Annotated in this window: 51 protein-coding genes (1 of these 51 cut by a window edge); 30 read left to right on the top strand and 21 right to left on the bottom strand. The window is 65.4% G+C overall.

Annotated elements, in window-relative coordinates:
* Nucleotides 1-3,086: the 5' portion of a phosphoribosylformylglycinamidine synthase gene (purL, locus tag ABD654_RS08965; protein ID WP_344704406.1), read on the bottom strand. 871 nt of this gene lie to the left of the window's left edge; 3,086 of the gene's 3,957 nt are visible here — the first part of the coding sequence; its start codon is at nt 3,084-3,086; the stop codon falls past the left edge of the window.
* Between the two features lie 165 nt (nt 3,087-3,251).
* Between purL and mltF the strand changes: the two genes are divergently transcribed.
* Complete coding sequence (gene mltF, locus ABD654_RS08960) at nt 3,252-4,733, top strand: membrane-bound lytic murein transglycosylase MltF (RefSeq protein ID WP_344704404.1); 1,482 nt, start codon at nt 3,252-3,254, stop codon at nt 4,731-4,733.
* Between the two features lie 30 nt (nt 4,734-4,763).
* A complete protein-coding gene (locus ABD654_RS08955; protein WP_344704403.1) occupies nt 4,764-6,716 on the top strand; it encodes a sensor domain-containing diguanylate cyclase in 1,953 nt (650 codons plus the stop codon).
* 7 nt (nt 6,717-6,723) lie between these two features.
* On the opposite strand, the gene tadA is transcribed toward ABD654_RS08955, so the two are convergent.
* Entirely contained in the window at nt 6,724-7,185 is a 462-nt protein-coding gene (tadA, locus tag ABD654_RS08950) for a tRNA adenosine(34) deaminase TadA (protein ID WP_344704401.1), read from the bottom strand.
* Between the two features lie 58 nt (nt 7,186-7,243).
* Here tadA and ABD654_RS08945 point away from each other — a divergent pair, with 58 nt between their 5' ends.
* Nucleotides 7,244-8,098: an acyl-CoA thioesterase domain-containing protein gene (locus tag ABD654_RS08945; protein ID WP_344704399.1), complete on the top strand. Its 855-nt coding sequence runs from the start codon at nt 7,244-7,246 to the stop codon at nt 8,096-8,098.
* A 71-nt stretch (nt 8,099-8,169) separates the two neighbouring features.
* Here ABD654_RS08945 and ABD654_RS08940 read toward each other — a convergent pair whose 3' ends face one another.
* Complete coding sequence (locus ABD654_RS08940; protein ID WP_344704397.1) at nt 8,170-9,441, bottom strand: malic enzyme-like NAD(P)-binding protein; 1,272 nt, start codon at nt 9,439-9,441, stop codon at nt 8,170-8,172.
* Between the two features lie 450 nt (nt 9,442-9,891).
* Complete coding sequence (gene rpmE, locus ABD654_RS08935) at nt 9,892-10,107, bottom strand: 50S ribosomal protein L31 (RefSeq protein WP_344704395.1); 216 nt, start codon at nt 10,105-10,107, stop codon at nt 9,892-9,894.
* A 169-nt stretch (nt 10,108-10,276) separates the two neighbouring features.
* Here rpmE and ABD654_RS08930 point away from each other — a divergent pair, with 169 nt between their 5' ends.
* The 14 genes from ABD654_RS08930 to hemB all read left to right on the top strand — a co-directional run bounded on the left by ABD654_RS08930 (nt 10,277) and on the right by hemB (nt 23,789).
* Complete coding sequence (locus ABD654_RS08930; RefSeq protein ID WP_344704393.1) at nt 10,277-12,508, top strand: primosomal protein N'; 2,232 nt, start codon at nt 10,277-10,279, stop codon at nt 12,506-12,508.
* 124 nt (nt 12,509-12,632) lie between these two features.
* Entirely contained in the window at nt 12,633-14,318 is a 1,686-nt protein-coding gene (gene argS, locus ABD654_RS08925; protein WP_344704391.1) for an arginine--tRNA ligase, read from the top strand.
* A 3-nt stretch (nt 14,319-14,321) separates the two neighbouring features.
* Complete coding sequence (locus ABD654_RS08920) at nt 14,322-14,990, top strand: SPOR domain-containing protein (RefSeq protein ID WP_344704389.1); 669 nt, start codon at nt 14,322-14,324, stop codon at nt 14,988-14,990.
* A gap of 132 nt (nt 14,991-15,122) precedes the next feature.
* Nucleotides 15,123-15,641 carry an ATP-dependent protease subunit HslV gene (gene hslV / locus ABD654_RS08915; protein ID WP_344704387.1) on the top strand — a complete coding sequence of 173 codons (519 nt, stop codon included), beginning with the start codon at nt 15,123-15,125 and terminating at the stop codon, nt 15,639-15,641.
* Nucleotides 15,642-15,644: 3 nt separating this feature from the next.
* Complete coding sequence (gene hslU / locus ABD654_RS08910; RefSeq protein ID WP_344704385.1) at nt 15,645-16,967, top strand: ATP-dependent protease ATPase subunit HslU; 1,323 nt, start codon at nt 15,645-15,647, stop codon at nt 16,965-16,967.
* A gap of 98 nt (nt 16,968-17,065) precedes the next feature.
* Nucleotides 17,066-17,449, top strand: coding sequence for a gamma-butyrobetaine hydroxylase family protein (locus ABD654_RS08905; RefSeq protein ID WP_344704383.1), 384 nt, complete (start codon nt 17,066-17,068; stop codon nt 17,447-17,449).
* Between the two features lie 143 nt (nt 17,450-17,592).
* Complete coding sequence (gene ubiE / locus ABD654_RS08900; RefSeq protein WP_344704381.1) at nt 17,593-18,381, top strand: bifunctional demethylmenaquinone methyltransferase/2-methoxy-6-polyprenyl-1,4-benzoquinol methylase UbiE; 789 nt, start codon at nt 17,593-17,595, stop codon at nt 18,379-18,381.
* 14 nt (nt 18,382-18,395) lie between these two features.
* Nucleotides 18,396-19,043, top strand: a complete 648-nt coding sequence (locus ABD654_RS08895; protein WP_344704453.1) for a ubiquinone biosynthesis accessory factor UbiJ — start codon at nt 18,396-18,398, stop codon at nt 19,041-19,043.
* Entirely contained in the window at nt 19,040-20,659 is a 1,620-nt protein-coding gene (gene ubiB / locus ABD654_RS08890; RefSeq protein ID WP_344704379.1) for a ubiquinone biosynthesis regulatory protein kinase UbiB, read from the top strand. The genes ABD654_RS08895 and ubiB overlap by 4 nt, the downstream gene beginning before the upstream one ends.
* A 77-nt stretch (nt 20,660-20,736) precedes the next feature.
* A complete protein-coding gene (locus ABD654_RS08885; RefSeq protein ID WP_344704377.1) occupies nt 20,737-21,114 on the top strand; it encodes a phosphoribosyl-ATP diphosphatase in 378 nt (125 codons plus the stop codon).
* Between the two features lie 52 nt (nt 21,115-21,166).
* Nucleotides 21,167-21,439 (top strand): Sec-independent protein translocase subunit TatA, encoded by a 273-nt coding sequence (gene tatA, locus ABD654_RS08880; RefSeq protein WP_344704375.1) that lies wholly within the window; start codon nt 21,167-21,169, stop codon nt 21,437-21,439.
* A 3-nt stretch (nt 21,440-21,442) separates the two neighbouring features.
* Nucleotides 21,443-21,838: a Sec-independent protein translocase protein TatB gene (tatB, locus tag ABD654_RS08875; protein WP_344704373.1), complete on the top strand. Its 396-nt coding sequence runs from the start codon at nt 21,443-21,445 to the stop codon at nt 21,836-21,838.
* On the top strand, nt 21,835-22,626 hold the full coding sequence (gene tatC / locus ABD654_RS08870; protein WP_344704369.1) for a twin-arginine translocase subunit TatC: 792 nt from the start codon (nt 21,835-21,837) through the stop codon (nt 22,624-22,626). The genes tatB and tatC overlap by 4 nt, the downstream gene beginning before the upstream one ends.
* Before the next feature lie 155 nt (nt 22,627-22,781).
* Nucleotides 22,782-23,789, top strand: coding sequence for a porphobilinogen synthase (hemB, locus tag ABD654_RS08865; RefSeq protein WP_344704367.1), 1,008 nt, complete (start codon nt 22,782-22,784; stop codon nt 23,787-23,789).
* Nucleotides 23,790-23,892: 103 nt separating this feature from the next.
* Here the strand turns inward: hemB and metE are convergent, their stop codons facing one another.
* Complete coding sequence (gene metE, locus ABD654_RS08860) at nt 23,893-26,220, bottom strand: 5-methyltetrahydropteroyltriglutamate--homocysteine S-methyltransferase (protein WP_344704365.1); 2,328 nt, start codon at nt 26,218-26,220, stop codon at nt 23,893-23,895.
* A gap of 146 nt (nt 26,221-26,366) precedes the next feature.
* On the opposite strand from metE, the gene ABD654_RS08855 reads away from it, so the two are divergent.
* Nucleotides 26,367-27,305, top strand: coding sequence for a LysR family transcriptional regulator (locus ABD654_RS08855; RefSeq protein ID WP_344704363.1), 939 nt, complete (start codon nt 26,367-26,369; stop codon nt 27,303-27,305).
* On the opposite strand, the gene ABD654_RS08850 is transcribed toward ABD654_RS08855, so the two are convergent.
* Both ABD654_RS08850 and ABD654_RS08845 read right to left on the bottom strand, forming a co-directional pair.
* A complete protein-coding gene (locus ABD654_RS08850) occupies nt 27,268-28,923 on the bottom strand; it encodes an ATP-binding protein (RefSeq protein ID WP_344704361.1) in 1,656 nt (551 codons plus the stop codon). The two genes, ABD654_RS08855 and ABD654_RS08850, sit on opposite strands and share 38 nt — an antisense overlap.
* Nucleotides 28,924-28,935: 12 nt before the next feature.
* A complete protein-coding gene (locus ABD654_RS08845; RefSeq protein ID WP_344704359.1) occupies nt 28,936-29,697 on the bottom strand; it encodes a winged helix-turn-helix domain-containing protein in 762 nt (253 codons plus the stop codon).
* A 212-nt stretch (nt 29,698-29,909) separates the two neighbouring features.
* On the opposite strand from ABD654_RS08845, the gene ABD654_RS08840 reads away from it, so the two are divergent.
* Entirely contained in the window at nt 29,910-30,062 is a 153-nt protein-coding gene (locus tag ABD654_RS08840) for a hypothetical protein (protein WP_344704357.1), read from the top strand.
* A gap of 113 nt (nt 30,063-30,175) precedes the next feature.
* Here ABD654_RS08840 and ABD654_RS08835 read toward each other — a convergent pair whose 3' ends face one another.
* The 5 genes from ABD654_RS08835 to ABD654_RS08815 all read right to left on the bottom strand — a co-directional run bounded on the left by ABD654_RS08835 (nt 30,176) and on the right by ABD654_RS08815 (nt 34,239).
* Nucleotides 30,176-30,355: a PLDc N-terminal domain-containing protein gene (locus ABD654_RS08835; protein ID WP_344704355.1), complete on the bottom strand. Its 180-nt coding sequence runs from the start codon at nt 30,353-30,355 to the stop codon at nt 30,176-30,178.
* An 83-nt stretch (nt 30,356-30,438) separates the two neighbouring features.
* Nucleotides 30,439-30,969, bottom strand: coding sequence for a retropepsin-like aspartic protease family protein (locus tag ABD654_RS08830; RefSeq protein ID WP_344704353.1), 531 nt, complete (start codon nt 30,967-30,969; stop codon nt 30,439-30,441).
* A complete protein-coding gene (locus ABD654_RS08825) occupies nt 30,966-32,360 on the bottom strand; it encodes an MFS transporter (RefSeq protein WP_344704351.1) in 1,395 nt (464 codons plus the stop codon). Before ABD654_RS08825 ends, ABD654_RS08830 begins: the two co-directional genes overlap by 4 nt.
* A gap of 30 nt (nt 32,361-32,390) precedes the next feature.
* Complete coding sequence (locus ABD654_RS08820) at nt 32,391-32,555, bottom strand: hypothetical protein (protein WP_344704349.1); 165 nt, start codon at nt 32,553-32,555, stop codon at nt 32,391-32,393.
* A gap of 58 nt (nt 32,556-32,613) precedes the next feature.
* On the bottom strand, nt 32,614-34,239 hold the full coding sequence (locus ABD654_RS08815) for a BCCT family transporter (protein ID WP_344704347.1): 1,626 nt from the start codon (nt 34,237-34,239) through the stop codon (nt 32,614-32,616).
* Between the two features lie 310 nt (nt 34,240-34,549).
* Between ABD654_RS08815 and ABD654_RS08810 the strand changes: the two genes are divergently transcribed.
* Nucleotides 34,550-34,897 (top strand): hypothetical protein, encoded by a 348-nt coding sequence (locus ABD654_RS08810; protein ID WP_344704345.1) that lies wholly within the window; start codon nt 34,550-34,552, stop codon nt 34,895-34,897.
* On the opposite strand, the gene glnE is transcribed toward ABD654_RS08810, so the two are convergent.
* From glnE to trmB, 5 genes are read right to left on the bottom strand one after another with little or no spacing between them, the layout of a single operon-like run.
* A complete protein-coding gene (gene glnE, locus ABD654_RS08805) occupies nt 34,894-37,845 on the bottom strand; it encodes a bifunctional [glutamate--ammonia ligase]-adenylyl-L-tyrosine phosphorylase/[glutamate--ammonia-ligase] adenylyltransferase (protein WP_344704343.1) in 2,952 nt (983 codons plus the stop codon). The genes ABD654_RS08810 and glnE overlap by 4 nt on opposite strands.
* A 30-nt stretch (nt 37,846-37,875) precedes the next feature.
* Nucleotides 37,876-38,247 carry a diacylglycerol kinase gene (locus ABD654_RS08800; RefSeq protein ID WP_344704341.1) on the bottom strand — a complete coding sequence of 124 codons (372 nt, stop codon included), beginning with the start codon at nt 38,245-38,247 and terminating at the stop codon, nt 37,876-37,878.
* Between the two features lie 34 nt (nt 38,248-38,281).
* Nucleotides 38,282-39,757 carry a D-alanyl-D-alanine carboxypeptidase/D-alanyl-D-alanine endopeptidase gene (gene dacB, locus ABD654_RS08795; RefSeq protein WP_344704339.1) on the bottom strand — a complete coding sequence of 492 codons (1,476 nt, stop codon included), beginning with the start codon at nt 39,755-39,757 and terminating at the stop codon, nt 38,282-38,284.
* Nucleotides 39,758-39,780: 23 nt separating this feature from the next.
* The gene (locus ABD654_RS08790) at nt 39,781-40,110 is read right to left on the bottom strand and encodes a DMT family transporter (protein WP_344704337.1); all 330 of its coding nucleotides are present in this window, start codon (nt 40,108-40,110) and stop codon (nt 39,781-39,783) included.
* Nucleotides 40,092-40,808: a tRNA (guanine(46)-N(7))-methyltransferase TrmB gene (trmB, locus tag ABD654_RS08785; protein ID WP_344704335.1), complete on the bottom strand. Its 717-nt coding sequence runs from the start codon at nt 40,806-40,808 to the stop codon at nt 40,092-40,094. Before trmB ends, ABD654_RS08790 begins: the two co-directional genes overlap by 19 nt.
* A gap of 194 nt (nt 40,809-41,002) precedes the next feature.
* Between trmB and ABD654_RS08780 the strand changes: the two genes are divergently transcribed.
* The 5 genes from ABD654_RS08780 (at nt 41,003) to ABD654_RS08760 (ending at nt 45,597) form a co-directional block, all read left to right on the top strand.
* Entirely contained in the window at nt 41,003-42,862 is a 1,860-nt protein-coding gene (locus tag ABD654_RS08780) for a beta-ketoacyl synthase (RefSeq protein ID WP_344704451.1), read from the top strand.
* A complete protein-coding gene (gene coaD / locus ABD654_RS08775; RefSeq protein WP_344704333.1) occupies nt 42,862-43,341 on the top strand; it encodes a pantetheine-phosphate adenylyltransferase in 480 nt (159 codons plus the stop codon). The genes ABD654_RS08780 and coaD overlap by 1 nt, the downstream gene beginning before the upstream one ends.
* A gap of 32 nt (nt 43,342-43,373) precedes the next feature.
* Nucleotides 43,374-43,619, top strand: coding sequence for a YfhL family 4Fe-4S dicluster ferredoxin (locus ABD654_RS08770; RefSeq protein WP_344704331.1), 246 nt, complete (start codon nt 43,374-43,376; stop codon nt 43,617-43,619).
* Between the two features lie 10 nt (nt 43,620-43,629).
* Nucleotides 43,630-44,952 carry an MATE family efflux transporter gene (locus tag ABD654_RS08765; RefSeq protein WP_344704329.1) on the top strand — a complete coding sequence of 441 codons (1,323 nt, stop codon included), beginning with the start codon at nt 43,630-43,632 and terminating at the stop codon, nt 44,950-44,952.
* A gap of 111 nt (nt 44,953-45,063) precedes the next feature.
* Nucleotides 45,064-45,597, top strand: coding sequence for an acyl-CoA thioesterase (locus ABD654_RS08760; protein WP_344704327.1), 534 nt, complete (start codon nt 45,064-45,066; stop codon nt 45,595-45,597).
* Between the two features lie 124 nt (nt 45,598-45,721).
* Here the strand turns inward: ABD654_RS08760 and ABD654_RS08755 are convergent, their stop codons facing one another.
* Nucleotides 45,722-45,880 (bottom strand): entericidin A/B family lipoprotein, encoded by a 159-nt coding sequence (locus ABD654_RS08755; RefSeq protein ID WP_344704325.1) that lies wholly within the window; start codon nt 45,878-45,880, stop codon nt 45,722-45,724.
* Nucleotides 45,881-46,105: 225 nt separating this feature from the next.
* On the opposite strand from ABD654_RS08755, the gene ABD654_RS08750 reads away from it, so the two are divergent.
* Both ABD654_RS08750 and ABD654_RS08745 read left to right on the top strand, forming a co-directional pair.
* Nucleotides 46,106-47,293 carry a glycerate kinase gene (locus ABD654_RS08750; RefSeq protein WP_344704323.1) on the top strand — a complete coding sequence of 396 codons (1,188 nt, stop codon included), beginning with the start codon at nt 46,106-46,108 and terminating at the stop codon, nt 47,291-47,293.
* Nucleotides 47,294-47,427: 134 nt separating this feature from the next.
* On the top strand, nt 47,428-47,904 hold the full coding sequence (locus tag ABD654_RS08745) for a Dps family protein (RefSeq protein WP_344704321.1): 477 nt from the start codon (nt 47,428-47,430) through the stop codon (nt 47,902-47,904).
* A gap of 65 nt (nt 47,905-47,969) precedes the next feature.
* Here the strand turns inward: ABD654_RS08745 and pepD are convergent, their stop codons facing one another.
* Nucleotides 47,970-49,445 carry a beta-Ala-His dipeptidase gene (pepD, locus tag ABD654_RS08740; protein WP_344704319.1) on the bottom strand — a complete coding sequence of 492 codons (1,476 nt, stop codon included), beginning with the start codon at nt 49,443-49,445 and terminating at the stop codon, nt 47,970-47,972.
* Nucleotides 49,446-49,560: 115 nt separating this feature from the next.
* Nucleotides 49,561-51,708: a tRNA(Met) cytidine acetyltransferase TmcA gene (locus ABD654_RS08735; RefSeq protein WP_344704317.1), complete on the bottom strand. Its 2,148-nt coding sequence runs from the start codon at nt 51,706-51,708 to the stop codon at nt 49,561-49,563.
* A 167-nt stretch (nt 51,709-51,875) separates the two neighbouring features.
* Here ABD654_RS08735 and ABD654_RS08730 point away from each other — a divergent pair, with 167 nt between their 5' ends.
* Nucleotides 51,876-53,600 (top strand): ABC transporter permease, encoded by a 1,725-nt coding sequence (locus ABD654_RS08730; protein ID WP_425552751.1) that lies wholly within the window; start codon nt 51,876-51,878, stop codon nt 53,598-53,600.
* On the opposite strand, the gene ABD654_RS08725 is transcribed toward ABD654_RS08730, so the two are convergent.
* A complete protein-coding gene (locus ABD654_RS08725) occupies nt 53,550-54,686 on the bottom strand; it encodes an ABC transporter ATP-binding protein (RefSeq protein WP_425552750.1) in 1,137 nt (378 codons plus the stop codon). The genes ABD654_RS08730 and ABD654_RS08725 overlap by 51 nt on opposite strands.
* 237 nt (nt 54,687-54,923) lie before the next feature.
* On the opposite strand from ABD654_RS08725, the gene ABD654_RS08720 reads away from it, so the two are divergent.
* Nucleotides 54,924-55,949 carry a Fe(3+) ABC transporter substrate-binding protein gene (locus tag ABD654_RS08720; protein WP_344704315.1) on the top strand — a complete coding sequence of 342 codons (1,026 nt, stop codon included), beginning with the start codon at nt 54,924-54,926 and terminating at the stop codon, nt 55,947-55,949.
* A gap of 425 nt (nt 55,950-56,374) precedes the next feature.
* Nucleotides 56,375-56,782 carry a hypothetical protein gene (locus tag ABD654_RS08715; protein WP_344704313.1) on the top strand — a complete coding sequence of 136 codons (408 nt, stop codon included), beginning with the start codon at nt 56,375-56,377 and terminating at the stop codon, nt 56,780-56,782.
* The last annotated feature ends 132 nt before the right edge of the window (nt 56,783-56,914 follow it).

The following is a 56,914-nucleotide window of genomic DNA, read 5'->3' as shown; positions in this document are numbered from 1 at the left end:
TCGTTTTTGGCGCACTCGGGGTTGTCGCGCAGCGCCTGCAGGCGATAGCTGGTCTCACTCCAGGTGCGCTGGGTCAGCTGGCGGGTGGTTTCCAAAAGCGGCTCTTCAAACAGCGTCACGCGGACCTGATCGTCGTAGCGCGGCCGCGCGATCACCCCGCAGGTCTCGATGCCAGCCATGGCAAACTGGGTCAGCACCTCGGCGGTGTGTTCGCGGCGAACCTGAATCACCGCCCCCAGCTCTTCGGCGAACAGCGCGCCGACCGCATCCACCGGATGGTCGATGAGCCAGTCGAGCTTGATTTCAAGCCCGGCATGCGCGGCGAAGGCCATTTCCAGCAGCGTGACGATCAGCCCGCCGTCGCTGCGGTCGTGGTAGGCCAGAAGCTTGCCGTCGCGGTTGAGCCCCTGGATGACGCTGAAAAACGCCTTGATGTCCTCGGCGTCGTCCACGTCCGGGCCGTTTTTGCCCAGCTGGCCGTAGACTTGGCCCAGCGCCGAGCCGCCTAGGCGGTTCTGGCCGTCGCCCAGATCAATCAAAATCAGATCCGACTCGTCCTGATCGAGGTTGATCTGCGGGGTAAGCGTCGCGGCGGCATCGGTGACCGGGGCAAAGCCGGTGATCGCAAGCGACAGCGGCGAGGTCACGCTCTTGTCGCGGGTGACGCCGTTGTCGTCGGTTGCCTGCCAGGCGGTGCGCATGGACATGGAGTCCTTGCCCACGGGAATGGCGATGCCCAGATCCGGGCACAGCTCCATGCCTACGGCATAGACGGCGTCATACAGCGCCTGATTTTCGCCGGGATGATCGGCCGCGCTCATCCAGTTGGCCGACAGTTTGATGTCGGAAAGCTTGGCAATGGGCGCTGAGGCCAGGTTGGTCACCGCTTCAGCCACCGCCATGCGCGCACTGGCCGCCGGGTTGATCAGCGCAAGCGGCGCGCGCTCGCCCATGGCCATGGCCTCACCGGCGCGGGTGTCAAAGCTTGCCGTGGTTACCGCGGCGTCGGCCACCGGCACCTGCCAGGGCCCCACCATCTGGTCGCGCGCCACGAGACCTGTGATGGAGCGGTCGCCGATGGTGATCAAAAAGCTCTTGGAGGCCACAACGGGCAGGCGCAGCACCCGGTCAAGCGCTTCGCGCAGGTCAAGGTTGTCAAGCATCAGCCTTGAGCGCTCAGGCCGGCGGCGCTCAAAGGCCCGCTGCATCTTCGGCGTCTTGCCGAACAGCACGCTCATGGGCAGATCCACCGGGCGGGTGTTGAAGTGGCCGTCGTGGATTTCCAAACGATGGGCTTCCAGCGCCTCGCCAACCACGGCATAGGGGCAGCGCTCCCGGCGACACAGCGCCTCGAAGGTGTCCAGATCTTCCGGGGCCACGGCGAGCACGTAGCGCTCCTGGGCCTCGTTGCACCAGATTTCCAGCGGGCTCATGCCGGGCTCGGCGCTGGGCACGTCGCGCAGCGCAAAGCACCCGCCGCGCTCGCCGTCTTTCACCAGCTCGGGCAGCGCGTTGGACAAGCCCCCCGCGCCTACGTCGTGAATAAAGCGCAGCGGATTGTGATCGCCCAGCGCCCAGCAGCGGTCGATCACCTCCTGGGCGCGGCGCTCCATTTCGGGGTTTTCGCGCTGCACCGAGGCAAAGTCCAGATCGGCGCTGGAAAGCCCGGACGCCATGCTCGACGCCGCGCCGCCGCCAAGGCCGATGAGCATGGCCGGCCCGCCCATGACGATGAGCTTGCCGCCCACGGGGATTTCGCCTTTCTGCACGTGCTGAGCGCGGATGTTGCCGTAGCCGCCGGCGAGCATGATGGGCTTGTGATAGCCGCGGCGCTCAACGCCGTCGTCGCTTAAGACGTCCTGCTCGTAGGTGCGGAAATAGCCGGCCAGATTGGGCCGGCCGAACTCGTTGTTGAACGCCGCCCCGCCCACCGGGCCGTCCAGCATGATGGAAAGCGCCGACTGAATGCGTTCGGGCTTGCCGTAGTCGAAGGTCTCCCAGGGCTGGACGAACTCCGGGATGCGCAGGTTGGACACGCTAAAGCCGGCAAGCCCCGCCTTGGGCTTGCCGCCGATGCCGGTGGCCCCCTCATCGCGAATTTCGCCGCCGGCGCCGGTGGCCGAGCCGGGGAACGGCGCAATGGCCGTGGGATGGTTGTGGGTTTCCACCTTCATCAGAATGTGGATGGGTTCGGGATGGGCGCTGTAGCGGGCGATTTCGCCGGCCTTGCCGGTCAGCGGCGCGGGGAAAAAGCGCCCGCCCTGGGAGCCCTTGATCACCGCGGCGTTGTCGCTGTAGGCGGAAAAGACGTTGTCCGGCGAGCTGGCAAAGGTGTTTTTGATCATCTTGAACAGCGACTGAGGCTGTTCGACGCCGTCCACGGTCCAGTCGGCGTTGAAGATCTTGTGCCGGCAGTGCTCGGAGTTGGCCTGGGCGAACATCATCAGCTCAACGTCGGTGGGGTTGCGCTCCAGTTCGGAAAAGGCCACGGCCAGGTAGTCGATTTCGTCCTCGGCCAGCGCCAGGCCCAGCTCGCGGTTGGCCGTCACCAGCGCTTCGCGCCCGCCGCCGAGCAGGTCAATGCTGGCAAGCGGTGCGGGCTCGCGGCGGGTAAACAGCTTGGCGGCATCCGAGGCGTCGGTCAGCACGGTTTCCACCATGCGGTCGTGGAGCAGCGCGGTCAGCGCGGCAAAGGCGTCTTCGTCCGGCGGCGTGGCGAAGCGGATCCGGTAGTCAATGCCGCGTTCAATGCGCGACACCCGCGCCAGCCCGCAGCTGTGGGCGATATCGGTGGCCTTGGACGACCACGGCGACTGGGTGCCCAGGCGCGGCACCACCAGAAAGCGCTGGGCGCCGTCTGCGGCGGTTTCGTCCCGGGGCCGGTCGCTGTGATCGTCTCGATCACCGTAGTCCAAAAGCGCTGCCAGGCGCTCACGCTCGGCGTCGCTGAGCACGTCGTCGTGGTCGACAAAGTGCACGTAGTCGGCGGTCAGCGTTTGCACCTCGCCCACGCGTTCGCGCAGGGTGTCAAGCAGGCGCGCGCGGCGGAAGGCGGAAAGGGCGGGAGCACCTCGCAGTTCGAGCATATCCGGAAAGCCTCTAGAGCAGGAAATTCGAGCGGGAAAACACCGAGCCGCACAGCGGCAGTTCGCGCCATGATACTGGAAAGCGCCGTACAGGCGAAATCAGCCGGGTGACAGCAGGTCCCGGGCTTAGTATCGTTGCGCCATGCCAAATGCCGACACCGCGCCATGCTGACGCTTTATCGCCGACATTTTTCTCCGCGCACCGGCGGCTACATCGCCTGTGCGGCCGTTTTCGTCTTGACCATGCTGCCGGCCTTTGCGCTTTTCGACGGCGAAAGCGCGCTGCGCGCCATTCAGCAGCGCGGCTTTCTTACCGTGCATACCCGCACCTCGCCGACGATCTACTACGAAGGCCGGCGCGGCCCTGCCGGGTTTGAGTACGCGCTGGCACGCCGCTTTGCCGATCACCTGGGCGTAAGCCTGAATCTGAAAGCCGACCACCACCTGGAAGACGTGCTGCCCGCCGTACGCGCGCACGGCGATCTGGGGGCGGCCGGGCTGGTGCTGACGCCCACCGTGCCCGGCATCGGCTTTACCCGGCCGATCATCGAGATGCAGCCGCTGGTGGTGTACCGGCGCGGGCTGAACGGCATCCAGGGCCCGGAAGACCTGGTGGGCCTGGAAATTGCCACCCTGCGCGACGCCAAGGGTGCGGGCACCTCGGCCAGCCTGCGCGATCTGCAGCAAACCTACCCCGGGCTTGGCTGGAAGGAATCCGGCGAGCTGGAAGTCGCCGATCTGCTCGCCCAGGTGGAAAACGGCCAGCTCGACGCCGCCGTCGTGTTCGCCCACCAGTTTCGCGTCAACCGGCTGTTTTTCAAAAACGTCGAGCGCGGCTTTACGCTGGGCAGGCCAAGCTCGCTGGCCTGGGCGGTCCCCGCCCGACAAAGCTCGGATCTTTTGCGCCAGGCCAACCGCTTTCTGCGCGGGCTTGAGCAAAGCGGCGAGCTTTCCGCGCTGGTCAAGCGCTATTTCGGCCACGACGACTATCTGGAATATGTCGGCACCCGCACCTTTCTCAAGCATCTGGACTCGCGGCTGCCGCGCTATCGGGCGCTGTTTCAGCAGGCCGCCCGGGGGACCGGCTTTGACTGGCAGCTGCTGGCGGCGGTGGGCTATCAGGAATCCCACTGGGACGCCGATGCGGTCTCCCCGACCGGCGTTCGCGGGCTGATGATGCTGACCTCGCCTACTGCCCGAGAAATGAACGTCGCCGACCGGCGCGATCCGGCCCAGAGCATCGACGGTGGGGCGCGCTACCTGCGCCATCTGGAAAAGCGCCTGCCCGACAGCATCACCGGAGACGACCGGCTGTTCATGGCGCTGGCGGCCTACAACGTGGGCCTTGGCCATCTCTACGACGCCCGGGATATCGCGCAGATGCGCGGCGGCGACCCCGACCGCTGGGCAGACGTGCGCGAGGCGCTGCCGCTTTTGCAGCAGCGCCAGTGGTACGAAAAAACCCGCCACGGCTATGCCCGCGGCGGCGAGCCGGTCATTTATGTGCGCAACATCCGCCGCTACCATGAAATGCTGCAATACGTCGAACGCAGCCGCCAGCAGTTTTTCCAGCTGGAACAAAACGACAGCGACGCGACACACAGCGATGCGCTGATGCCGTTTGACCTGGTGCCGCCGCTTAACTGATCGCGCCGCCAACCCGATGGGAACACTGCCATGCCGCAACCGCTTGCACGCTTCGCCGGCCCGCTGCTGCCGGTTTTTGGCACTGCTGCTGTGACCGCCTTGCTGTGGGCCGGCACCGCGCCTGCGGCACTTTTCGGGATAGCGCTGGCCCAGTGGGCGGCGGCAAGCGGGCGCACAAAAACCGCTCAAGGGTTCTCGGCCCTGGTGTTTATCGCCCTGCTGCCCGGCTTTTTCAGCTACGTCACGCCCGAGGCGCTGATCAGCACCGGCCAATGGCTGGCCGCGGTGTCGGCCGTCGCCCCCGAGGCAGCGCTGACTCAGGTACGTCCGCCGCTGCTGGCAACCCTTGCGCTGATGCTGCTGGCACTGATCCCGCTGCTGCGCCAGCGCGCCCGCCTGGGCGCCCCGCTGCTGCTGGCCGGCGCCGGGCTGCTGGTGGCCGCCCAGCTGGCATGCCGGCTTTGGCCGCTGCCGATAGCGCCGCTGCTCGCCCCCGGGTTCGGCGTGTGGCTGGCGCCGCTGGCCGGATTAACGCTGAGCCAGCTGCTGCTCGCTCGGGCCCGGTGGCAGGGCAAACCCCGGCTCAACCGCGCACTGGTGCCGGCAAGCGCGCTGCTCTGCGCGGCGCTGGTGCTGTGGCAGTATCAGTACCGCCATGTTGAAACCCGCCTGCACGACGCCACGCGCCAGGAGGGAGACGTGCTGGCAGGCCGGCTTGCCGATGACGTACACCGCCAGCTCGACGCCATGCGCCGCTTTGCCCACGCCTGGCAGCTGCTGCATACGTCGCCCAGCGCCCGGCAGTGGCGCCGCCAGGCCGCCCGGCTGTACGACGACGATTTTCGCTACCTGGTCAATATCGCCTTTATCCACCCGGACAGCCGCATTATTCACGTCTACCCGCACAGCCGGCTCAACACTAGCGTGCGCGGCCAGCACCTGTTCGCCGCGCAGCCCCAAAGCCGCCCGGTTATCGAGGCGGCCCTGTCAGGCCGGGGGCAAACCAGCACCGGCATCATCGAGCTGCTGCAGGGCGGGCCGGGGATTATCTACTACCTGCCCATGCGCGACGCCGACGACACCCTGACAGGAGCGGCGGCCATGGTCATCAGCCTGCCGCTGCTGGCCGATACGCTGTTCGATGCGCTACGGCCGGACCGCGCCCTGTGGACCTGGCACGGCCCCAGGCGCGTGCTGGCCCGCTTTGGCAGCCCGTCGCGCCCCGGGCCCTGGCGCCATCGGTACCGGCTGGATCTTTCCGGCCAGACGCTGGAGATCGTGCAGCGCCCGCTCCGCGACTATCTGCTCGCCCGCCGTTCACGGCTGCCCGCCATCACGCTGACCATCGGCCTGGTGCTGGCCTATCTGCTGTACATGGTGCTCTACACCCTGCGCCGGCTGGGCGAGCAAAACGTCGCTTTTCAGCGCAGCAACGCCCAGCTCCAGGAAGAGATCGACGAGCGCCGCCGTTTGCAGCAAGCCGTGGAATGGCTGGCCCACCACGACGAGCTGACCGGTCTCGCCAATCGGCGCCGTTTTCTGGAGCAGGTGGACAGCCTGCGCGACGCCCCGCCGCTGAGCCTTGTGCTGTGCGATATCGATCATTTCAAACGGGTCAACGATCAGCTGGGCCATTTGACCGGGGATGAATACCTGAAGGCCGTCGCCGGCATCGGCCAGGCGGTGATGGCCGAGTACGGCGGCTTTTTTGCCCGCTACGGCGGCGAGGAATTCATCGGCTGTTTGCCCGGTGCCCACCACGCGCGCGCCTGCCACGCAGCCGATACCCTGCGCCAGCGGCTTTTCCAGCGCGCCCTGCGCCAGGCAGACGGCAGCCGCGTGAGCTTGAGCGCCGGCGTGGTGACCTATCGCGGCGGCCGGTTTGATCTGCCGCACATGATGCAGGCCGCCGACGACGCGCTGTATCGGGCCAAGCGCCAGGGGCGCAACCGAACCGAAAGCGCCGCGCCGCTGGCCGAGTGACGCGCGGCTATGCCACCGGGCGCCGGGCGGCAAAAAACTGCTTGAGCAGCCGCTTCGACGCCGGCGCCAAAACGCCCGGCGTCACCGCGACGCGGTGGTTGAACCACGGCTGCGCCAGCAGGTTGGCCCGGGATTCCAGCATCCCGGTACGCGGCTCGGCGGCGGCGTATACCAGCCGCGCCAGGCGCGCGTTCACCGCCGCGCCGGCGCACATCATGCAGGGCTCCAGGGTGACGTACAGCGTGCAGCCGTCGAGCCGGTAGTTACCCAGCGCGCGGCCCGCCGCACGCAGCGCGGCCACCTCGGCATGGGCGCAGGGGTCACACTCGGCGAGCGGTGCGTTATGGGCCGCGGCCATGATGTCACCGGCGGCGTCCACGACCACCGCCCCCACCGGCACTTCGCCGGCCCCGGCCGCCAGATGCGCCTGATCCAGCGCTCGGTGCATGTAGTATTCATCGCTGCGCATGGGCGTAAACTCCGTTAAAGTGGCCGAAACGTTTGCATGATACGCAAGGAGTTGCTGCATGAACCATGAGCCCGACACCGGCGCCCTCGGCCAGCTGGTGGCGCTACTTGACGTCGAAGCGCTGGAAGATACGCTGTTTCGCGGCCAAAGCCAGGACCTGGGCCTGCCTCAGCTCTACGGCGGCCAGGTGCTGGGCCAGGCACTGGCCGCCGCTACGCGCACCGTGCCCGAAGAGCGTCAGCCGCACTCCCAGCACGGCTATTTTCTACGCCCGGGGGATCCGCACCGCCCGGTGGTGTATCAGGTCGACAAGGTGCGCGACGGCGGCAGTTTTACCACCCGCCGGGTCACGGCGATACAAAAGGGCCGGCCGATCTTTTTCTGCAGCGCCTCGTTTCAGATCGCCGAAGACAGCCGGCTGCGCCACCAGCGGCCCATGCCCGAGGTGCCCGACCCGGACACGCTGCTGCAAAAAAGCCGTGCTGCCCGGCATGCCCAGACGCAAAACCACCCCAGCCAGTTTCTGCCGGTGCCCCGCCAGCCGGGTGACACCCACCCGGCCCGGCGCTGTTTATGGTTTCGCTTTGACGGCACGCTGCCCGACACCCCGGCCCTGCATCGCCATCTATTGTCCTACGCCTCGGACTTCAACCTGCTGACCACCGCGCTGGTGCCCCACGGCGTCGGCTTCACCGACCCCGCCCTGCAGATCGCAAGCCTGGACCACGCCATCTGGCTGCACGCCGATGCCCGGCTGGACGAATGGCTTTTGTACGTTATCGAATCACCCTGGAGCGGAAACGCCCGCGGGCTTGCCCAGGGGCATATCTATCGCCGCGACGGCACGCTGGTCGCCTCAACCGCCCAAGAGGGCCTGACCCGCCTGCACGACGCCGCGAAGCACCCGGCATAAAAAAGCCGGCGCCCGCTGGGTGCGGGCGCCGGCGCTGGGCGAGCGAATCAGCCGAGCTCGTTCACCGTGACTTATTCGCCGTATACCTGTCCGATGGACGTCAGCGGATAGTGCGCGGGAAACGGCTTGCGCGCCACGCCCGAGTCCACCGCGGCCCGGGCCACGGCGGAAGACACGCGATCCAACAGGCGAATATCCACCGGCGTGGGAATGATGTAGTCGCGGCCAAAGCGCATTTCGTCGCGCTCGTAGGCGTCCAGCACTTCCTGGGGTACCGGCTCCCGGGCCAGATCGGCAATGGCGTGAACGGCGGCCACCTTCATTTCCTCGTTGATCGAGGTGGCGCGCACGTCCAGCGCCCCGCGGAAGATGAACGGAAAGCCCAGCACGTTGTTGACCTGGTTGGGATAGTCCGAACGGCCGGTGGCCATGATCACGTCCGGACGCGCGTCGCGGGCATCGTACGGGTGAATTTCCGGGTCCGGGTTGGAGCAGGCAAAAACCACCGGATCGTGGGCCATTTTCGCCAGCTGCTCTTTGGACAGCAGATTGGGCCCGGACAGCCCGACGAACACGTCCGCCCCTTCGATCACGTCGTCCAGGGTGCGCTTGTCGGTCTCGTTGGCAAACAGCGCCTTGTACTCGTTGAGGTTGTCCCGCCCGGTATGAATCACGCCTTTGCTGTCGAGCATGAAGATGTTTTCCCGGCGCATGCCGCAGGAGATCAGCAGGTTCATGCAGGCAATCGCCGCCGACCCGGCGCCCAGGCAGACAACCCTTGCGTCTTCAAGCGTCTTGCCGGCGATACCCAGCGCGTTGATCATCCCCGCTGCGGTAACAATGGCGGTGCCGTGCTGGTCATCGTGGAACACCGGAATGTTGCAGCGCTTTTTCAGCTCGCGCTCAACTTCAAAGCACTCCGGGGCCTTGATGTCTTCCAGGTTGATTCCGCCCCAGGTATCGGCAATGTGGGCGACCGTATCGATAAACGTCCGGGCATCTTCGGTGTCGACTTCGATATCCACCGAGTTGATACCGGCAAAGCGCTTGAACAGCACGCCCTTGCCTTCCATGACCGGCTTGCTGGCAAGGGCTCCCTGGTTGCCCAGGCCCAGAATGGCCGTACCGTTGGAGATGACAGCGACCAGGTTCCCCTTGCCGGTGTAGCGATAGACATTTTCCGGATCCTTGGCAATCTCGCGTACCGGCTCTGCCACGCCCGGGCTGTAGGCCAGCGCCAGATCGCGTGCGGTGGCGGTCGGCTTGGTGAGTTCTACCGAAAGTTTTCCGGGAATCGGCTTGGCATGGTAGTCCAGAGCCGCCTGCTTGAATGCATCCGTCATGGTCAGAGTCCAGTTCAGCGTTGAAAATGGAAAGGCGTCTTAGCGTATAAAAAAAACGCCCGGCGCCTCAAGCGTGCTGCCCGATCTAAAAAGAAAGGCGTACCTTCTTTCCTTTTAGCCTATTTTTTGCGACTTTTCGCTACAAATGTTCAACGTAGCCCGGCAGTTTTCTTCGCCCCGGGATGATCCGGGGCTCGTTGACAGCGCGCGTGGAAGTCCGTTTATGCCTGTTTTTATGGAAAATTATTCCACAAAATAGCATCGGGCGCATGCCTTCCGTCTTGCAGCACGTTGGATTCTACCGTCAATACGACAAACGGCATAGCATAGACCCCGCTTCGGGTGGGCACGCAGGCCACAGGCCGGCCAAAGCCTGCCCGCACGGCACGCGAAAGCAAAAAAAAGCCCACGCCAAAAGCGTGGGCTTTACGCCGGGTTTTCCGGGGCTTTTTAGCTGCGCTTCGTCGCGACACCGAAGCGCTTGTTGAAGCGCTCGATGCGTCCGCCGGTGGTCGCCTGCTTTTGCTTGCCGGTGTAGAACGGGTGGCAGTTGGAGCAGACGTCCAGAGAAAAGTCATGACCGGAGGTCGAGCCGACGGTAAAGCTCTCGCCGCAGGAACACGTCGCGGTGACCTTGTTGTAATCCGGGTGAATACCTTGTTTCATCGTGAGCCTCACAAAGCTGTATGCCGCCACCTGATCGCCTGCCAGGCACCGCATACGGGTTGAAAAACGTGCTAACCGGTTAGCCGTTGCGCCGCGCCGTTATCGCTGATAAAAGGCGGCGTGGCGCCAAGCGGTCGCGCATTCTAGCAAACCTGACGCCGGAGGCCAATTGCCCACTTGTGCCGCATCGCCTGCGCCCATACTGCGCGTGGCCCTGCCCTCGCCGCTGCGCCGGCTGTTCGACTATCTTCCCGCCGCCCGGGCGCCGGCCTGCGGCTGGCAGCCGGGGCTTCGCGTGCGCGTGCCCTTCGGCCACCGCGACGTCGTCGGCGTGGTCATCGAACTTGCCGACACAAGCGAGCTGCCCCGCCAGAAACTGCGCGCGGTAAGCGAGGCACTCGACGACACCCCGCTGCCGGCGGACTGGCGCTGGCTGTGCCGCTTTGCCGCGCGCTACTACCAGCACAGCCTGGGCGACACGCTGCACCACGCCCTGCCCGCGCGGCTGCGCCAAGGCTTTCCCATGGCCGGGCGCACCCACACGCGCTGGCGCCGCGCCCCGAACGCTCCCGAGGCGCCGAACTTCGGCCGCGCCGCCCGCCAGGCCGAGCTCTGGGCGCTTTTGGGCCAGCATCCCGGCGGTTTGGCCACCCGAGCGATCACCGCCCACGGCCTGACCCACGACGTGCTCAACCGGCTTTTACACAAAGGCCTGATCGAGCGCTGCGAGGTGGAAACCGCCGCCCCCGTTCCCGCCGGCGGCTCGCTGCTGGCAACGCCGGCCCTGCCGCTTCACCGTGAACAGTCTGCGGTGCTTGCCGCACTCCACGAAAAGCTGGACGCCTTTCACCCGTGCCTGCTGGAAGGCGTGACCGGCAGCGGCAAAACCGAAGTGTATCTGCAGCTCATCGAAGCCATCGCCGCCAAGGGCCGCCAGGCGCTGGTGCTCGTGCCCGAAATCGGCCTTACGCCGCAAACGCTTGCCCGCTTTCGCCAGCGCTTCAACGTAGCGGTGCTGGCGCTGCATTCCGGGCTCACCGACGCCGAGCGCCTGGACGTCTGGGAGGCCGCCGCCAGCGGCCGGGCCAAAATCATTATCGGCACCCGCTCGGCCATTTTCACCCCGCTGGCTCGTCCCGGCGCGATCATCGTCGACGAAGAGCACGACGGCTCGTACAAACAGCAAGACCGGCTGCGCTACCACGCCCGGGATCTGGCCGTGGCCCGGGCCCACTACCACGGCATTCCCGTAGTGCTGGGCAGTGCCACGCCGTCGCTGGAAAGCCTGCACCGCGCGCTCGACGGCCAGTACCGCCATCTGTTTTTAACCCAGCGCGCCAGCCGCCACCCGCCGGCCCGGCTGGAACTGCTCGACCTGCGCCATCGGCGCCGCCAGGGCGGGCTTTTGCCCGACGCGATCAAGGCGGTGAAGGCCACGCTCGACGCCGGCAAACAGGTGCTGGTGTTCATCAACCGCCGGGGCTTTGCGCCGACTCTTGCCTGCCACGCCTGCGGCTGGCAGGCCGAATGCGACCGGTGCGATGCGCGCATGACGCTACACCGCGCCCCGCCGCTTTTGGCCTGCCACCACTGCGACAGCCGCCGCGCCCTGCCCGATGCCTGCCCGGAGTGCCAAAGCGGTGATCTACGCGCGCTGGGCAGCGGCACCGAACGCAGCGAAGAAACCCTGCAGACGCTGTTCCCGGAGACCACGATCCACCGCATCGACCGCGACAGCACCCGGCGCAAGGACAGCTTCGAGCAGGCGCTAAGAGAAATCCAGCGCGGCGAGCCCTGCCTGCTGGTGGGCACCCAGATGCTGGCCAAGGGCCACCACCTGCCCCACGTCACGCTGGTGGTGGTGGTCAACGCCGACGGCGGGCTCTACGCTGCGGACTTTCGCGCCATGGAGCACAGCGCCCAGCTGCTCGAACAGGTCGCCGGCCGGGCCGGACGCGCCAACGATCCGGGCCGGGTGCTGGTGCAGACCCTGCACCCGGACGACCCGCACCTGACGCTTTTGGCCGCGCGCGGCTACGGGGCGCTGGCGCGCGAGCTGCTGGAAGAGCGCCGCGCCGCCGGGCTTCCGCCCTACGGCTTCATGGCGCTTTTGCGGGTAGAAAGCCCCCACGTGGACGCCGCCACCGCCCTTGCCCAAGCCGCCGGCGCAGCACTTACCGACTGGCTTGACCAAACCGCGACCCAGGCGTACTGCCTGGGGCCTGTGCCCGCGCCCATGGAGCGCCGCCAGAACCGCTACCATCTGCACGTCATGCTAAGCGCCGAGAAGCGCAGCCGCCTGCACGCCGCCGCCCGCTTTTTGACCCACTGGCTGGAAACCAGCGCCCAGGCCCGCCGGGTGCGCTGGTCGCTGGACATCGACCCGCAGACGCTGGCCTGAACCGACGCTTTGAAACTCATTGCGAAATGCTGATAATGAGCGCCCTGATGGCGACGCGCTCACCCCGTTGCCGTGCGCCCCGACCGGCGCTTGCCCACGCCGCCACCGAATTCCGGATGCTTACATGAAAGACACGATTATCTCCCTGCTGGAAAGCGCCGTCAGCGCCCTCAAGCAACAGGGCGTGCTGCCTGACGATTTCCAGCCGGCCATCAAGGTTGACGCCACCAAAGACAAGGCCCACGGCGACTACGCCACCAACCTTGCACTGGCCGCGGCCAAACCCGCCGGCATGAAGCCGCGCGAGCTGGCCTGTGCCATTATTGCAGCGCTGCCGGAAAGCGACGCGGTGCAAAAGACCGACATCGCCGGCCCCGGCTTTATCAACTTTTTTGCCGCCACCGACGCCGCCGCGCAGATCGTCGCCCAGGTGCTGGACGCCGGTGACACCTTCGGGCGCAGCATGATCGGCCAGGGCAAAAAAGTGCAGGTGGAGTTTGTCTCCGCCAACCCCACCGGCCCTTTGCACGTAGGCCACGGCCGCGGCGCGGCGATCGGCGACAGCCTGTGCCGGCTTCTGGAAGCCACCGGCTTTGACGTCACCCGGGAGTTTTACTACAACGACGCCGGCGCGCAGATTCACAACCTGGCGCTGTCGGTGCAGGCCCGGGCCAAAAACCTCACGCCCGACGACGCCGACTGGCCCCAGAACGGCTATCGCGGCGACTACATTGCCGACGTAGCGGGCGACTATCTGGCCTGCCACACGGTGATCGCCGACGATCGGGAAGTAACCGCCAAAGGCGACGCCGACGACCTGGCAGCGATTCAAGCGTTCGCCGTGGCCTGGCTGCGCCGGGAGCAGGATCTGGACCTCAAGGCCTTCGGCGTCGAGTTTGACGTCTACTTTTTGGAATCCTCACTCTACGAGGACGGCAAGGTCGAGGATGCGGTCAACACGCTGATCGCCAACGGCCACACCTATGAGCAGGACGGCGCGACCTGGCTACGCACCACCGATTTCGGCGACGACAAGGATCGCGTCATGCGCAAGCGCGACGGCGGCTACACCTACTTTCTGCCCGACGTGGCCTACCATCTGGACAAATGGCGGCGCGGCTTTACCACCGTGATCAACGAGCAGGGCGCCGACCACCACTCCACCATTACCCGGGTGCGCGCCGGGCTGCAGGCGCTTGACGCCGGCATTCCCCGGGGCTTTCCCGACTACGTGCTCCACCAGATGGTCATGGTCACCCGCTCCGGCGTGGAGGTAAAACTTTCCAAGCGCGCCGGCAGCTACGTCACCGTGCGCGATTTGATCGACGAGGTAGGCCGCGACGCCACGCGGTTTTTCCTCGCCGCGCGCCGGGCGGACTCCCAGCTCACCTTCGATATCGATCTGGCCCGCTCGCAGTCCAACGATAACCCCGTGTACTACGTGCAGTACGCCCACGCCCGGGTATGCAGCATGCAGCGCCGGGCCGAGGCCGACGGCAAACCGTTCGACCACGCCCAGGCGCTGGATAACCTGGCCCTGCTGGACAGCGATCAGGAAAACGCCGTGCTCAAACGGCTGGCTTTATATCCGGAAGCGGTGGAAAACGCCGCTAAAAATCGCGAACCCCAGCAAATCGCCCAGTACCTGCTGGATCTGGCGGCGGATTTTCACACCTGCTACAACGCCATCAAGGTCATGGTCGACGACGACGCCACGCGCAACGCCCGGCTGGCGCTGGGCCTGGCCGCCCGCCAGACCCTGCGCAACGGCCTTGACCTGATGGGCGTCAGCGCACCCGAGGAGATGTAGCCCATGGCCGCCCAGCGCAAAAAGCCCGTCCGCCGCGGGGCTACCGCCCAGCGCAAGGCCCCGGCAAAGCAGCGCCGCCGCCTGCGCCTGCCCGGCTGGCTGTGGGCGCTTGGCGGGCTGGTGGCCGGCTTCATGTTTGCCCAGCACCTCAACGGCACCGCGCCCTGGCAGGGCAAAACACCGCAAACGCCTGACAGCCCCGCGCCGGTCAACGACGCAAAAAACGCCGACGACGACGGCATGCCCACCTTTGAGTTTTACACGCTGCTGCCGGAAACCGAGGTAATTGCCCCGGGCGGCGCGGTGCCTACCCAGGTGAGCGCACCGGAGCCTGCACCGTCAGACGACACAGGCGATGACCCCATCGCCCAGGTCATTGCCGCCCGAAGCGGCACCGACGACAAGCCGGCGGCCCAACGCCAAGCGCCCACCGCGCCCGGGCGCTACATGCTGCAGGCGGCGTCGTTTCGCGAAGTGGCCGACGCCCGGGCGCTGCGTTCACGGCTGCAAAACCTGAGCCTTCTGGCCAAGGTCAGCGAGGTCAAGGCCGGCGGGGCGACCTGGCATCGGGTGCAGGTCGGCCCCTATGAAGACACCCGGGAGCTGACCCGCGCCCGGGATCTGATGAGCACCCAGGGCATTGAGCCGCTGCTGATCCAGCTGCAGGACTGACCCGGCCGGCACGGGCGGACGGTTGATTTTTCCGCCCCCGCCCGCATTTCATGCCAACGCGCATTGTTTACAGGTGCCGGGCGCCGGCATCGACAGTCACCGGGAGCCCGCCTCCCACAAGGAGTACTCTCCATGACCACTATCGTTTCCGTGCGTCGCGGTGACCAGGTCGCCCTGGCCGGCGACGGCCAGGTATCGCTTGGCAACACCGTGATGAAAGGCAACGCCAGCAAGGTGCGCCGGCTGTATCGCGGCCGCGTTCTGGCTGGCTTTGCCGGCGGCACCGCCGATGCCTTCACCCTGTTTGAACGCTTTGAAGCCCAGCTGGAAAAATACCAGGGGCATCTGACCAAGGCCGCCGTGGAGCTGGCCAAGGACTGGCGCACCGAGCGCGCTCTGCGCCGGCTGGAAGCGCTTCTGGTCGTGGCCGACCACACCACCTCGCTGGTCATTACCGGCAACGGCGACGTCGTCGAGCCCGAACACGGCGTGATTGCCGTGGGCTCCGGCGGCAACTTTGCCGAGGCCAGCGCCCGGGCGCTTTTGGAAAACACCGAGCTGTCCGCCCGCGAGATCACCGAAAAATCCCTCGCCATTGCCGGTGACATCTGCGTGTTCACCAACCACCACGTCACTATGGAAGAGCTTTAAGCCATGACTCAGATGACACCCCGCGAGATCGTCCATGCGCTGGACCAGTACATCATCGGCCAGAAAGACGCCAAGCGCGCCGTGGCCGTGGCCCTGCGCAACCGCTGGCGGCGCATGCAGCTTGACGCCGAGCTGCGCCCGGAAGTCACGCCCAAAAACATCCTCATGATCGGCCCTACCGGCGTGGGCAAAACCGAAATCGCCCGCCGGCTGGCCAAACTCGCCCGGGCCCCGTTCATCAAGGTCGAGGCCACCAAGTTCACCGAGGTGGGCTATGTGGGCCGCGACGTGGAGTCCATCATTCGCGACCTGATGGAGTCCTCGATCAAGATGGTCCGCGAGCAGGCCAAGGAAGAAGTCGGCAACCGCGCCGAAGACGCCGCCGAAGACCGCATTCTCGATGCCCTGCTGCCGCCGCCCCGAGGCCAGGAAGACAAGCCCCGGGAAGACAGCGGCACGCGCCAGTCGTTTCGCAAGAAGCTGCGCGAAGGCCAGCTCGACGACAAGGAAATCGACATCGAGCTTTCCACCCAGGGCCAAAACGTCGACATCATGACCCCGCCGGGCATGGAAGAAATGACCAGCCAGCTGCAGAACATGTTTTCCAACATGGGCCAGCAGAAAAGCGAAACCCGCCGCGTCACGGTCAAGGAAGCGTTCAGCCTTCTGCGCGACGAAGAAGCCGGCAAGCTGGTCAACGAAGACGACATCAAGACACGGGCCGTTGAGGCGGTCGAGCAGCACGGCATCGTGTTTCTCGACGAAATCGACAAGGTGGCCAAGGGCAGCGGCCAGTCCAGCGGCGGCGATGTCTCCCGCGAGGGCGTGCAGCGCGACCTTTTGCCGCTGATCGAAGGCTCCAGCGTGTCGACCAAGCACGGCATGGTCAAAACCGACCATATCCTGTTTATCGCCTCCGGGGCGTTTCACCTCTCGCGGCCGTCGGATCTGATCCCTGAGCTGCAGGGCCGTTTGCCCATCCGCGTGGAGCTCGACGCGCTGACCCCGGACGACTTCAAGCGCATCCTCACCGAGCCCTCGGCTTCGCTCACCACCCAGTACGAGGCGCTGCTGGCCACCGAAGGGCTTGAGGTCGAATTCACCCCGGACGGCATCGAGCGCATCGCCCAGATCTCCTGGCAGGTCAACGAAGGCACCGAAAACATCGGCGCGCGCCGGCTGCACACCGTCATGGAGCGGCTGCTCGAAGAGGCCTCGTTCAAGGGCGGCGACATGGACGGCCCGCTGACCGTTGACGCCGACTACGTCAACGCCCAGCTCGGCGAGCTTGCGGTAGACGAAGACCTCTCGCGGTATATTCTCTAGCGCCGCCGGCGCGTTTTTGCGCCGCTCTTTTGCCCCCTTGCCCCGCGCATCAGGCGCGGGGCATCATGTTTTGGGCCACTGCATGCAAGAGGTACGTCATGAATCCCCCCGTTCCCGTTAACGTTCACTACCATAAAAAAGCCCGCCAGCTGGAGCTTGCCTACCGCGGCGGCGAAACCTACCGCGTGGCGGTGGAGCTTTTGCGCGTCTGCTCGCCGTCGGCCGAGGTGCGCGGCCACAGCAATGAAGAAGCCGTGCTGCAGGTGGGTAAAAAAGATGTCGGCCTCAAAGACATCACCCCGGTGGGCAACTACGCATTGAAGCTGCACTTTGACGACGACCACGAAAGCGGGCTTTACACCTGGCAATACCTTTACGATCTGGCCAGCCGCCAGGACGCCTGGTGGCAGGACTACCTGGACCGAATGCACAAGGCCGGCGCCTCGCGCGCGCCGCTGGGCATCGAAATCAAGCAGGTATAGCCCCGAGGCGCCGGCACTTCGCCACGTACGACCCGAAGGGGCGCAGACAAGCCGGGGCGGACAAGGCTACAATGGCGCCAGTTTCTTCTGCGGCGGCCCGCCAGGCAAGGCCGCCTTACCGTCTCGACTTCCGGAGCCACTCCATGAGCCCCACGGAAAAACGCACCGCCAACCACGCCCCGGGCGACGGCGATCAAACCACGGACTTTGGCTTTCAGGACGTGCCACGCCACGAAAAAGCCTCGCGCGTCGCGGACGTCTTTCACTCGGTCGCCGCCCGCTACGATGTCATGAACGATTTGATGTCCATGGGCATTCACCGCCTGTGGAAGCGTTTAACCCTTGAGCGCTCGGGCGTGCGCCCCGGCCATCGGGTGCTGGATATCGCCGGCGGCACCGGCGATTTAACGCTGAAGTTCTCGCGCATGGTCGGCCCCCGGGGGCAGGTGATACTCGCCGACATCAACGCCTCGATGCTCGGCGTGGGCCGCGACAAGCTCATCGACAGCGGCGTGGGCGGCAACGTCGACTACGTGCAGGCCAACGCCGAGTGCCTGCCGTTTCCCGACAACCACTTCGACTGCATTACCATCGCCTTTGGGCTGCGCAACGTCACCGACAAGGCCGCCGCCCTGCGCTCCATGCAGCGGGTGCTAAAACCCGGCGGACGCCTTTTGGTGCTGGAGTTTTCCAAACCCCAAAGCGAGCTGCTGTCCAAGGCCTACGACGAATACTCCTTTCGCGTACTGCCGCGGATGGGCCAGCTGGTAGCCGGCGACGCCGACAGCTATCGCTATCTGGCCGAGTCCATTCGCATGCACCCGGATCAAAAAACGCTCAAGGACATGATGGAAACCGCAGGCCTTGAACGGGTGGAATACACCAACCTCACCGGCGGCATTGTCGCGCTCCACCGCGGAATCAAGCTATGACGCGCCCTTCCAACATGACGGCAACGCCTGCGCTGATGCTGGCCGGCATTGAACGCGCGATCAACGCCCTGCTGGCCCGAGACCCGGCCGCCCCCGGCCGCCTGGAAGCGCTGGCCGGCAGCCGCCTGCTCGTTCGTCTGGAGCAGCCGCGCCTGGCGCTGATGCTGCACTTTCATCGCGCCGGGATCGACCTTGCCCACGCCAGCGATGACGCCGACTGCGAAGCCTCCGCCGACGCCGTGGTGGAGCTGACCCCGGAAACCCTGTCGCGCTGGGCCGGCGGCGAAAGCCTTGAGCGGCTGATGTTTTCCGGCCGGCTTTCCCTGCGCGGGCGCACCCACCTGCTGGAAGCTGCCCAGGCGCTGTTCACCGATCTCGACATCGACTGGGAAGGCGAGCTTGCCGGGCTGCTCGGCGACACGCCCGCCCATTCGCTGGCCGAAGGGCTGCGCCGGGTCGCACGCTTTGGCCTGCGCGCCAAAGACGAGCTGCTCGCCGACGTGGCCGAATACGTGTTCGAAGAGGCCAGGCTTCTGCCCGGCCGCCGCCAGCGCGAAGTGCTGCGCGACCACCTCACCGAACTGGACGTCGCCACCGACCGGCTGGAAGCCCGCTTTGCCCGGCTGCAGCGGCTGCTGGCCGAGCGCGAGGGCCGGGTATGAGCCTGCGACTGATACGTATCGGCTGGGTCATCGCCCGCCACCGGCTGGACACTCTGGTGCCGTTTGCGCGCCTGCCCTGGTGGATGCGCGCGCTCACCTGGCTTTCACCGCTGCGGCTTTTTCCAGTAGGCCCGCGCAGCCGCGGCGAGCGTCTGCGTCTGGCGCTGGAGGCGCTGGGGCCGATTTTTGTCAAGTTCGGCCAGATGCTCTCCACCCGACGCGATCTGCTGCCGCCGGATATTGCCGACGAGCTCAAGCGCCTGCAGGACCAGGTGCCGCCCTTCCCCGGCGAGGCCGCCGCGGCCCGGGTAGAGGCCGAGCTGGAAATGACCCTGGCCGAGGCCTTTGCCCACTTCGAGCGTGAACCGCTGGCCTCGGCCTCCATCGCCCAGGTGCATGCCGCCCGGCTGCACAGCGGCGAAGACGTGGTGGTCAAGATCATCCGCCCGGGCATCGACCGCGTGATGCGCCAGGACATGGCGCTGATGTATCAGCTCGCCAAGCTGCTCGCCCGGGTGCCCGAGGCCCGGCGGCTGCGTCCGGTAGAAGTCATTCGCGACTACGAGGCCACGCTGTTTGACGAGCTTGACCTGTACAAGGAAGCCGCCAACACCTCCCAGCTCAAGCGCAACTTCAAAGACTCGCCGCTTTTGTTCGTGCCCGCCATCTACTGGGCCTTCACCCGGCGCAAGGTCATGGTGCAAGAGCGCATTCGCGGCGTCCCGGTGGCGGATACCGACACCCTGCTGGCCCGGGGCACCCACCTCAAGACCCTGGCCGAGCGCGGCGTGGAGATCTTTTTTACCCAGGTGTTTCGCGACAACTTCTTTCACGCCGATATGCACCCGGGCAACATCTTCGTCAACTGCGACGACGGCGAGAACCCGCAGTACGTGGCCATCGACTGCGGCATCGTCGGCAGCCTGACCCGAGAAGACCAGGACTATCTGGCGCGCAACCTGCTGGCGTTTTTCCGCCAGGACTATTACGAAGTCGCCGCGCTGCACATCGAATCCGGCTGGGTCGGCGAAGGCACACGGGCCAACGAGTTTGCCGCCGCCATTCGCACCGTGTGCGAGCCGATTCTGGAAAAGCCGCTCAAAGACATCTCCTTCGGCCAGGTGCTGCTGGGGCTTTTCCAGACCGCCCGGCGCTTCAACATGGAAGTCCAGCCCCAGCTGGTGCTGCTGCAGAAAACCCTGCTCAACATCGAAGGGCTGGGCCGCCAGCTCTACCCCGATCTTGATCTGTGGAGCACCGCCAAGCCCTACCTTGAGCGCTGGATGAAAGAGCGTGCCGGCGTGCGCGGCCTGTGGGACTCGCTCAAGCGCCAGGCCCCGGAGCTTTCCACCCAGCTGCCGGAGCTGCCGGCTCTGGCCCACCAGACACTGAGCCGGCTGGAAGCCAGCGACCGCCAGCAAAGGCGACAAAGCCAGGCCGTAAGCGACATGCGCCGGCACATGCAGCGCCAGGGCAAGCGTCAGCACCGGCTGCGCCTGGGGCTGATCATGCTCGCCGCGGCCCTTGCCTGGCAGCCGCTGGCGGGCTGGGCCGCCGGGCAGGACTGGCCGGTGCTTGCCGCCGCCGCCATCGGCCTTTTGCTTTTGGCCTGGTAGCCGGCGAGCCGCCAAGCTGATGCGCATCAAGAAACGCAGCGCCTATTTCTCTTACGCTACACAACGGATACGTCGCCATGACCACCACGCCGACCCCGGATTCCCGTCTCGCCACCGACACCGTGCTCGACGCCCTGACTGCGGTACTCGACGCGCGCCGCCATGCAAGCGCCGACGACTCCTACGTCGCCGCCTTGCACTGCAAGGGGCTGAACAAGATACTGGAAAAAGTCGGCGAGGAAGCCACCGAAACGCTGCTTGCGGCCAAGGATGCCGGACAGAGCAACGACGCAGCGGCGCGGCAGGCACTGGTCGCCGAGACGGCGGATCTATGGTTTCATAGCCTGGTCATGCTCTCGCATCTGGGGCTGGATCACCGCTCCGTGCTCGACGAGCTGGCACGCCGGTTCGGCGTCTCGGGGCACGACGAAAAAGCCGCTCGCACGGGCGGGTAGCCATTCGCCACCGCCCAAGGTTATTTGGGCATTCGTTAACGAGGACACGCATATGCTAGGCGGTATCAGTATTTGGCAGCTGCTCATTGTGCTGGGCATCATTATTCTGATTTTCGGCACCAAAAAGCTGCGCAACGTCGGCACCGATCTCGGCGGCGCCGTCAAGGGCTTTAAAAGTGCGATGCACGAAGAAGAGAAAAAAACCGATGAGGACGACGCCGACACGCCCCAGGCCAAGGTACGCCACGACGACGATACAGCGGGCAACACCTACGACGTCGAGGCTCAGGAAAAGAAACCGGAAAACAGCAACGAGCGCAGCTAACCCATGCTGGATATCGGCTTTCTCGAACTGCTGATCATCGCCGTGGTGGGGCTTTTGGTACTCGGCCCCGAGCGGCTGCCCCGGGCGGCTCGAACCACGGGCATGTGGGTCGGCAAAATAAAGCGCACGGTGTCCGGCATGCAGCGCGAGATCAGCGCCCAGCTGGAAGCCGAAGACCTGCGGCAAAAACTCGACGAGCAGCAGAAAAAACTCGACGACAGCCTCACCCGGGCCAAACAGGACGTGGAAAGCCTGGCCGATGCGCCCGGCAAGCAGGCCCGCCAGGTAGAGCGCCAGGCCGCGGACGCCTCGGCCCGGCTGGATGACGCGCTGGAAACCCTGCGCGAAACGCCGGCCGACACCGGCGGAAACGAGAAAAAGGACGAAACATCATCATGAGCGATGGTTCGCAAAAGCAGGAAACGAACCGGCAGGCAGGCGCCGCCCAGGCCCCGCTGATCGAGCACCTGGTCGAGCTGCGTTCGCGGCTGATGCGGGCCGTTATTGCCATCGTGGTCATTTTTCTCAGCCTGTACGCCTTTGCCAACGATATCTACGGCTTTGTCGCCGAGCCGCTGATGGCGCTGCTGCCCGAAGGCGCGCAGATGATCGCCACCGAGGTGGCCTCGCCGTTTCTCGCCCCGTTCAAGCTCACGCTGGTGGTGGCAGTGTTCATTGCCATCCCCGTGGTGCTGCATCAGGCCTGGGCCTTTGTCGCGCCGGGCCTTTACGACAATGAAAAGGCCCTGGCGATACCGCTGCTGCTGTCCAGCGTCGGGCTTTTTTACGCCGGCGCGGCGTTTGCCTACTACGTGGTGTTTCCGCTGCTGTTTTCGTTTTTTACCCAGGCAGGGCCGGACAACATTACGGTGATGACCGACATCAATCAGTACCTCAACTTCGTGCTGAAACTGTTTTTTGCCTTTGGCGTCGCCTTCGAGATTCCCATTGCCACCTTTTTGCTGATTCTTTCAGGCGCCACCACGGTCGAAAGCCTCGGCCGCAAGCGCCCCTATATTCTGCTGGGCTGCTTTATCGTGGGCATGGTGCTCACCCCGCCGGACGTGGTTTCCCAGAGCCTGCTGGCCGTGCCCATGTATCTGCTCTACGAAATCGGCCTGCTGTTCGGCCGCCTGTTCGGCAACCGCCAGGTACGCCGCCGGGCCAACCGCCAAGACGCTGACTAAAACGCCGCGCCGGGCATGCCCGCCCGGCCGTGCAAAAGTTGGCAGCGGTTTATACCCGGCCGAGGGTTCACAGCGCCTTGCAACAGCCGACTGCTCGGCTTTTGCCGGGTATACTGCCGGTGAAACGCTTTTTTACCCTACCGCTGGAGGCTTTCTTGACTACGTTCACCCCGCGCGATTTTCCTGCCACTCGCATGCGCCGCATGCGCCGGGACGACTTCTCTCGCCGGCTGATGCGCGAAAATACCCTTACCGCAGCGGATCTGATTTTGCCGGTGTTTGTCATGGAAGGCGAAAATCAGCGCCAGGCCGTGCCCTCGATGCCCGGCGTTGAGCGTTTGACGCTGGATCTTTTGATCGAGCAGGCCCGGGAGGCCCACGCGCTGGGCATCCCGGCGCTGGCGCTGTTTCCGGTGATTGAAGCCGACGGCAAAACCCTGCACGCCGAAGAGGCCTACAACCCCGAGGGGCTGGTTCAGCGCAGCGTGCGCGGGCTCAAGGCCGCCGTGCCGGAGCTGGGCATCATCACCGACGTGGCGCTGGACCCCTACACCAGCCACGGCCAGGACGGCATTCTCGACGATACCGGCTACGTGCAAAACGAGCCCACGGTCAAAGCACTGATCAAGCAGGCGCTGTCCCACGCCGAGGCCGGCGCCGACGTGGTCGCCCCGTCGGACATGATGGACGGGCGCATCGGCTCGATCCGCCAGGCGCTCGAACAGGACGGGCTGATCCACACCCGCATCATGGCCTACAGCGCCAAGTACGCGTCGAGCTACTACGGCCCCTTCCGCGACGCCATCGGCTCGGCGGGCAACCTCGGCCAGGCCGACAAGCGCACCTACCAGATGGACCCGGCCAACGCCGATGAAGCGCTGCACGAAGTCGCCATGGACATTCGCGAAGGCGCCGACATGGTCATGGTCAAGCCCGGCATGCCGTATCTCGACGTGGTGCGCCGGGTGAAAGACGAGCTTGCCGTACCCACCTTTGCCTATCAGGTCAGCGGCGAGTACGCCATGCACCGCGCCGCCTTCGACAACGGCTGGCTCGACGCCGACAAGGTGATTCTGGAATCGCTCGCCGGCTTCAAGCGCGCCGGCGCCGACGGTATTCTCACCTACTTCGCGCTGGACGCCGCCAGGCTGCTGGCGAAGTAGCAGGCCGACTCAAGCCAGCGCCTACCCTGTCGCGGGCTGCCCGCAGCAAGAAAGCCGGCCATATCGTGGCCGGCTTTGCTGTTAGTAATTGAAGCGGGGCTTGTTACACCGTGGCGGCGCCTTCCTCGCTTGGTGCTTTGGCGCGCTGGCGCAGCGTCTCGGCCGCCTTGACCATGTTGGCCAGCGCCGGCTCAACTTCCTCCCAGCGCCTTGTTTTCAGCCCGCAGTCCGGGTTGACCCACAGCCGCTCGGCGGGAATGCGCTCGGCGGCTTTCTCCATCAGCGTCACCATCCAGTCTATATCGGGCAGGTTGGGGCTGTGGATATCGTAAACTCCGGGGCCGATCTCGTTGGGGTAGGCAAAGTTCTGGAAGGCGTCCAGCAGTTCCATGTCCGAGCGCGAGGTCTCGATGGTGATCACATCGGCGTCCAGCGCGGCAATCGCGCCGATGATGTCGTTGAACTCCGAGTAGCACATGTGCGTGTGGATCTGGGTGGCGTCGGCAACGCTGGACGCGCTCAAACGAAAGCTCTCCACTGCCCAGTCAAGATACGCCTGCCACTCGGCCCGGCGCAGGGGCAGCCCTTCGCGCAGGGCCGGCTCATCGATCTGGATGGCCCGGACGCCGGCGCGCTCAAGGTCTACCACCTCGTCGCGCAGCGCCAGGGCAATCTGGCGGCAGGTGGTCGCGCGCGGCTGGTCATCGCGCACAAACGACCACTGCAGAATCGTCACGGGGCCTGTGAGCATGCCCTTCATCGGCCGGTCGGTGAGCGACTGGGCGTACTCGCTCCAGCGCACGGTCATCGGCGCCGGACGCGCCACGTCGCCGAAGATCACCGGCGGCTTCACGCAGCGCGAGCCGTAGCTTTGCACCCAGCCAAAGCGGGTGAAGGCAAAGCCGTCGAGCTGCTCGCCGAAGTATTCCACCATGTCGTTGCGCTCGGCCTCGCCGTGCACCAGCATATCGATGCCCAGCGCTTCCTGGCGCGCCACGGCGTAGGCGATTTCGGCGCGCATCCGCGCTTCGTACTCGGCGGTGCTCAAATCACCGTTTTTGTGCGCGCGGCGGTCGGCGCGAATATCCCCGGTCTGGGGAAAAGAGCCGATGGTCGTCGTCGGATACAGCGGCAGCGAAAGCGCCTCGCGCTGGGCCTTGGCACGCGTGGCGTAGGGCGCGCCGCGCCGGCTGTCGGCAGAGGTAACGGCGGCCAGCCGCGCGGCCACCGCCGGCCGGTGAATGCGCGCGGATGCGCGGCGGGCCTCCAAAGCGCGGGTGGCATCGGCCAGGCGCTGCTCGTCGTCGGCGGTGGCGCGGCCGTCGAGCAGGCGAGCAAGCGTGACCGTCTCGTCAAGCTTTTGGCGGGCAAAGGCCAGCCAGCTCTTGAGCTCGCCGTCCAGGTCGGTTTCGGCACCCACGTCCACCGGCACGTGCAAAAGCGAACAGCCGGGGGCCAGCCACAGGCGATCGCCCAGGCGCGCTTTCAGCGGCTGAAGGCGCTCGCGCAGGGCGGCCAGATCGGCCCGCCAGACGTTGCGCCCGTCGATTGCGCCAACGGACAGCACCCGATGCGGGCCGATGCGATCGACTACATGGTCCAGCTCGCCCGGGGCGCGCACGGCGTCCACGTGAAGGCCGGCCACCGGCAGACGCGTGGCTACCGAAAGATTATCGCCCAGCCCGCCAAAGTAGGTCGCCAGCAGAATCTTCACCGCGGCGGCCTGCAGGCGGTTATAGGCGCGCTCGTAGGCCTGCTGCCACTCGGCGGGCAGATCCTGCACCAGCGCCGGCTCGTCAAGCTGCACCCACGCCACGCCCTGCTCGGCCAGCCGGGTGAGCACGGCGGCGTAGACATCGACCACGCCGTCGAGCAGCTCCAGGCGGTTGAACGCGCCGCCCTTCTCCTTGCCCAGCCACAGCCAGGTCACAGGCCCGGTCAGCGCGACCTTGGGGGTAAAGCCGGCGGCCTGGGCCTCGGCGACCTCGTCGAACAGCCGCGTGCTGGCAAGTGTAAACGTCTGGCCCTGGTGCAGCTCAGGAACCAGGTAGTGATAGTTGGTATCAAAATATTTGGTCATCTCGCAGGCGGCCGCCGGCTCGCCGCTGGGTGCGCGGCCCCGGGCCATGCGAAAGGCGGTGTCCAGCGCCACCTCGCCCTGCTCGACCTCGGCGGCGGCGTTAAAGCGCTCGGGCACCGCGCCCAGCAAAACAGAGACGTTGAGCACCTGGTCGTAAAAGGCGAAGTCGCCGACGCTTGCGAAGTCCAGCCCGGCGTCGCTTTGCGCCTGCCAGTGGGCGGCGCGCAGCTTTTGCGCCTGCTGCTCAAGCGCCGCCTGATCCAGATCGCCCTTCCAGTAGGCTTCGGTGGCTTTTTTCAGCTCGCGGAAGGCACCGATGCGCGGATAGCCCAGAATATGAGAAACTGTCATGCAATATGTCCTATAGCGTGAATGCGTTGCCAATTGACCTTGCCGACAAGTTTGCGTGCCGCTAAAAAGTGAATCAAACTAATCTTTTTAATAATAATTATGAATAAAACTCAGCCTTGTCTTTCCACCGGATACGTATGGCCCCCATGATTGAGCTTCGTCATCTTCGTACTCTGCTCGCCCTGCGCGATACCGGCTCGCTGGTGGAGGCCGCCGAGCGCGTGCATCTGACCCAGTCGGCGCTGTCGCACCAGCTCAAGGATTTGGAAAACCGCATCGACAGCGCGCTTTTCGTGCGTAAATCCCGCCCGGTAGCGTTCACCCGCACGGGCACCCGGCTGCTGGCGCTGGCCGAGCAGGTGCTGCCCCAGGTACGCGCCGCTGAACGCGACGTGGCAAGGCTTGCCGGCACCGAGCACGGCCGGCTGCACATGGCCATCGAGTGCCACAGCTGCTTTCAGTGGCTGATGCCCACGGTGGATCATTTTCGCGATCACTGGCCGGAGGTGGAGATTGATATTCCCACCGGCCACCATTTTGACCCGCTGCCGGCGCTGGCCCGAGAGCAGCTGGATCTGGTGATCACCGCCGATCCCCAGCCCATTGAGGGCATTCACTACGCGCCGCTGTTTCGCTACGAGGGGCTTTTGGCCGTGGCGCGCCAGCATGCGCTGGCGCGCCAGCGTTGCGTCCATCCCGAAATGCTGGGCGACCAGACCCTGATCACCTACCCGGTCGAGCAGTCCCGGCTTGACGTCTTTACCCAGTTTTTACGGCCGGCAGGCGTTGCCCCCGCGGAAATCCGCACAGCAGAGCTGACCATTATGATGATGCAGCTGGTGGCAAGCGGGAGAGGCGTGTGCGCGCTGCCCAGCTGGGCGCTGACCGAATACCTGGAGCGCGACTACGTCAGCGCCGTACCGCTGGGCGAAGGCGGCATGTGGAGCACGCTTTACGCTGCCCTGCGCGAAAACACCCGCGAAGCGCCGTGGATGCAGGATTTTTTACGCACCGCGCGGGACACTTCCTTTGCGGTGCTGTCAGGCATCAGGCCGGCGGATGGCGACGCGGCAGTATCAGCGTAAAGCGCGCGCCGCCCAGAGCACTGCTGGCATCGACGCTGACGCTGCCGCCGTGGCCGGCCATGATCTTTTGCACAATGGAAAGCCCCAGCCCGTAGCCGCCGGAGCTGCGGGTGCGGCTGGTATCCAGCCGCGCGAAAGGCTTGAACACGTCTTCGCGCACCTCAGCGGGCACGCCGGGGCCGTCGTCTTCAACGTCAATGCGGACCAGCTCCGGCTCGCCGGTCAGCGTCACGGCCACACGGGAATAGCCGTAGCGACAGGCGTTGCTCACCAGGTTCTGCAGCGCCCGCTGCAAATAGCGCGGCTCGGCCTGCACCGCCATCTCCGGCCCGTCCGCCAGCTCCAGCGTCAGGCCCGGATGCAGCGGCGCGAGGGTATCGATCACGCGCTCGGCAAGCGCCCGGCATTCCACCCGGGCGGTTTCCATCTCGGGGCCGCCCACGGTCTGGCCGCCCAGCCGGGCAAAGGTGAGAATTTCGTCAATCAGCTCGTCAAGCTCGCCGATGTCGGCATCGATACCCTGAATCTGGCGGCGCACCGCCGGCTCTGCGGTCATGTCCTCGACCATCTGCGCGGCAAAGCGGATGCGCGCCACCGGCGTGCGCAGCTCGTGAGACACCGCACGGATCATTTCCTGCTGGCCGCGCAAAAGCGCCTGTACCTGGCTTGCCATCCCGTTGAACGCCATGCCCAGCCGGCCCATGAAATCGCCGCTTTCCACCTTGACCCGGGTTTCCAGCCGCCCGCTGGCAATGCGCGCGGCGGCCAGCTCCAGGCGCGCCAGGCGCAGCTCGATACGCCGCATGATCAGATAGATACTCAGCGAAAACGCCAGCAAAAGCCCCATGAGCAGCGGCAAATTAAGATTGAGCGCCAGCGAGCCGCCGCGGGTCATCGGCCCCATCTTGACCCAGCGCGCCTCGCCGGGCAGCGGCGCCCAGAACGTGACCGCCAGCTGCTCGTGCGTCAGCCGGGTGACGACCTGTCCGCGCGCCAACGCGTCGCGCTGGGCAGACGACAGGCCCCGGGGCGGGCGCCTGTGCAGCGATACCGGCCAGCTGCCCGACGCCAACCCTGAAAGCCGCTGGCTGCGCTGGCCGGCCGGCAGCCCGGCCAGCCACTCGCCCAGCAGCTCGGCGGTGGCGTGCCACTGTTGCTCGCTCCAGCCGTCAAACCGGGCCGTCAGCAGCCAGGGCGAATCCGGCAGGCGTTTGCGCAGCACCCAGGGCGATTCGCTGGCCAGCACTTTGCGCTGTGTCAGCCGGGCGCGGGCAAAATATCCCGGGGCGGCCGCGTCCAGTCGCGCCAGCTCCAGCGTCATGCCCAGCCGCTCGCCGAGCGTTGCCAGGCGCGGGCTGCGCTGTTCGGGCGGCAGCGCGGCCAGCCGTTCCGCAACCAGCGACATGGGCAGCGCGGCCAGCTGCTCGCGGTAGTCTTCTCGGCGAATCTGCTCGATCAGCGCCCGGCCGCCCAGGGCAACCAGCACAACGGCCAGCAGCACCGCGGCGAGCAGCAGATAAAAGCGGATAAACGAGCCGCGGTCGATCATCCAGCGCAGCGGGCGCTTCTCGCGACAGCCGGGCCGGGCTGCGGCGTCCGTATGGGGTGCATGGCGCATATAGCGGCGCGATCAACCGTCCTTGACGAACAGGTAGCCTTTGCTGCGCACGGTCTTGATCCGGTGCGGCTGGTTGGGGTCGTCGCCGATCTTGGGGCGAATGCGCGAGACGCGCACGTCAATGGAGCGATCCTGGCCGTCGTACTTGATGCCGCGCAGCTCGTGGAAAATCTCTTCCCGGGTCAGCACGCGGCCGGCATTGCTGGCCAGAAGCCACAGCAGATCAAACTCGGCGCTGGTCAAGTCGATACGCTCGCCGGACAGCCAGGCCTCTCGGGTGGCGTGGTCGATGTCCAGGTTCTCAAAGCGCAGGCGCTCTTCACCGCTGGCCGGGGCGCTGGCATCGGCGCGGCGCAGCAAAGCCCGCATCCGCGCCAGCAGCACCCGCGGCTGTACCGGCTTGAGCATATAGTCATCGGCGCCCATTTCCAGGCCCAGCACCTGATCGAGATCATCGGTGCGCGCGGTCAGCATCATGATGGGGCCGGCGTAATGGGGCCGCGCCCGGCGACAGATGGCCAGGCCGTCTTCGCCGGGCAGCATCAAATCGAGAATAACCAGATCCGGCTGCAGGCCGGTAATGCGCTCAACGCCCTTGCCACCGTCGGCTTCCAGGGTGACCCGAAAGCCGTTGGTTTCCAGGTAATCGCGGGTCAAATCGGCAAGCCGCCGGTCATCTTCGATGATCAGCACGTGCTCTCGCCCGGCATAGTCCACGCCGCTGGCGTGTTGAGACCCAAGCGTTTGAAACTGTTTTTCCAGATGATCGACCATGTGTACTCTTGACTCTGCTCGGGTAAAAGTGTGTTGCGGCTACCCGCCAATAGGAATAACAGCGACGGCATCACCGCTTTGGGATGACGTCGTCGATGGGATATCGCAAAATGATGGTAGCGTCCGCTCGGTGGCCGTCAAGCAGCGCTCGCCGGCCAACCGCTGACGGTTCAATCGTTGACGGCTCAGCCGCTGATAGAAAGGACAACTGTATGACACAGCGCAAACCTAAAAGCGTGATCAAACGCGTCTACGTGCCCGCCCAGGTGCAGGATTTGCCCAACGGAGAGCGGCGCAGGATTCCCGGGCACTACGTTCCCGGCCATTCCCGCCTGTCGGACAGCGGCCACGATACCGATCGCTGACAAACGCCGCCCGCCATGTTACCGCTATACGGCCCCGATGTTACACCGGTGCCGGCCGGCGCTACGCAAAAGGCAGGCTAAAAAGCCTGCCTTTCAGCGCCTGGCGCTGGTCGCTATCCCTTGGGGCCCAGCAGCAGCCAGATAAGCAGGCCAAACAGCGGAAAGAACAGCAGCACCAAAATCCACAGCAGCTTGGCCAGCCCGCCTGCCGGGCTTTTCGCCACCTTGATGATGGCCCAGACGACGATGATCAGCCAGATAAGGCCCAGCAGTCCACCTACTTCAATGCCCATGACGGCTCCTTGGCGGGTTGACGTTATCGGTGGGCCAAGCTAAGCACAGCCGTGGCCTGCGCACAAGACGGCGGGCGGATCGCTCAGCCTTGACCGCGCGGCTCGGGCAGCGTCAGCACCATCTTGCCTTCGCGTATTTCAATGGCCAGATGGCGCAAGAAACTCATGCCCAGCAGCACCGTGTCGCCCTGCATGTTGGGGCTGACCGAGCCTTGCACGTTGCGCATGCGAATACCGCCCAGGCTTACCGAATCCAGATCCACCAGCGCGCCCTGCACGCGCCCGTTGGCGGTGTTGAACCAGACGCGCCGGCCGCGCTCAAGCCCGAGGCTGTCGACAAGCCCGGCAGGCACCGCCACATAGGTAGCGCCGGTATCCAGCAAAAAGGTGACCGGTACGCCGTTGATTTCCCCCGGCGCGCGAAAGTGCCCGGCCCGGTTGCGCTCAAGGGTCAGCGGCGTGCTCGTCGCCGCCGAGGTAACCACCCGGGCATTGGGGTTTTGCAGCGCTTCCAGGCCGCCTTTCAGCCACCAGGTACCGCCCACCATCAGCACCACCCAAAACAGCAGCATCATGACCAGGCCGGTGCGCTGTGTTCCTGCCCGTCTTGTCATGTCGCCTCCTGTACGCCCGCCGCGCCGGGCGACGACCATTGCCGGGCAGCCGCACGCCCCCGCGCTTCGTCGACGCGCGTACAGATCAGCATCGCGGCGATAAACAGCGCCGCACAAAGCAGGATGGACCCGGCAAGCCCCACCAGCATCTGCAACACGCCCAGCAGCACGATACCCAAAACGCCGGCCAGCTTGTTGGCCAGCCCCCAAAAGCCAAAAAGCTCGGCGGCTTTCTCCCGGGGCGAGAAAAGCCCCACCAGGGTACGGCTGGCCGACTGGCTGGAGCCCAGACTGGCACCGGCCAGACACCCCACCACCAAAAACACGTGCTGCGCCTGCCAGGCGCGCCCAAAAGTGCCGTTGAGCCACGCCGTCAGCGCCGGTGTGGCCCAGATGGCAGCGATCGCGGCCACCCACAGGGCAAGCGTCAGCTGGTAGGTACGCTTGCCGCCCAGCCGATCCTGCAGGGCGCCGAAGCCCACGGCCCCGCCGGCGGCGGTGATCTGCACGATGATAAACATCCCGTTGCGCACCTGCGCGTCCCAGCCGATCACCTGAGCGCCGTAGATAAAGGCAAAGGCAATGATGATGTACACCCCGGCCATGGAAAACAAAAGCGACACCAGAAACCGGCTCAGGTCTTTAAAGTGGCGCAAATCACGCCAGGTCGCCAGCATGCGCCGGCGCGCCAGACGCCCGTAGCCAACCGCAGCGGGCTGCGGCACGGCGCGTTCTTTCAGCCAAGCAAAGGTCGGCATGGCCGCTAGCAAAAAAAAGCCGGCGGCAAAGGGGCCAACAAAGCGGATGCGGGCAAAGTTGTCGGCGGTGGCCTCGCCCAGCACCAAAAGCGTGAAACCCGCGGCGAAAAGCCCGCCCAGATAGCCCAGCGCCCAGCCGAAGCCGGAAATCCTGCCCAACGCCGAAGGCGGGCCCAGCCCGGGCAAGAACGCGGCAATGAACGACTCGCCCATGGAATAGGCGTAGTTGGAAACCACAATCAGGAAAAAGCCCAGCGCCACATAGCCCGGCGCGACAAAGTACAGCATCGCAGTCGAGATCACGGTGGCCACATAGCTCCACCGCAGAAAGCGCTTTTTTTCCGCGCGGCAGTCCATGATCGCCCCGCACAGCGGCGCGCTCACCACCACCATCAGATAGCTCAGCGAAAGCGCCAGGCTCCAGAGAAAATTCGCCAGCCGGTAGCTGCCTTCGTGCTCGCCGACGATCACCGTGGTGAAAAGCTCGCCGAACACCACGGTGATGATCAAAAGCGTATAGGCCTGATTGGCAAAATCGAACATCGCCCAGCCGACAATCTCCCGGCGCGGGGCATAGCCCTGGCGGGCGGGCGCCGAGCATGGCCCGGCGCGGCGGGCATAACGTTCAGGCATGGCCGCTCCCAGAGTAAAGGCAAAAATGCGCTACAGCAGCCAGTGTGCCAGCACCGCCGCGCTGCCCACCGCCAGTGCGGTGATGACCGCTACGGTCACCGCCGTATTCAGCCAGCGGTCCAGCCGGGACGCCTCCAACCGCCGGCGCCCGGCTCGGCGGCGTCTCGCACCGCGGCGCGTACGTTGTATTGGCAAAGCGCATCCCCGCTAACATGGCCCGCTGATTCGGCCCGTGGCGACAAAGACCGGTCACTTAGCGATTGATACGCCGGTTGACCACGCTGGGCGCGCGCCGCAGGCGTTCTTCCTCGCCGAGCTGATCGGCCTCGAAGGCGTCGGCCCCCACCGGGGTCTCGCCGTGGCGGCGATACAGCTGGGTCAGCATCGCCCGGCGGTCGGCGCGCAGCTCACGCAAAAGCACCACCACCATCATGTAAAGAATGAAGGTAAACGGCAGCGCTGAAAGCACAGACGCGGCCTGCAGCCCTTCAAGCCCGCCGGCCACGATCAGCGTAAGGCAAATGGCCGCAATCAGCACGCCCCACAGCACGCGCTTGTACAGCGGCGGGTTGATCGAGCCGTTGTCGGTCATCTGGGCGACGATATAGGAGGCCGAATCCGCCGAGGTCACCAAAAAGATAAAGATCAGCCCCATCGCCATGACCGAGAGCACGCCGGAAAACGGCATCAGCTCGAACATTTCAAAAAGTGCCACGGTGATATTGTCCTGGGTGGCCTGGGCAAGCCCCACGTCCGCGCCGCCAAGCTCCATGTGCAGCGCCGCCCCGCCGAACACGCCGATCCACAGGCAGGCCAAAAGCGGCGGCACCAGCAGCACGCCGAACACGTACTCTTTAATGGTGCGCCCGCGGGACACCCGGGCCACAAAGGTGCCCACAAACGGTGACCAGGCAATCACCCAGGCCCAGTAGAACACCGTCCAGTCGTTGCCCCAGTTGCTGTCCTCGTAGGGTGCGATGCGCAAACTCATACTGATAAAGTTCTGCAGGTAGTCACCGATGCCCAGGGTAATGGTTTCAAGAATGGCAACCGTGGGCCCGCTCACCAGCACGTAGAACATCAAAGCGATGCACAGCGCCATGTTGAGGTTGGACAGACGCTTGATGCCCTTGTCCAGCCCCGACCAGGTCGAGGCCATATAGGCGCAAAACATCACAAACAGAATAATAAACTGCCACCAGCCGTTTTCCGCCAGGCCGAACACCGCGTTGAGCCCGCCGTTCATCTGCAAAACGCCAAGCCCCAGCGAGGTGGCCACGCCCATCACCGTGGCCACCACGGCAAACACGTCCAGCCAGGAAGCATACGGGCGCACGCGCGGGTATTTGGCCGTCACCGAGGACAGCACCGACGACACCAGCCCCGCCTGCCCCTTGCGGAACTGGAAGTAGGCGATAATCAGCCCCACTACGGAAAACGCCGCCCACTGGTGAATGCCCCAGTTGAAGTAGGTGTACTGAATGGCCAGCCGCGCGGCGGCCACGCTTTCCGGCGCTTCGTCGCCGTAGGGCGGCGTCATATAGTGCGACATGGGCTCGGCCATGCCGTAAAACACCAGCCCCACGCCGAAGCCTGCCGCCAGCAGCATGCTCACCCAGGAAAAAAAGCTGTAGTTGGGCGTGCTGTCCTGGGGGCCCAGGCGCACCTTGCCGTACTTGGAAAACGCAAGCCCCAGCAGAAACACCACAAAACCGAACACCGAGAACAGATAAAACCAGCCGAACAGCCGCGTAATGCTGCCCAGCGCCGTCTGAGCGGCGCGGCCGAAATCTTCGGGAAACGCCGCCCCGACCAGCACCAGCCCGAGGATAATCGTCGCCGAGGCGATAAACACCGTCCTCCCGCCGTGGTCTGCCATCTTGTCTCCTTAGCTTTGCGTTATCCCATCGCGCTATATCTCATCGCACTACATCCCATCGCGCTATATCCCATCGCGCTAAATCCCATCGCACTGCGGCGCGGTTGGCCTGTACCCACCGCGGCCTGTAATCATACCGCGGACTCTACCAGCTAAACTGCACGCTGCATAAGCCATCCCGGATGCAGCAAACGCCTCCCCTGTCACGCAGGCCGCGCCTGAGCGCGGCGCCGCGGGTGAACTCCCGCGCCGTATAGTGTTCTACTGGACAGACCCATACGCCTTATTATCGCGCCTTCAGGAGAGCTTCATGACACAGCGTAGTACGCGCAACGCCGCCTGGCAGGCGGCCCAGCAGTGGCGCGCCAGGGCCGCCCAGTCGCGCCCGGCGGGCTTGGGGGGCAGCATCAAGCTGTTTTTCACTTGGCTTTTATTCGGCGCGCTGATGATCGTCGCCCTGATGCTCGGCCTTGTGCTGGTACTGATCGGCTGGGCGATGATGCCCTTTATCCGCCACAGGATGAAAAAGCGCATGGAGGCCATGCGCGCCGAGCAGGCCACCGACATCGGCGGCGGCCCCTATCGCGAGTCCCGCCGCCCCCACGACGCGCTGGAAGGCCGCTTTGACGTCAAGGACGACGACCCCGGCGCGCGCTAAGCCCGGTCCCGGCCGTCGGAATCGGCCGGCGGCGCCAGAAAGCGCGCCCAGAGCGCCTTGACAGCGCGGCGGTGGGCGTCAAACGTGCCTTCTGCAACGCGCGCCCTGTCGCCGGTCAGCGCCGCCCGGTGGGTGGTGCTGCGGTAGGCCAGATAGGCCTCGCGCAGGTCCTGCGCCTGGTCGTCGGGCAGATGGCCGCTTTTTGCCAGCGTGTCAAGAATGCGTACGCTGTCGCTGTAGGCCAAAAGCGCCGGCGCCTCAACGCTTAGCGCCAGCACCGCGTACTGGCAGAGAAACTCGATGTCCACCATGCCGCCGGCGTCTTGTTTGACGTCAAACGTCGCCCGGGTGCGGCTGCCCAGGTGGGCGCGCATCTTGCGGCGCATCTTGACCACGTCGTCGCGCAGCGCACGGCGGTCTCGGGGGCGGCCCAGCACCTCCCGGCGCACGGCGTTGAACCCCTCGGCCAGAGCGGCATCGCCGGCCACCACCCGGGCGCGCACCAGCGCCTGGTGCTCCCAGGTCCAGGCGCTGGTGCGCTGGTAGTCGGCATAGGCGTCAAGCGAGGTCACCAAAAGGCCGGCGTTGCCCGACGGGCGCAGGCGCATATCCACATCGTACAGGCTGCCCGCCGGGGTCACCGCGGTGAGCAGGTGGATCATGCGCTGGCCCAGGCGGGTGAAAAACACCGAGGCGTCCACCGGGCGGCGGCCGTCCGTGGCGCCTTTGGTCGCACGGTGCAAAAACACCAGATCAAGATCCGAGCCGTACCCCAGCTCAATGCCGCCCAGCTTGCCGTAGCCGACGATCAGAAAGTCCGGCACGTCGCGGCCGATGCCCGGCGGTACGCCGTGCTTGCGCACCAGATGCTTCCAGGCCATGGCCAGCACCGCATCGAGAATCACCTCGGCGATGTAGGTGAGATAGTCGCTTACGTTCATCAGATGGCGGGTGCCGGCGATATCCGACGCCGCGACGTGGAGCGTCTGGGCGTGCTTGAACACGCGCAGCGCTTCCAGCTGGGCTTCCTCGTCGTCTTCGGGCAGGCGGTTCAGGGTCTGGCGCAGCTCGTCGGCCAGGCGCGCCTTGCTCGCCGGGGTATACAGCGACGCCGGGGTCAAAAGCTCGTCGAGCAAAATCGGGTAGCGCGCCAGCTGATCGGCAATCCACGGGCTTGCCGCGCACAGGCGCATCAGGTGCTCAAGCGCCTGGGGGTTTTCTCGCAGCAGCGCGAGATAGGCCGTGCGCCGCAGCACCGCCTCGATCAGCGGCAGCACCCGGGGCAGCGCGGCGTCCGGGGTGGGGTTTTGCGCCAGCGCGTCGAGCAAAAGCGGCATCAGCGCGTCAAGGCGCTCAAAGCCGATGGCCTGCATGCCCTGCACCGCGCGGGAATGGTGCAGTCGCTCAAGGCGCTTGCGCGCCTCGGCCGGGTCATCAAAGCCTGCTTCAGCCAAACGGCGCTGGGCGTCTTCGGCGCTCAGCTCGCCGCGCCACAGCCGCCGCCACTGCTCAAGCCCCGGGGTATCGCTGTCGTCCTCTACTTCGTCTTCGGGCTCGGCAATCACGTCGTCAAAATAGTGCTGGATGCGCTCGCGGCCTTCCCCCAGCCGCGTCATCACGCCTTCCCAGCCGTCAAAGCCCAGCGCCAGCGCGACCTGCGCTCGGACCACCGCGTCGTCGGGCAGGCGCTGGGTCTGGCGGTCGTCCAGCGCCTGCAGGGCGTGCTCCAGATCGCGCAGAAAGGCGTAGTCCGGCAGCAGCTCGTCCACCGCTTTCTGGGGCAGCAGGCCCAGCGCCGGCAGCCGGGTGAGCGCGGCGCGCAGGGAGGTCTGCTGCAGCTCGGTGTCGCGGCCGCCGCGAATCAGCTGAAACGCCTGCACCACAAACTCCACCTCGCGAATGCCGCCGGGGCCGAGCTTGACGTTGGTTTCCATGCCCCGGCGCTTGACCTCGCGGTGGATCATGGTTTTCAGCCCGCGCAGGGATTCAATCGCGCCAAAGTCCAGATATTTGCGATACACAAACGGACGCAGCCCGCGCAGCAGCTCAGCGCCGCCGACCACGTCGCCGGCCACCGGGCGCGCCTTGAGCATGGCGTAGCGCTCCCACTCGCGGCCCTGATCCTGATAGTAGGCCAGAAGCGCGGCAAAGCTGCCCACCAGCGGGCCGCCGTCGCCCAGCGGGCGCAGGCGCATATCCACGCGAAAGGCAAAGCCGTCGGCGGTCACGCTGTCCAGCGCGGCGATCAGCTTTTGGCCGATTTTGGTGAAATATTCCTGGTGGGCCAGCGCCTTGCGCCCGCCGCGGGTTTCGCCGTCTTCGGCGTAGGCGAAAATCAAATCGATATCCGACGACAGATTGAGCTCGCCGGCCCCCAGCTTGCCCATGCCCAGCACTACCAGCCGTTGGGCCGAGCCGTCTTCGCAGGGGGCGGGGCGTCCCCAGCGCGGGGCGTAAAACGCCTCCAGCCAGGCAAGCGTGGCCTCAAGGCTGACCTCGGCCAGCGCGGTCATCGCTGCCGTGGTGTCCCAGACGTCGTAGCCGTCCGCGCGGTTCAGGTCGCGCCAGATAATCCCCAGCATGCGCGCCTGGCGAAAGCGCCGCACCGCGCGGTACAGAGACTCCTCGTCGTCGGCCTGGGCCAGCGCCTTTTCCAGCCGCTGCGCCAGAGCGGCGCGGGCCGGCGCGGCGTCCAGCTCGCCGGTGGCCAAAAGTTCGTGCAAAACGACCGGGGTGCGCACCAGCACGTCCAGCGCAAAGCTTGAGATCGTCACCGTGCGCACAAGCGCCGCTCTGCGCGCTGCGGGCAGCGCCTGCCATGCGGCCAGCGCGGCATCGTCACAGGCCATGTGCGCCAGCGTCTGGTTCAGGCGCTGGCACGCCTGGGCTGCGGTGTCCTTGAGCGCTTCGGGCAGGCCTGCCCGCGGCAAAACATCATCGTCCAACACGTTGTATGCCCTCTTTTTTCGTGGGCGCTGTCAGGTGCAGAAACGCTGCCAGAGGAGAACGCTCCAGGTCAGCCCGGCGTAGGCCAGCGCCAGCATCACCGCCGCCGAGCCGATGTCCTTGGCCCGGCCGGACAGCTCGTGGTACTCGGTGCCGATGCGGTCCACCACGTTTTCCACGGCACTGTTCAAAAGCTCTGCCACCAGCACCAGCGCGCAGCTGCCAATCAGCAGCAGCACCTGAACTGCGCTCTGGCCCAGCCACACGGCCAGGGGCACGAGCACTGCGCTCAGCGCCACTTCCTGGCGAAACGCCGCCTCGTGGCGAAACGCTGCGATCAGCCCGTTGAGCGAGTAGCGCGTGGAATGCAAAAGGTGCGCCAGCCCTGTGCGTTGCGGTTTCATCGTGCGCTCCTCAGTGGGTGGCGAAAAGGCCCGCTCAGCGGTCAGCGATCATCTCGGCAAGATCCCCGGACAGCGGCTCAAGCACTTTGCTCCAGTTCAGATACGGTGTCGAGCGATCGCCGTTGACCAGCACGCTGAACACCCCCCAGCGCCCGCTTTGGGTGCGAAAATAGCCCGCCACGGCACGTACCGCGCGGGGTTCGTTGAGCGTGCCGGTTTTAAGCATGACGTTGCGTTGAAAACGCTCAGGCCCGCGGCGGATAAAGCGCATCACGCCGTTTTCCGGCGACTGCAGCGCTGCCACAAAGCTGGGGAACAGCGCACTTTGATGATACATCGACTCAAGCATGACGTTGATGCCGTGAGCCGTGGCGCGGTTTTCGGGGGTCAAGCCGCTGCCGCTTGCCAGCCGCACCTCGCCGTGGCCGGGCAGGCTGGCGGCGTAGGCCTCAAGCGCGGCGCCGGCGTCGGCCAGCTCAGCGCCGGGGGTTTCCACCAGGTTCAGCGCCAGCACATCGGCCATGTAGTTGTTGGAATAGTTCAGCGTGCGCAGTAAAAGCTCCTGGAGCGGCTTGCCGTCCACCGCGGCAAGGGTTTCGGCGGCCTCGGGCGGCTTGGCCGTGGTGACCCGCGGCGGGCCGGAAAGGGGAATGCCAAAGCGCCCCAGCATCGCCAGCAGGGTATCTGCGGTTTGCGCCGCGCCGTCGCTGGCGCCGCGATACACGTCCCGCGGCCAGGCGTCCGCGGCGATCTGGCCGCGCACGCGTACCACGTCGCCGTGCTTGCCGGTCACCCGTTCGGCGCTGATTCGCGTGGCGCTGCCGTCGGCCCGGGTCGTCAGGCGGTTGTCCACCTCGGTCAGCGCCTGGGGGCCGTCACAGTGGGTAATGTGCGCCGGCTCGCCCGGTGCCTCGGCCGGGGCGACGTTGACGCACCAGCTGCCAAAGTTGACCCCGGCGGACGACAGCGGTGCGCTGTAGGCGTTGTCTACCCGCGTTCTGGCCTCGCAGCGGTCGGTGGTCACACACGCCACCGGGCCGAAGCGCCACTGGCTGATCACCAGCTCGCCGTTGATGCGCCGCACCCCGGCCTGATGCAGGCGCTGAACCAGCCGCCAGAGGTTTTCGCTGGTCAGCCCCGGATCGCCGCCGCCTTCCAGCCATACATCGCCGTTAAGCACGCCGCTTTCAGAGTCCACATCGCCTTCACTTTTCAGCCGGGTGGTAAAGCGGTACTGGGGCCCAAAGCGGTTGAGCGCCGCCGCCGCCATGTAGACCTTGGTTACCGAGGCCGGCGTCAGCGCTCGGTCCGGCGTAATGCTGCCCAGGGTTTCTTCCGCACCGTCCAACAGCCGGGCCTCGGCGCTGATGGCAAAGCCGTCGTCGGCAAGCGCGCTTAGCCGGGTGAAATCCGCCCGGGCAACACCTGCGCTACACGCCAGCACAAAAGCACCTGCCAGCAAAAGCAGCCGCCCCGGGCTTGTCGCGCGGCTCAATACGGCATGTCTCATGGCACTTTCCCTATTTTGGTGGATTAATGAACGCTGATTCGCGAAAACACCTGCAGCACCACCACCCCGGCCACAATCAGCGAAATGCCCACAACCGCGGGCACGTCCGGGCGCTCGCCGAAGGCCACCACGCCCACCAGGGTCACCAGCACAATGCCCAGCCCCGCCCAGATAGCATAGGCCACGCCTACCGGCAGCGTACGCAGCACCAGGCTGAGCAGATAAAACGCCAGGCCATAGCCGAGCACTACTACCGCGCTGGGCACCGGCCGGGTAAAGCCGGCGGAGGCTTTCAGCGCGCTGGTGGCGACCACTTCGGCCACGATGGCTAAAATCAGGTAAATAAATGCCATTGTCGCTCCAGTTCGACCGTTAGCTGCCAGAGCGGCTGGCCGCCCTCGGCGTATTTGGCCTCAAACGGGGTCAGGTAGTCGTTTGCCCCCGCCGGCGTATAGGCGGCGAGTGCCGCCCGGCGGCCGGTGGCCTGCGCCACGGCCAGGGCAAACTCTTCGACGTACAAGCGCCAGTTGCTGCGCAGCTCCAGGTGCCCGCCCAGGCCAAGAATCCACGGCAGGACCGGGTGGCCGTGCCAGCGCATTTTCAGCTGCGAGGCCTTGGGGTACGGATTGGGATACAGCAGATAGTGGCGCACCGGCGCCCAGCCGGCCTGCCAGGCCAGCCGCCAGAAATCTACCAGATCAGCGCGCACCAGCAAGGCGTTGTCTGCCAGCGGGCCATGATCCCGGCGCAGGCGGTTTGCGCTGCGGTCCACGCCGATCACCGCGCAGTCGGGAAACGCAGCCGCCAGCCGCCGGGTCGAAAGCCCTACCCCGCAGCCGGCGTCAAGTATCAGCGGTTTTTGCTGCTCGGCACGCCAGGCATCGGCCCGGGCAAAGGCCGTGCGGGTGTGCTCGGCCACCGGCTTTTGCAGCGGCGTGGCAAGCGCTCGCGCCACGCGGCGCGCCAGATCCTGATGCGGGCCGGTCTGGCGGGAGGTCACAATCCGGCAGGACGGATGCGGCGTTGAAAATGACAGTGACGGCGGCTGCATGGCAGATTCCGGGTAAAAGACGTGATTCTATCAGCCTTGAGCGCTTGCGGCATGACGCCGTTGCCCGGCCGGTGCTATGATCACGCCCAGCAAAATTTCCGTTTTCGGCGCTCGCCCGCGCACGGCGCGCCACCCGTTTTCCATTACCGCACCACGAGGAACCCGGCTTGTCACATTTACCGGTGATCGTCGGCATGGGCGGCATCAATCCCGCCGGCAGAACGTCGGGCCATCAGGCCTTTCGCCGCACCGTGCTTGATGCGCTACCCGCCGACCAGCAACGCCAAACCGTTCAGGGCCTGGCCGCCCTGATGCGCCTTGTCGCGCCCGGCGATACGCCAGATGCCGAATCGCTGCGTGCCGCCGTGCTCAACCATACCCTCGTGCGCCGCAACGAATCCGCCGCCTTTAGTGCCCCGGGCCTGCCGGCCAACCGCCAGGCCACCCTCGCGCTTGACGCGCCGCTTGCGTTTACCCTGCGCCGCCGCCAGCTGCCCGATCACCTGCCGGCGCACTGGGAAGTGCGCGAGCGGGACGCCAAGACCGTGACGGTGCACGTGCCCGAAGGCGACTTCAACGCGCTTTTGCCCGACGCCCAAACGCCCAGGGTAAAAGCCGCCGGCCAGCTGCCGCGAGGCTTTGAGCCGGCCGCACTCTACCGCAGCGTACACCACCCGCGCGGGCTTTCCATGGCGATTTTCGGCGCCAGCGACTGCCTGAAGGCAAGCGGCCTTGACTGGGAGCACCTGCGCGACCGGCTCGATCCGGACCAGATCGCGGTGTATGCCGGCAACTCCATCGGCCAGCTCGACGACCAGGGCTGGGGCGGGCTTTTGAAAAGCCTGGTCACCGGCCAGCGCGCCACCTCCAAGCAGATGCCGCTGGGCTACGGCCAGATGCCCGCCGACTTTATCAACGCCTACGTGCTGGGCAGCGTCGGCGGCACCGGGGCAGCGCTTGGCGCCTGCGCCAGCTTTTTGTACAACCTGCGCCTGGGGATTGACGATATTCGCGCCGGCCGCCGCCGGGTGGTCATGGTGGGCACCGCCGACGCCCCCATTACCCCCGAGATCGTCGAGGGCTTTCGCACCATGGGAGCGCTGGCCGACGATGCCGGGCTCAAGGCGCTGGACGCGCTGACGCTGCTCACCGACGCCGACTACCAGCGCGCCTGCCGGCCGTTCGCCCGCAACTGCGGTTTCACCATCGCGGAATCCAGCCAGTTCGTGATGCTCATGGACGACGCCCTGGCGCTTGAAGAAGGCGCCGAGATTCTCGGCGCGGTGCCGGACGTGTTCGTCAACGCCGACGGCTTCAAGCGCTCGATCTCCGCCCCCGGCATCGGCAACTACGTGACCCTGGGCAAGGCGGCCGCGCTGGTGCGCGACATGCTCGGCGAAACCGCGCTCAAAGAGCGCAGCTTTCTTCACGCCCACGGCACCGGCACGCCGAAAAACCGCACCACCGAATCCCACGTGTTCGACGAAATCGCCCGGGCCCACGGCATTAGCGCCTGGCCGGTGGCAGCCATCAAGGCGTTTGTCGGCCATTCCCAGGGCTCGGCTGCCGGTGACCAGCTGGCCAGCGCCCTGGGCAGCTTTGCCCACGGTATGCTGCCCGGCATCCCCACCCTTGACGCCGTCGCCGACGACGTCTACAGCGAGCGGCTGCGCTTTTCCCGCACGCCCATAGCCTTTGACGCCGACGCCGGCTTTCTCAACGCCAAGGGCTTTGGCGGCAACAACGCCACCGGCGTGGTGCTTTCCCCCCGGGTGACCGAAAAGCTGCTGGAAAAACGCCACGGTGCGGCCGCTGTCAGCGCCTGGCGGGCGCGCCGGGAAGGCGTGCGCGACGCCGCCGCGGCCTACCTTGAGCAGGCCGACCAGGGCCACTACCAGCCGCGCTATCAGTTCGGTGAAGCGGTACTGGAAGGCCCGGAGCTTGCCATCCATGCCGATCGCATCGAGATCCCCGGCTATGCCCGGCCGGTATCGCTGCGCCCGGCCAACCCTTTCGGCCGGCTTGACGACGACGCGGACAGCGAGGAGGCGTGATGACCACCGCGGTATACCCCGGCACGTTCGACCCGATCACCCACGGCCACTTCGACATCATCGAACGCGGCGCACGCCTGTTCGACCGCGTCGTGGTCGCCGTGGCCGCAAGCTCCGGCAAAGACCCGGCGTTCAAGCTCGACACCCGCATCGCGCTGGTTCAACACGCCTGCGCCTCGCTTGCCAACGTCTCGGTGATCGGCTTTTCCGGCCTGCTCACCCAGATGATGCATGAACAAAACGCCACGGTGATCCTGCGCGGGCTGCGCGCCGTTTCCGATTTCGAATACGAGCTGCAGCTGGCCAACATGAACCGCGCCCAGAACCCGGAGCTTGAAAGCGTGTTTCTCACCCCGGCGGTAGAAAACTCCTACATCTCTTCGACCATCGTGCGCGAAATTGCACGCCTCGGCGGCGATATTTCGCCGCTGGTGCATCCCCGGGTTGCCCAGGCGCTGAAGACGCGCTATCACGGCTGATCTTTGTTCGCCCTGCGCCTGCGAGGTTTTTCATGGCCCTGCTTATTACCGACGACTGCATCAGCTGCGACATCTGTGAACCCGAGTGCCCCAACGAGGCGATCACCTACGGCGAAGAGATCTATCACATCGACCCGGCCCGCTGCACCGAGTGCGTGGGCCACTACGACACGCCCCGCTGCCGGCGAGTTTGCCCGGTGGACTGCATTCCCGACGACCCCGCCCGGCCGGAAACCCGCGAACAGCTGATGGCCAAGTACCGCGCGCTGACCCACTGAAGGACGCCCTGTGCCCGCAACGCCTCCCACCCGCCGGCGCATCTGGGCGCTGGCGTGGCCGATCATTCTCTCCAACGTCACCGTGCCGCTTTTGGGGCTGGTGGATACCGCCGTGGTTGGCCACCTGCCGGACGCAAGCTACCTGGCCGCCGTCACGCTGGGGGCGACGCTGTTCAGCTTTTTATACTGGGGCTTTGGCTTTTTGCGCATGGGCACCACGGGGCTGACCGCCCAGGCCATCGGCCGCGAGGACAGCACGACGGTCAAAAATCTGCTGGGCCAGGCGCTGATCATGGCGGCGGTCATCGGGCTGGGGCTTGCGCTGTTTGCCTCGCCGCTGATCACCCTGGGGCTGTGGCTGCTGGACGCCAGCCCCACCGCCACGCCGCTGGCCCGCGCCTATGCCGAAATCCGCCTGCTCTCGGCCCCGGCGGTGCTGGCCAACTACGCCATTCTGGGCTGGTTTCTGGGCCAGCAGAATTCCCGCGTGACGCTGTGGATTCTGCTTTTGACCAACGTGGTCAATATCGTGTTCGATCTGTGGTTTGTGGTGGGCCTTGGGATGAACAGCAACGGCGTGGCCTGGGCCAGCGTGCTGGCCGACTATTCGGCCATCGCCTTTGGCGGCTATCTGGTGCTGCGCCAGCTGGGCCGCCTGCCGGGGCCGTTTTTACGCCGCCGCCTGCTGGCGCTTGGCGCCTACCGGGCGCTGTTCAGCGTCAACGCCAACCTTTTTATTCGCACGCTGGGGCTATTGTTTGCCATGGCGTTTTTCACCGCTCAAGGGGCGCGCCAGGGCGACACTGTGCTTGCCGCCAACGCCGTGCTGCTGCAGTTCATCATGCTGATCAGCTATGCGCTGGACGGCTTCGCCCACGCCGCGGAATCGCTGATCGGGCGCGCCTTTGGCCGCCGTGACTGGACAGACTTTGCCGCCACCGTTGGCGCCACCGCGCGACTGTCGCTGTATACCGCAACGGGCGCTGCGCTGTGCTTTGCACTGGGCGGCAACGCACTGATCGCGCTTTTGACCGGCCTGCCCGAAGTACGCGCCACCGCCGCGGACTACCTGCCGTGGATGGTCGCCATGCCGTTGATTGCGGTATGGAGCTATTTTTTCGACGGCGTATTCATCGGCACCACGGCGGTCAGAGAAATGCGCAACAGCATTTTCATCGCCTTGGCGGTGTATCTGCCGGTGTGGTGGCTCACCCGCCCGCTTGGCAACCACGGGCTGTGGCTTGCCTTTATGGCTTTTATGCTTGTGCGCTCAGCGACGCTGGCCGCCTACTATCGGCGCTACCGGCAAACCCGCTGGCATGACCGCCGTTGAGAGCACCGCGCTATACGCCGCCCCGGCATTGGCCTATGGTGAGCCTGCGGCAGGCAGCGTACCCGGCAGAGGCCTCCCGATTTGTAGCTCAACTTCAGCGAAAGGATCCCCATGACCGATAACGCGGACTCTTACTCTACGATGCACAGCGGCCAGCACGAGCTTTCCATGACCGTGCTGATGACGCCGGACATGGCCAACTTCAGCGGCAAGGTGCACGGCGGCGCCATTCTCAAGCGTCTCGATGAAGTCGCCTACGCCTGCGCCAGCCGCTACTCCGGCCACTACGTGGTCACGCTGTCGGTCGACCAGGTATTGTTTAAACAGCCGATTCACGTAGGCGAACTGGTGACGTTTCTGGCCTGCGTCAATCACGTCGGGCGCTCGTCCATGGAGGTAGGCATCAAGGTGGTGGCCGAAGACATTCGCCGCCAGCTCATTCGCCATACCAACAGCTGCTATCTGAGCATGGTCGCCGTAGACGACAACGGCAAACCGGCCCGAGTGCCGCCGCTGACCCTGGAAACGCCGCTGCAAAAGCTGCGCTTCGAGAAAGCCGCGCTGCGCAAGCAGCTGCGCAAAGAGGCCGAAAAAGCCGAAAAGGCCCAGGAGCGCGCCCAGCAGGAGCTCCCGGCCGAACGCTGATTGCAGAAAACATCCGACGCACCGACAAACGCGCTGAAAATCGCCAGAAACAGAGCGCCGGCAAGCAGGCAGACGCCGGCAGCAAGTGCTCCAGCCGGGCCCAAAAGCCCGGCTGACGCGGCGCCTAGCTGGCAGCCTCTTGCACGGCTTCGCCCCCTTCTTCCACATCCTGACCGATGCCGGCCATCGTGTTGCAACCGGCAAGCAGGCCGGCGATGAGCAGCGCGGCCGCGCTGAGGGCGAGCCCTTTGAGAACGGCGCTGGAGGTCGCATTGGCTTTCATGATCGTCTCCTTGTGTCAGGTCGTACACGTCGCAACGCACAAGGCCGTCGCCTTGGCGTACCCTCAGCGTAACAGCGTTTGCCCGCGCCATGGACAAAATCATCGGCTGTCGGACGCTAACGGGCATGACCGGCCGCGAACGGCGCCAAACAATTCGCGCAGGGCACCGGCCAGGCCTTGCGTATTATGTTCCCGATGACCCGATGATCTTAAGGAGTTGGCACAATGCACGTTTTGCTCTGCCCTGACAGTTTCAAGGACGCCCTGAGCGCCCGGGACGCCGCCGCAGCCATGGCCTGCGGCATACAGCGCGCCCTGCCCGAGGCCCGCACGCAAATCTGCCCGCTGGCCGACGGCGGCGAAGGCAGCCTTGAAGCGCTGATCATGGCCACCGGCGCCGAGCGCCGCCAGGCCACCGTGCAGGATGCGCTGGGCCGTTCGACCTGTGCTAGCTGGGGCTGGCTGGCCGATGCGCGCACGGCCTACATCGAGCTTGCCGAAGCCAGCGGCCTGCAGGCGCTTGGCCCTGCCGAGCGCGATGCGCGCATTACCACCACCTTTGGTGTGGGAGAGCTGTTTCGCGCCGCGCTGGATGCCGGCGCCGAAAAGGTCCTGCTGCTGCTCGGCGGCAGCGCCACCAACGACGCCGGCACCGGCATGCTCACCGCCCTGGGCGCCAAGCTGCTCGACGCCCACGGCCAAAAGCTGGCGCCGGGCGGCGCGGCCCTGGCCGACCTTGAAACCCTGGACCTTAGCGGCCTTGACCCGCGCCTGAAAACGCTGCAAGTAGAAGCGGCGGTGGACGTGGACAACCCGCTGCTCGGCCGCCGCGGCGCCAGCGCCGTGTTCGGCCCCCAGAAAGGCGCCTCCCCCGAGGACGTCAACGCGCTCGACGCCGCACTCGGCCACTTTGCCGATATCGCCGCCAGCGTACTCGGCAAAGACGACCGCGACATGGCCGGCGCAGGTGCGGCCGGCGGCATGGGCTTTGCCGCCCGAGCCTTCATGGGGGCCACACTAAAACCCGGCATCGACATGATCATGGAGCAGGCGGGCATGGCCGAGCGCCTGGCAACGGCGGATCTGGTGATCACCGGCGAGGGCAAACTCGACGGACAGAGCCTTTCCGGCAAGACGCCCATCGGCGTATCCCGCGCCGGCAAGGCGGCCGGTAAACCCGTGGTGGTGCTCGCCGGCGCGCTCGGCGACGGCTGGCAGGCCTGCTACGACGAAGGCGTAACCGCCGCGTTTGCCCTGGCCGACGGCCCCCTTGCCCTGGAAAACGCCGTGGCTCGCACCGCCGAGCTGCTTGCCGACCGCTGCGAAAGCATTGCCCGGCTGTGGCACGGCGCGGCCAAAACGGCTGAGACAACAGCACCGCCCTTGAAATCACGCGGCACCGACGGCATGTAAACAGGAAGGCGCCCGTGCGGCCTTGCCAAAACGGGCGCAGCGCTTTACAAATGCGATACGACTTATATAGTACGTAAAAGCCCGCTAACGCCGACGGATGCCAACGCGCAACGCGGCTTATCCAAGGAGGCAGCATGACCGATATCAACAGCATTGGCCTACAAAAGACCAGCGCCGAGCAGCTGGCCGAAAAGCTCAACGAACTGCTCGCCAACTATCAGATTTTCTACATGAACGTGCGCGGCTATCACTGGAACGTAAAGGGCCAGGATTTCTTCCAGCTGCACGAAAAGTTCGAAGAGTTCTACGATGACCTGCTGACCAAGGTAGACGAAGTGGCTGAGCGTATTCTCACCCTTGGCTACACGCCGGTTCACGCCTACAGCGACTACGTCAAGCTGTCGCGCATCAGCGAAGACAAAAACGTAAGCGACGGCGCGGCGTGCGTGCAGGGCGTCGTCAAGGGCTTCCAGACCATTATTGAACTGCAGCGCGAAATGCTGACGCTAAGCGAAGACGCAGGCGATGAAGGCACCGCCGATCAGGCCGGCCAGTACATCCGCGAGCAGGAAAAAACCATCTGGATGCTCAACGCCTACCTCGGCCGCTAAGCACCTCGAACGAGCCTACGAAGCAAAACGGCACCCTTGGGTGCCGTTTTTTCATGCCTGCCGGATCAATCGCCCTGCTTGCGCCCCAGCGCTTCAACCAGCGCCTTGAGCAGCGCCCAGAACTCTTCGACCGAGCCGATATCCACCCGCTCATCGGGGGAATGTGCGCCAAGAATCGTCGGGCCGAAAGAAATCATGTCCAGGTGCGGATACTTGCTGCCCAGAATGCCGCACTCAAGGCCTGCGTGAATCACCTTGACCGCCGGCTCACGCCCCAGCAGCGCTTCGTGGCTTTCCATAAACGTCGCCAGCAGCGGGCTTTGCGCGTTGGGCACCCAGCCCGGGTAGCCGTGTTCAGCCTTGGCCCGGGCGCCGATCAGGCCGAACAGCGCCCGCAGGCGATCCACCAGCGCGCTGACGGCGCTGTCGTGCAGCGAGCGCACCAGCGCACACAGATGAAAGCGGCCGTTTTCCAGCTGCACAACGCCGAGGTTGTTGGAGGTTTCCACCACGCCGTCAACCGCGGCACTCATGCGTTCCACGCCGCAGGGCGCGGCATGCAGCGCTGCCACCAGCATGGCGCTGGCGTCCAGATTGAGCGCCTCGGTGGGCACTTCGCCGGCGGCGGTAGGCGTTACGCTCAGCGCAAACTCGCGGTCTGCCCGGCCCAGTTCGCCGCGCAGCGTTGCTTCCAGCGACTGCACCTTGGCGGTCACCGCATCGAGCTCGTCTGCCGGCAGCGCAATGCGCGCAAACGCCTCCCGGGGAATCGCGTTGCGCAGCGTACCGCCGTGATAGCTCACCAGCCGCGCGTCGGCGAACTCCAGCAGGCGCAGCACGCGGGCCAACAGGCGGTTGGCGTTGCCAAGCGGGCGGTGGATATCCATGCCGGAGTGGCCGCCTGCCAGGCCGGTCAGGGCGATATCCAGGCAGCGCTCGTAGGGCTGAAGCGACGTCTGCGGCAGGCGCGCGTCAACCACCGCGTCGCAGCCGCCGGCACAGCCGATGTAGGCCTCGCCGCGGGCTTCGCTGTCGAGGTTGAGCAGCAGGCTGCCTTCCAGCCAGTTTTCGGCCAGGTGGAGTGCCCCACCCATGGAGGTTTCTTCTTCCAGGGTGAACAGCGCCTCCAGCGGGCCGTGGGCCACGTCGCTGCTTTCCAGAAGCGCCAGCGCCGCGGCCACGCCCAGGCCGTTATCCGCGCCGAGCGTGGTGCCGTCAGCGCGCAGCCAGCCGTCTTGCACGCGGGTGCTGATCGGGTCTCGGGTGAAGTCGTGCGGGCACTCGGCGTTGGCCTGGGCCACCATGTCCAGATGGCCCTGCACAATCACGCCCGGGGCGTTTTCACAGCCCTGCGCGGCGGGCTTTTTGATCCGCAGATTGCCAAAGGCATCGCGGTCGTGGGCCAGGCCCAAATCGTCCGCCCAGGCTTCCAGCTTGGCCACCAGCGCGGCCTCGTGGCCGGAGGGGCGCGGCGTGTTGCACAGGGTACGAAAGTGGCGCCAAACCGGCGCGGGGCTTAGCGCATCAAGATGTTCGTTCATGAAAATGGATCTCTACGTAGGTGCAAATACTGTACTCCCCCACGCCTGACGGCGAAAGAGTCCCGGCTGGGGGCATCTGAGTGCCCAAGCGCAAGCCCATGGAACCTGTCGATTCTTACACGACACGCTCGGCCAGCAGCGCCGCCGCGCGGCGCAGCTCGCTTACGTGGCGCTTGTGGCTGTCGGCCAGGGGCCGGTTTTGATACGCCCAGCCGGCCAGCGCGGCGCAGGCCTCCCGGGCATGGGCGTCCAGCGACGGTTGGGCGGCGCTGCGCGCCAGCGTTTGAAGCGCATCCCGTGCCAGCCGCGGGTCGCGTCTGGCCTTTGCCACGTCGGCAATATCGCAGCGCTGCTCGGCAGTCAGCGCCACGGGCGCAAGGCTCGCCAGCAAAGGCACCAGCACGCCGGCAGAAAGCCCGCCGAGCTCAAAGGCCAGAAGCCCGGGAAGCTCTCGGGCCAGGCGCCGGTTGAGCGAGCCGATGACGGCTTCGCCGCGCGGGGTCAGCGCCCGGGCGACCATCAGCGCATGCTCGCCGGTGGCGGTGTCTTTGGCAATGCCTAAGCGTAGCGGCGTAAAGCCTGCCGCCTGCCAAAACGCCACCAGCTCGGCGTCCGCGCCGAAGGTGGCACCCACAAGATCCGCCCGGCTCTTGCGCGCTGCCTGCTCGGCTGCATTCAGCAGCTCAAGGCCTGCGCCCCGGCGGCGGCAGTGCGGGTGCACGGCCACCCGGGTGATGCGCTGCCAGCGGGCGGTGAGGGCGGCACGGCTGCCGGCATGGGCGGCCAGCGACTGGGCCAGCAGATGCCCCTGGGGGCGGCGCACGCCCTGTGCCACCTGCTCGGCAAGCTCGGCGTCAAAGCCGCCTTCTTCGCGCAGTACCACCACGCCGGCCGGCGTTCGCTCCTCCCCCAGCACGCCGATGCGGGTGGCAGGGCCGTCGAGCAGCTGGCGCACGTCGTCCGGCGCGGTGCGGTAGTGGGACTGCACCAGCAGGCCAAAAAGCGCCTCCAGCGCGGCTTCGCTGCGGGCCAGCACCCGGCGCTTGAGCCAGCGCACCTTTGGCTTGCCCGCGCCGGGCGTATCGGTGACGCCCGCTTTTAACAGCAGCAGCCGGTTGAGCGTGGCTTCCAGCGGATCGTTTGGGGCAAAGCGCACCGGCGTTGCCAGCGTCAGCGCCTGCCAGCCGGGGGTTTGGCGATCAAGCCGCGCGCGAAAGCGCAGGGCAAAGCCGCGCCCGGAGCCTTCGTAGCCGTGCACCGTGGTAGCAAAGGCAATGCGCGGAAAGGCAGTGAGCCACTCGCCCAACAGCGCCGGGGGAATCGCGGCGGCCTCGTCTACCACCAGATAGCTGCCGTCGCCGCCCAGTGTTCCCGCCTGTACCGCCGCGCTCAGCGCGTCCGGGGCGATAAACTCAAGCACCCCGCCGCTTTCCAGCGTCAGCCGCGCGGGGCTTTCACGGCTCGCGCCCGCTTCGCCGGCGGCGTGGGCAAACAGCGCCGCGGCGGCGTCCGGGCGCGGGGCGGTCACAACGATACGCGCCACGCCGCGCTTAAGCCATCGGGCGCAGGCGATGCCCAGTGCCGCACTTTTGCCCCGGCCGCGGTCAGCGGTGATCACCAGCGGCCGGCGGCGCTTGAGGCGTTCAAGCCTGGCCACCGCCCGGGCCTGATCGTCGGTTATACAGGCGGCATCCTGCGGCATTCGGCTGCGCGCCGCCGTACGGGCCAGCGCCGGCACGCTGGGCACAGCGCCATCGGCCGGCCAGCTCAACACGCCGGCATCGTCGGCCAGAAGGCGTGCCAGCCGGGCGAGATAGTGCGCGCTGAGGTCCTGCCAGGCATACGGATAGTCGGCGATGCGGCGATAGTCGGCGTCCGGCGCGCGGCCGAAGCCTTCCGGGGTGATCAGCACCAATAGGCCGCCGGCGGTCAGCGTGCCGCCCAGCGCCCCCAGCGCGTTCGGGTCCAGCCCGGCGGCCACGTCTACCACCACCAGCTCGTGCTCCTGGCCCAGCCGCGTGCGGGCCTTGGCCGCAGGCAGCGCGGGCGGGGCATGTGTGGTGCCTTCCAGCGGCGCGCCGACCCACAGCGGGGCGTGCCAGTCTTTGGCCCGCCACAGCGCCAGCGCCCGACGGCGGCCGGCGGTTTGCCCGCCGCTTAGCCAAACAAGACAGCGGGCGCGGCGGCGGCCAAGCCGAGTGGCATGGGCAAGCAGGGCGCGCAAGCCGCGCACATCGCGCGCCGGCGAAATTGGCGGTTGCATAGCGTCTCCTTGGATAAAGCTTGCAGGCGGTGTTTTTGCCACGGCGTATTCGCGGGCATTGATGCAGGCGACGGCATGCGAATGATACTATTCGCCGCTGGGAGTTTATCGCATTGTCACCTGTTACCGTCTCGCTACCCAAGCCCAGGCGCAAAGGAGGGTTGGTTTTGTCTCATTCCGCCAGTCGCGGGCTGCACGCCCTCGCCCACCGGCTACGTGCCGGCATCAAGCCGCGGTTCAGCCTCTGGGCAGCCATTCTTTTTGCCATTGCGCTGGTGGTGGCGCTGCCGGTGATCGTGGTGTTCAGCCATGTGTTTTTCCCCGCCGGGGATGTCTGGCAGCACCTGGCCTCTACGGTGCTGCCGCGCTATTTGACCAACACCTTCTGGATGGTGCTGTTCGTCGGCGTGGGGACGCTTGTGATCGGCACCGGTACCGCCTGGCTGGTGGTGATGTGTCGCTTCCCCGGCAAGCGCGTCTTCGAGTGGGCGCTGCTGCTGCCGCTGGCGGTGCCTACCTACGTCATCGCCTACGCCTATACGGACTTTCTTCAGGTGGCGGGGCCTTTGCAAAGCCTGCTGCGCGAGCTGACCGGCTGGGCATACGGCGACTACTACTTTCCCAACGTGCGCTCGCTGGGCGGGGCGGCCGCGCTGATCACGCTGGTGCTTTACCCCTACGTCTACCTGCTGGCCCGGGCGTCGTTTCTGGAGCAGTCGGTGTGCGTGCTGGATGTCGGCCGCACCCTGGGGCGCGGGCCCTGGCACCTGTTCATGAGCGTGGCGGTGCCGCTTTCCCGCCCGGCGCTGGTGGGCGGGGTGTCGCTTGTGCTGATGGAAACCCTCAACGAGTTTGGCGCGGTGCAGTTTTTTGGCGTGGACACGTTTACCACCGGCATCTATCGCACCTGGTTTGGCCTGGGCGAGCCGGTGGCGGCGGCACAGCTGGCGGCCTGCCTGCTGACGTTTGTCGTTGTGCTGGTGCTGCTGGAGCGCTGGTCACGGGGCAAGCGGCGCTATTTTCATACCACCAGCCGCTACCAGCAGCTGCCTGAATATCGCCTGGGCGGCTGGCGCGCCGGCGCTGCCCTGGTGGCCTGCCTGCTGCCGGTGCTGGTGGGCTTTGTACTGCCCAGCGGCATTTTGCTCAACATGGCCGTTCAAGAGGGTGACTCGCTGTTCGGCGCGCGCTTTATCGGCTTTGCCGCCAACAGCCTGGGGCTTTCCGTGGGGGCGGCGGTGCTCGCCGTGGGGCTGGCACTGCTTTTAAGCTACGGCGTGCGCATTCACAACACGCCCTTTGCCCGGGTGAGCTCAAGAGTGGCGGCCATGGGCTACGCCATTCCCGGCTCGGTGGTGGCCGTGGGCATTCTGATTCCTTTTGCCTGGCTGGATAACGCCCTCAACGTCTGGTTCAACGAACACTACGGCCGCATCATCGGGCTGGTCTTCAGCGGCTCGGCGTTTATCCTGCTTTACGCCTATGTGGCGCGCTTTCTCGCCGTGTCGTTCAACGCCGTGGAGGCAAGTCTTGGCAAGGTAACGCCAAGCATGGACGCCGCCGCGCGTACGCTCGGCCAGACCGCCGGCGGCACCCTGCGGCGCATTCACACGCCGATGATGCGCTCAAGCCTTTTGGCCGCGGGCATTCTGGTGTTCGTCGACGCCATGAAAGAGCTGCCCGCCACCATCATTTTGCGCCCGTTCAACTTCGATACGCTGGCGGTGCGGGCGCACAATCTGGCAGCGGATGAGCGTCTGGCCGAGGCCTCCACGGCCTCGCTTGCGATTGTGGTGGTGGGGATTATTCCGGTGATTTTCCTGAGCCTGGCGATGCGCCGCTCACGCCCCGGCAGCGCCTCCCGGCGCGGCGAAGACGAAGACCTGGGATAAATCCAGGTGGATATCCACCGTCTGCCCCTCGGCGGGCAGAAACACGCCCGGCACCCGGGCGTGCAGGTGGGCCTCGTCGCCCTCGGGGCCGTGGGCGCACAGGTGGATCAGGCTGGAGCGGCCCAAAAGCTTGGCCATGACCACATGGCTGTGGGCGTGGGCCAGGCCGCACTCATCGAGCTCGCTTACGCGCAGCGCTTCCGGGCGCACCATCACGATCGCGTCGCTGCCTTCGGGCAGCCAGCCCGCTTCCACGGTGCCCACCGGCGTTTTTACCTCGCCGTTTTCCACCACGCCGTAAAGCTCGTTGACCTCGCCGAAAAACGTCACCACAAACGGATCGCACGGCGCGCAGTAAAGCTCGCGCGGGGTGCCGGTCTGGACGATGGCGCCGTCGCGCATCAGGGCAATGCGGTCGGCCATGAACATGGCTTCTTCGGGGTCGTGGGTGACCAGCAGCGTGGCCGCGCCGACGTTTTTCAGCACGTGCAGGGTGTCGTCGCGGATGCGGTCGCGCAGGCGCGCGTCCAGGCTGGAAAACGGCTCGTCGAGCAGCATCAGCCGCGGCTCCGGGGCCAGCGCCCGGGCCAGGGCCACGCGCTGCTGCTGGCCGCCGGAAAGCATGTGCGGGTAGGTCTCGGCGTAGTCGGCCATGCCCAGCTGCTCCAGACGCTCAAGCGCGCACGCCCGGCGCCGGGGCACGGGCAGCGGCTTTAGGCCGAACATGACGTTTTCCAGCACCGAGAGGTGCGGAAACAGCGCTGAATCCTGAAACGCCAGGCCCACGCTGCGCTTTTCCGGCGGTACGTGGCGGCGCTCGGGGGCGGCAACGGTCTCTCCTTCCAGCCCCACGCGCCCTTCCTGCAGCACTTCCAGGCCGGCCGCGATGCGCAGAAGCGTCGTCTTGCCGCAGCCCGACGGCCCCAGCAGGCAGACCACCTCGCCGGGCTCGACGCTTAGGTTCACCCCCTTGACCACCGGATGGCGGCCGAAGTGATGGTGCACGTCGCTCAGTGAAAGCGCCGCGACCGGGGCGGCAGTCTCGGTGGTGTGCCGGGTTGCCGTGGGCGTTGTCATGGTTGCCATCATCGTATCCCACCGTGGTTGGTGCAGCGGATACCCGCTCCGCTGCTAAAATAACTGAAAGCCATTCGCATTCTATTTTGTCCCGCCGCGCAATGCATCCGTTGTCTTGCCGGTAAACCGATGCCGATTGCCGCACCGGGCATGCGAAACACTTGACGCCGCCTTGGCGAAGCGCTTACATTGCCCTGTATTACTAATGCTAGTTATTATCATTCAGCTCAACAAGGATGCTCGACGATGAAATCCGCACGCATTGCCGTTTCCCTGGCGGCCGCTGTCGCCGGCAGCGCCTTCGCCACCCAGGCCCTGGCCGATGAAGTCAACGTCTACTCAGCCCGCCATTACGACTCCGACGACCGCCTGTACCAGGCGTTCACCGACGAGACCGGCATTGACGTCAACGTGCTGGAAGGCGACTCCGACCAGCTCATCGAGCGCATTCAGCGCGAAGGCGTCGCCAGCCCGGCCGATGTGATGATCACCGTGGACGCCGGCCGGCTGTGGCGCGCCGAGGAAGAAGGCATCTTCCAGAACGTGGCGTCCGAGGTGCTCAACGAGCGCCTGCCGGCATCCATGCGCCACCCGGACGGCCAGTGGTTCGGCTTTAGCCAGCGCGCCCGGGCGATTTTCTACAACCGTGAAGACATCGACCCAAGCGAGATCGAAAGCTACGCAGACCTGGCCGACGACAGGTTCAAAGGCGAGGTCTGCATCCGCTCGTCCAACAACATCTATAACCAGTCGCTGCTTGCTTCCATGGTCGCCGAGCACGGCGAAGACGGCGCTGAACAGTGGGCCCAGGGCGTGGTCGACAACATGGCCCGCGACCCTGAAGGCGGCGACACCGACCAGATCCGCGGCGTGGCCAGCGGCGAGTGCGACCTGGCCGTGGCCAACCACTACTACTACGTGCGCCTTTTGAAGTCCGACGACGACGCCGACCGCGAAGCGGCACGTAAAGTGGGCATCATCTTCCCCAACCAAAACGGCCGCGGCACCCACGTTAACGTTGGCGGCGCCGGCGTAGTCAACAACGCCCCGAACCGCGACAACGCCGTGCGTTTCCTTGAGTTTTTGGCATCGGACAAAGCGCAGAAAATCTTCGCCACCGGCAACAACGAGTTTCCGGCGGTGAAAGGCATTCACAAAGACCCGGTGCTGGAATCCTGGGGCAACTTCAAAAAAGACGACATCAACGTCAGCGTGCTGGGCGAGAACAACCCCAAGGCCGTGCGCATTTTTGACCGCGTCGGCTGGCGTTAAGCCCGCGCGCTAACCGCGCCGCGCACGCCTGATAGCAAAAGCCCGCCTGAGAAGGCGGGCTTTTTTTGTGTTTGGGTGGGGCTTCCGCTCAGATTTGTCTTAGATAAGAAAACTCCTTGAAAACTTAGCAGTCTAACTTCTATCAGATTTTTTCATTAAAAATATATAAATTTTAACTATTTTAAATTTTATAAGTATATGTCAAAATTAGCATAAAACAATAAACTATAAAAATAGATAAAAGGTACTATTAATGCAAGCACAACCATCAGATAAATTCTGATTTTATTACATCACTATCTTCTGCCAAAAAATTTCATGACGTCAGCCTAGAATTAATTAGAGAATACACCGCTACTGGAAAAATATGTCCGACCGATATTTTTTCATCCGCTACAAACCTTGGTCTTTCTATAGAGCTTTACTTGAAAACAATTTTAATAATGGAGGGCCACAAAAATATTCACGGGCATAACTTGGATAATCTATACGAGAAAGTAAGCCTCAAAACACAGAAAGAAATTGAGAAAAAATATATCTCTTTAGGTGGCAACGAAAAACAAGATTGCCTTTATTTAAAAGCAAGGTTAAGTAACTCAAGCGCTACAGAAGAAAAAAAACTGCCAGTAAGGGGAGTAAAGATATCACAAGTCATGAAAAATAACAGAGATATATTTATTACTTTTAGATATATGTTCGAAAGAGGAAGAACGAACAAATGGGAAGGATTTTATTTTGAATTTGGAAATCTCAATATTATTGCAACGTCTATAGACATAATTGCGCGAGGCGCTTTAAATGAAGAACAAAGAACTTTAGCTGGTCGGCTATAAAACTGAAACCGAATAAACATAGATAAAATGTAACTATTCAGGTGGCGTCGGGTGAGACTCGCCAACCCGCTGTTCCTTCAGGCATAGTACCGTCATTCGACTCCCCCACCCAGCAGGCAACATGACCATCAG

Origin of the sequence: Halomonas cibimaris, assembly GCF_039537045.1 — a bacterium.
Lineage (GTDB): Bacteria > Pseudomonadota > Gammaproteobacteria > Pseudomonadales > Halomonadaceae > Vreelandella > Vreelandella cibimaris.
The sequence above is the reverse complement of the archived record's forward strand: the minus strand, read 5'-3'. Positions and strand labels throughout refer to the sequence as shown.

Coding starts and splice junctions, on each gene's coding strand:
- mltF (WP_344704404.1), top strand. CDS start 3,252: ATGCTGACGCTTTATCGCCGACATTTTTCTCCGCGCACCGGCGGCTAC.
- ABD654_RS08955 (WP_344704403.1), top strand. CDS start 4,764: ATGCCGCAACCGCTTGCACGCTTCGCCGGCCCGCTGCTGCCGGTTTTT.
- tadA (WP_344704401.1), bottom strand. CDS start 7,185: ATGCGCAGCGATGAATACTACATGCACCGAGCGCTGGATCAGGCGCAT.
- ABD654_RS08945 (WP_344704399.1), top strand. CDS start 7,244: ATGAACCATGAGCCCGACACCGGCGCCCTCGGCCAGCTGGTGGCGCTA.
- ABD654_RS08940 (WP_344704397.1), bottom strand. CDS start 9,441: ATGACGGATGCATTCAAGCAGGCGGCTCTGGACTACCATGCCAAGCCG.
- rpmE (WP_344704395.1), bottom strand. CDS start 10,107: ATGAAACAAGGTATTCACCCGGATTACAACAAGGTCACCGCGACGTGT.
- argS (WP_344704391.1), top strand. CDS start 12,633: ATGAAAGACACGATTATCTCCCTGCTGGAAAGCGCCGTCAGCGCCCTC.
- ABD654_RS08920 (WP_344704389.1), top strand. CDS start 14,322: ATGGCCGCCCAGCGCAAAAAGCCCGTCCGCCGCGGGGCTACCGCCCAG.
- hslV (WP_344704387.1), top strand. CDS start 15,123: ATGACCACTATCGTTTCCGTGCGTCGCGGTGACCAGGTCGCCCTGGCC.
- hslU (WP_344704385.1), top strand. CDS start 15,645: ATGACTCAGATGACACCCCGCGAGATCGTCCATGCGCTGGACCAGTAC.
- ABD654_RS08905 (WP_344704383.1), top strand. CDS start 17,066: ATGAATCCCCCCGTTCCCGTTAACGTTCACTACCATAAAAAAGCCCGC.
- ubiE (WP_344704381.1), top strand. CDS start 17,593: ATGAGCCCCACGGAAAAACGCACCGCCAACCACGCCCCGGGCGACGGC.
- ABD654_RS08895 (WP_344704453.1), top strand. CDS start 18,396: ATGACGGCAACGCCTGCGCTGATGCTGGCCGGCATTGAACGCGCGATC.
- ubiB (WP_344704379.1), top strand. CDS start 19,040: ATGAGCCTGCGACTGATACGTATCGGCTGGGTCATCGCCCGCCACCGG.
- ABD654_RS08885 (WP_344704377.1), top strand. CDS start 20,737: ATGACCACCACGCCGACCCCGGATTCCCGTCTCGCCACCGACACCGTG.
- tatA (WP_344704375.1), top strand. CDS start 21,167: ATGCTAGGCGGTATCAGTATTTGGCAGCTGCTCATTGTGCTGGGCATC.
- tatB (WP_344704373.1), top strand. CDS start 21,443: ATGCTGGATATCGGCTTTCTCGAACTGCTGATCATCGCCGTGGTGGGG.
- tatC (WP_344704369.1), top strand. CDS start 21,835: ATGAGCGATGGTTCGCAAAAGCAGGAAACGAACCGGCAGGCAGGCGCC.
- metE (WP_344704365.1), bottom strand. CDS start 26,220: ATGACAGTTTCTCATATTCTGGGCTATCCGCGCATCGGTGCCTTCCGC.
- ABD654_RS08855 (WP_344704363.1), top strand. CDS start 26,367: ATGATTGAGCTTCGTCATCTTCGTACTCTGCTCGCCCTGCGCGATACC.
- ABD654_RS08850 (WP_344704361.1), bottom strand. CDS start 28,923: ATGCGCCATGCACCCCATACGGACGCCGCAGCCCGGCCCGGCTGTCGC.
- ABD654_RS08845 (WP_344704359.1), bottom strand. CDS start 29,697: ATGGTCGATCATCTGGAAAAACAGTTTCAAACGCTTGGGTCTCAACAC.
- ABD654_RS08840 (WP_344704357.1), top strand. CDS start 29,910: ATGACACAGCGCAAACCTAAAAGCGTGATCAAACGCGTCTACGTGCCC.
- ABD654_RS08835 (WP_344704355.1), bottom strand. CDS start 30,355: ATGGGCATTGAAGTAGGTGGACTGCTGGGCCTTATCTGGCTGATCATC.
- ABD654_RS08830 (WP_344704353.1), bottom strand. CDS start 30,969: ATGACAAGACGGGCAGGAACACAGCGCACCGGCCTGGTCATGATGCTG.
- ABD654_RS08825 (WP_344704351.1), bottom strand. CDS start 32,360: ATGCCTGAACGTTATGCCCGCCGCGCCGGGCCATGCTCGGCGCCCGCC.
- ABD654_RS08815 (WP_344704347.1), bottom strand. CDS start 34,239: ATGGCAGACCACGGCGGGAGGACGGTGTTTATCGCCTCGGCGACGATT.
- ABD654_RS08810 (WP_344704345.1), top strand. CDS start 34,550: ATGACACAGCGTAGTACGCGCAACGCCGCCTGGCAGGCGGCCCAGCAG.
- ABD654_RS08800 (WP_344704341.1), bottom strand. CDS start 38,247: ATGAAACCGCAACGCACAGGGCTGGCGCACCTTTTGCATTCCACGCGC.
- dacB (WP_344704339.1), bottom strand. CDS start 39,757: ATGAGACATGCCGTATTGAGCCGCGCGACAAGCCCGGGGCGGCTGCTT.
- ABD654_RS08790 (WP_344704337.1), bottom strand. CDS start 40,110: ATGGCATTTATTTACCTGATTTTAGCCATCGTGGCCGAAGTGGTCGCC.
- trmB (WP_344704335.1), bottom strand. CDS start 40,808: ATGCAGCCGCCGTCACTGTCATTTTCAACGCCGCATCCGTCCTGCCGG.
- ABD654_RS08780 (WP_344704451.1), top strand. CDS start 41,003: ATGGGCGGCATCAATCCCGCCGGCAGAACGTCGGGCCATCAGGCCTTT.
- coaD (WP_344704333.1), top strand. CDS start 42,862: ATGACCACCGCGGTATACCCCGGCACGTTCGACCCGATCACCCACGGC.
- ABD654_RS08770 (WP_344704331.1), top strand. CDS start 43,374: ATGGCCCTGCTTATTACCGACGACTGCATCAGCTGCGACATCTGTGAA.
- ABD654_RS08760 (WP_344704327.1), top strand. CDS start 45,064: ATGACCGATAACGCGGACTCTTACTCTACGATGCACAGCGGCCAGCAC.
- ABD654_RS08755 (WP_344704325.1), bottom strand. CDS start 45,880: ATGAAAGCCAATGCGACCTCCAGCGCCGTTCTCAAAGGGCTCGCCCTC.
- ABD654_RS08750 (WP_344704323.1), top strand. CDS start 46,106: ATGCACGTTTTGCTCTGCCCTGACAGTTTCAAGGACGCCCTGAGCGCC.
- ABD654_RS08745 (WP_344704321.1), top strand. CDS start 47,428: ATGACCGATATCAACAGCATTGGCCTACAAAAGACCAGCGCCGAGCAG.
- pepD (WP_344704319.1), bottom strand. CDS start 49,445: ATGAACGAACATCTTGATGCGCTAAGCCCCGCGCCGGTTTGGCGCCAC.
- ABD654_RS08735 (WP_344704317.1), bottom strand. CDS start 51,708: ATGCAACCGCCAATTTCGCCGGCGCGCGATGTGCGCGGCTTGCGCGCC.
- ABD654_RS08725 (WP_425552750.1), bottom strand. CDS start 54,686: ATGGCAACCATGACAACGCCCACGGCAACCCGGCACACCACCGAGACT.
- ABD654_RS08720 (WP_344704315.1), top strand. CDS start 54,924: ATGAAATCCGCACGCATTGCCGTTTCCCTGGCGGCCGCTGTCGCCGGC.